57 protein-coding genes, 2 pseudogenes and 1 riboswitch (1 of these 60 running past the window's edge) are annotated in these 56,252 nt (G+C 69.8%); of the genes and pseudogenes, 36 read left to right on the forward strand and 23 right to left on the reverse strand.

Annotated elements, in window-relative coordinates:
• The 3 genes from ABD211_RS14105 to ABD211_RS14115 form a co-directional block, all read left to right on the forward strand.
• Positions 1–1,535: RHS repeat-associated core domain-containing protein (locus ABD211_RS14105; RefSeq protein WP_344130626.1), on the forward strand; the 1,535-nt coding region annotated here is incomplete at its 5' end.
• Positions 1,536–1,558: 23 nt separating this feature from the next.
• On the forward strand, positions 1,559–1,894 hold the full coding sequence (locus ABD211_RS14110) for a hypothetical protein (RefSeq protein ID WP_344130632.1): 336 nt from the start codon (positions 1,559–1,561) through the stop codon (positions 1,892–1,894).
• Between the two features lie 146 nt (positions 1,895–2,040).
• Positions 2,041–2,595 (forward strand): hypothetical protein, encoded by a 555-nt coding sequence (locus tag ABD211_RS14115; protein ID WP_344130635.1) that lies wholly within the window; start codon positions 2,041–2,043, stop codon positions 2,593–2,595.
• Between the two features lie 160 nt (positions 2,596–2,755).
• Here the strand turns inward: ABD211_RS14115 and ABD211_RS14120 are convergent, their stop codons facing one another.
• Complete coding sequence (locus ABD211_RS14120; protein ID WP_344130638.1) at positions 2,756–4,195, reverse strand: AtzH-like domain-containing protein; 1,440 nt, start codon at positions 4,193–4,195, stop codon at positions 2,756–2,758.
• Complete coding sequence (locus ABD211_RS14125; RefSeq protein ID WP_344130641.1) at positions 4,192–4,899, reverse strand: FadR/GntR family transcriptional regulator; 708 nt, start codon at positions 4,897–4,899, stop codon at positions 4,192–4,194. Before ABD211_RS14125 ends, ABD211_RS14120 begins: the two co-directional genes overlap by 4 nt.
• A gap of 273 nt (positions 4,900–5,172) precedes the next feature.
• Here ABD211_RS14125 and ABD211_RS14130 point away from each other — a divergent pair, with 273 nt between their 5' ends.
• Genes ABD211_RS14130 through ABD211_RS14150 form a run of 5 tightly spaced genes read left to right on the forward strand, consistent with a single transcriptional unit; the run spans position 5,173 to position 10,485 of the window.
• Positions 5,173–5,901, forward strand: coding sequence for an ABC transporter ATP-binding protein (locus ABD211_RS14130; RefSeq protein ID WP_344130645.1), 729 nt, complete (start codon positions 5,173–5,175; stop codon positions 5,899–5,901).
• A gap of 11 nt (positions 5,902–5,912) precedes the next feature.
• The gene (locus ABD211_RS14135; protein ID WP_344130648.1) at positions 5,913–6,710 is read left to right on the forward strand and encodes an ABC transporter permease; all 798 of its coding nucleotides are present in this window, start codon (positions 5,913–5,915) and stop codon (positions 6,708–6,710) included.
• Between the two features lie 28 nt (positions 6,711–6,738).
• Positions 6,739–7,875, forward strand: coding sequence for a hypothetical protein (locus ABD211_RS14140; RefSeq protein ID WP_344130651.1), 1,137 nt, complete (start codon positions 6,739–6,741; stop codon positions 7,873–7,875).
• Positions 7,872–9,281, forward strand: coding sequence for an amidohydrolase family protein (locus ABD211_RS14145; RefSeq protein ID WP_344130654.1), 1,410 nt, complete (start codon positions 7,872–7,874; stop codon positions 9,279–9,281). Before ABD211_RS14140 ends, ABD211_RS14145 begins: the two co-directional genes overlap by 4 nt.
• Before the next feature lie 7 nt (positions 9,282–9,288).
• Entirely contained in the window at positions 9,289–10,485 is a 1,197-nt protein-coding gene (locus ABD211_RS14150; protein ID WP_344130657.1) for an amidohydrolase family protein, read from the forward strand.
• Between the two features lie 5 nt (positions 10,486–10,490).
• On the opposite strand, the gene ABD211_RS14155 is transcribed toward ABD211_RS14150, so the two are convergent.
• Positions 10,491–11,585: an acetamidase/formamidase family protein gene (locus ABD211_RS14155; RefSeq protein WP_344130660.1), complete on the reverse strand. Its 1,095-nt coding sequence runs from the start codon at positions 11,583–11,585 to the stop codon at positions 10,491–10,493.
• A 64-nt stretch (positions 11,586–11,649) separates the two neighbouring features.
• Here ABD211_RS14155 and ABD211_RS14160 point away from each other — a divergent pair, with 64 nt between their 5' ends.
• From ABD211_RS14160 to ABD211_RS14195, 8 genes are all read left to right on the forward strand, one after another.
• Positions 11,650–12,318 carry a GntR family transcriptional regulator gene (locus ABD211_RS14160; protein ID WP_344130663.1) on the forward strand — a complete coding sequence of 223 codons (669 nt, stop codon included), beginning with the start codon at positions 11,650–11,652 and terminating at the stop codon, positions 12,316–12,318.
• Positions 12,319–12,387: 69 nt separating this feature from the next.
• Positions 12,388–13,188 (forward strand): sulfite exporter TauE/SafE family protein, encoded by an 801-nt coding sequence (locus tag ABD211_RS14165; RefSeq protein ID WP_344130666.1) that lies wholly within the window; start codon positions 12,388–12,390, stop codon positions 13,186–13,188.
• Positions 13,189–13,204: 16 nt separating this feature from the next.
• The gene (locus tag ABD211_RS14170; RefSeq protein ID WP_344130668.1) at positions 13,205–14,083 is read left to right on the forward strand and encodes an MBL fold metallo-hydrolase; all 879 of its coding nucleotides are present in this window, start codon (positions 13,205–13,207) and stop codon (positions 14,081–14,083) included.
• Positions 14,084–14,190: 107 nt separating this feature from the next.
• Positions 14,191–14,290: riboswitch (guanidine-I (ykkC/yxkD leader) on the forward strand.
• A gap of 53 nt (positions 14,291–14,343) precedes the next feature.
• The gene (locus ABD211_RS14175; protein ID WP_344130671.1) at positions 14,344–16,341 is read left to right on the forward strand and encodes a dipeptide ABC transporter ATP-binding protein; all 1,998 of its coding nucleotides are present in this window, start codon (positions 14,344–14,346) and stop codon (positions 16,339–16,341) included.
• On the forward strand, positions 16,342–17,211 hold the full coding sequence (locus ABD211_RS14180; protein WP_344130674.1) for an ABC transporter permease: 870 nt from the start codon (positions 16,342–16,344) through the stop codon (positions 17,209–17,211). It begins immediately after the preceding gene.
• A 13-nt stretch (positions 17,212–17,224) separates the two neighbouring features.
• Positions 17,225–18,220 (forward strand): ABC transporter permease, encoded by a 996-nt coding sequence (locus ABD211_RS14185; protein WP_344130677.1) that lies wholly within the window; start codon positions 17,225–17,227, stop codon positions 18,218–18,220.
• 30 nt (positions 18,221–18,250) lie between these two features.
• Complete coding sequence (locus tag ABD211_RS14190; protein WP_344130680.1) at positions 18,251–18,880, forward strand: cysteine hydrolase family protein; 630 nt, start codon at positions 18,251–18,253, stop codon at positions 18,878–18,880.
• Complete coding sequence (locus ABD211_RS14195; RefSeq protein ID WP_344130683.1) at positions 18,877–20,448, forward strand: ABC transporter substrate-binding protein; 1,572 nt, start codon at positions 18,877–18,879, stop codon at positions 20,446–20,448. The genes ABD211_RS14190 and ABD211_RS14195 overlap by 4 nt, the downstream gene beginning before the upstream one ends.
• Positions 20,449–20,503: 55 nt before the next feature.
• Here the strand turns inward: ABD211_RS14195 and alc are convergent, their stop codons facing one another.
• From alc to ABD211_RS14225, 6 genes are all read right to left on the reverse strand, one after another.
• Positions 20,504–21,463 (reverse strand): allantoicase, encoded by a 960-nt coding sequence (gene alc / locus ABD211_RS14200; RefSeq protein WP_344130686.1) that lies wholly within the window; start codon positions 21,461–21,463, stop codon positions 20,504–20,506.
• Positions 21,460–22,197, reverse strand: coding sequence for an aspartate/glutamate racemase family protein (locus ABD211_RS14205; protein ID WP_344130689.1), 738 nt, complete (start codon positions 22,195–22,197; stop codon positions 21,460–21,462). Before ABD211_RS14205 ends, alc begins: the two co-directional genes overlap by 4 nt.
• An 8-nt stretch (positions 22,198–22,205) precedes the next feature.
• Entirely contained in the window at positions 22,206–23,558 is a 1,353-nt protein-coding gene (gene allB / locus ABD211_RS14210) for an allantoinase AllB (protein WP_344130692.1), read from the reverse strand.
• A 203-nt stretch (positions 23,559–23,761) separates the two neighbouring features.
• Complete coding sequence (locus ABD211_RS14215) at positions 23,762–24,793, reverse strand: isopenicillin N synthase family dioxygenase (RefSeq protein ID WP_344130695.1); 1,032 nt, start codon at positions 24,791–24,793, stop codon at positions 23,762–23,764.
• Positions 24,786–25,418 carry a hypothetical protein gene (locus ABD211_RS14220; protein WP_344130698.1) on the reverse strand — a complete coding sequence of 211 codons (633 nt, stop codon included), beginning with the start codon at positions 25,416–25,418 and terminating at the stop codon, positions 24,786–24,788. The genes ABD211_RS14215 and ABD211_RS14220 overlap by 8 nt, the downstream gene beginning before the upstream one ends.
• A 191-nt stretch (positions 25,419–25,609) precedes the next feature.
• A complete protein-coding gene (locus ABD211_RS14225) occupies positions 25,610–25,927 on the reverse strand; it encodes an SHOCT domain-containing protein (RefSeq protein ID WP_344130701.1) in 318 nt (105 codons plus the stop codon).
• A gap of 394 nt (positions 25,928–26,321) precedes the next feature.
• Between ABD211_RS14225 and ABD211_RS14230 the strand changes: the two genes are divergently transcribed.
• From ABD211_RS14230 to ABD211_RS14260, 7 genes are all read left to right on the forward strand, one after another.
• A complete protein-coding gene (locus ABD211_RS14230; RefSeq protein ID WP_344130704.1) occupies positions 26,322–26,642 on the forward strand; it encodes a hypothetical protein in 321 nt (106 codons plus the stop codon).
• Positions 26,643–26,716: 74 nt separating this feature from the next.
• Positions 26,717–27,013: a metal-sensitive transcriptional regulator gene (locus ABD211_RS14235; protein ID WP_344130707.1), complete on the forward strand. Its 297-nt coding sequence runs from the start codon at positions 26,717–26,719 to the stop codon at positions 27,011–27,013.
• Positions 27,014–27,235: 222 nt separating this feature from the next.
• Positions 27,236–29,287 (forward strand): heavy metal translocating P-type ATPase, encoded by a 2,052-nt coding sequence (locus ABD211_RS14240; RefSeq protein WP_344130710.1) that lies wholly within the window; start codon positions 27,236–27,238, stop codon positions 29,285–29,287.
• A 163-nt stretch (positions 29,288–29,450) separates the two neighbouring features.
• Positions 29,451–29,657, forward strand: a complete 207-nt coding sequence (locus ABD211_RS14245; RefSeq protein ID WP_344130713.1) for a heavy-metal-associated domain-containing protein — start codon at positions 29,451–29,453, stop codon at positions 29,655–29,657.
• Between the two features lie 2 nt (positions 29,658–29,659).
• A complete protein-coding gene (locus ABD211_RS14250) occupies positions 29,660–30,616 on the forward strand; it encodes a COG1361 family protein (protein ID WP_344130717.1) in 957 nt (318 codons plus the stop codon).
• 12 nt (positions 30,617–30,628) lie between these two features.
• Positions 30,629–32,878: a heavy metal translocating P-type ATPase gene (locus ABD211_RS14255; protein WP_344130720.1), complete on the forward strand. Its 2,250-nt coding sequence runs from the start codon at positions 30,629–30,631 to the stop codon at positions 32,876–32,878.
• A 93-nt stretch (positions 32,879–32,971) separates the two neighbouring features.
• Positions 32,972–34,324: a phenylacetate--CoA ligase family protein gene (locus tag ABD211_RS14260; RefSeq protein ID WP_344130722.1), complete on the forward strand. Its 1,353-nt coding sequence runs from the start codon at positions 32,972–32,974 to the stop codon at positions 34,322–34,324.
• A 9-nt stretch (positions 34,325–34,333) separates the two neighbouring features.
• Here the strand turns inward: ABD211_RS14260 and ABD211_RS14265 are convergent, their stop codons facing one another.
• Complete coding sequence (locus ABD211_RS14265) at positions 34,334–35,749, reverse strand: 4Fe-4S binding protein (RefSeq protein ID WP_344130725.1); 1,416 nt, start codon at positions 35,747–35,749, stop codon at positions 34,334–34,336.
• Between the two features lie 935 nt (positions 35,750–36,684).
• On the opposite strand from ABD211_RS14265, the gene ABD211_RS14270 reads away from it, so the two are divergent.
• Positions 36,685–37,647 (forward strand): F510_1955 family glycosylhydrolase, encoded by a 963-nt coding sequence (locus ABD211_RS14270; protein ID WP_425560409.1) that lies wholly within the window; start codon positions 36,685–36,687, stop codon positions 37,645–37,647.
• Between the two features lie 52 nt (positions 37,648–37,699).
• Here ABD211_RS14270 and ABD211_RS14275 read toward each other — a convergent pair whose 3' ends face one another.
• Positions 37,700–38,185 (reverse strand): DUF2269 domain-containing protein, encoded by a 486-nt coding sequence (locus ABD211_RS14275; protein ID WP_344130967.1) that lies wholly within the window; start codon positions 38,183–38,185, stop codon positions 37,700–37,702.
• Between the two features lie 2 nt (positions 38,186–38,187).
• Positions 38,188–38,406 carry a hypothetical protein gene (locus tag ABD211_RS14280; RefSeq protein WP_344130728.1) on the reverse strand — a complete coding sequence of 73 codons (219 nt, stop codon included), beginning with the start codon at positions 38,404–38,406 and terminating at the stop codon, positions 38,188–38,190.
• Positions 38,407–38,528: 122 nt separating this feature from the next.
• Between ABD211_RS14280 and ABD211_RS14285 the strand changes: the two genes are divergently transcribed.
• Complete coding sequence (locus ABD211_RS14285; RefSeq protein WP_344130731.1) at positions 38,529–39,134, forward strand: TetR/AcrR family transcriptional regulator; 606 nt, start codon at positions 38,529–38,531, stop codon at positions 39,132–39,134.
• Positions 39,135–39,154: 20 nt separating this feature from the next.
• Here ABD211_RS14285 and ABD211_RS14290 read toward each other — a convergent pair whose 3' ends face one another.
• The gene (locus ABD211_RS14290; RefSeq protein ID WP_344130734.1) at positions 39,155–39,517 is read right to left on the reverse strand and encodes a pyridoxal-phosphate dependent enzyme; all 363 of its coding nucleotides are present in this window, start codon (positions 39,515–39,517) and stop codon (positions 39,155–39,157) included.
• A 112-nt stretch (positions 39,518–39,629) separates the two neighbouring features.
• Positions 39,630–40,103 carry a hypothetical protein gene (locus ABD211_RS14295; protein ID WP_344130737.1) on the reverse strand — a complete coding sequence of 158 codons (474 nt, stop codon included), beginning with the start codon at positions 40,101–40,103 and terminating at the stop codon, positions 39,630–39,632.
• Positions 40,104–40,341: 238 nt separating this feature from the next.
• Here ABD211_RS14295 and ABD211_RS14300 point away from each other — a divergent pair, with 238 nt between their 5' ends.
• The 6 genes and pseudogenes from ABD211_RS14300 to ABD211_RS14325 all read left to right on the forward strand — a co-directional run.
• On the forward strand, positions 40,342–41,241 hold the full coding sequence (locus ABD211_RS14300; protein WP_344130740.1) for a hypothetical protein: 900 nt from the start codon (positions 40,342–40,344) through the stop codon (positions 41,239–41,241).
• A 224-nt stretch (positions 41,242–41,465) separates the two neighbouring features.
• Entirely contained in the window at positions 41,466–41,882 is a 417-nt protein-coding gene (locus ABD211_RS14305) for a DUF6153 family protein (protein WP_344130743.1), read from the forward strand.
• A 147-nt stretch (positions 41,883–42,029) separates the two neighbouring features.
• On the forward strand, positions 42,030–42,911 hold the full coding sequence (locus tag ABD211_RS14310) for a hypothetical protein (RefSeq protein WP_344130746.1): 882 nt from the start codon (positions 42,030–42,032) through the stop codon (positions 42,909–42,911).
• Between the two features lie 174 nt (positions 42,912–43,085).
• On the forward strand, positions 43,086–43,745 hold the full coding sequence (locus ABD211_RS14315) for a DUF305 domain-containing protein (RefSeq protein ID WP_344130749.1): 660 nt from the start codon (positions 43,086–43,088) through the stop codon (positions 43,743–43,745).
• Between the two features lie 278 nt (positions 43,746–44,023).
• A complete protein-coding gene (locus ABD211_RS14320; protein ID WP_344130752.1) occupies positions 44,024–44,284 on the forward strand; it encodes a Rieske (2Fe-2S) protein in 261 nt (86 codons plus the stop codon).
• 93 nt (positions 44,285–44,377) lie between these two features.
• Positions 44,378–45,259 (forward strand): annotated as a pseudogene (locus ABD211_RS14325) (IS3 family transposase); the annotation flags it as partial.
• 313 nt (positions 45,260–45,572) lie between these two features.
• On the opposite strand, the gene ABD211_RS14330 reads toward ABD211_RS14325, so the two are convergent.
• Both ABD211_RS14330 and ABD211_RS14335 read right to left on the reverse strand, forming a co-directional pair.
• On the reverse strand, positions 45,573–46,154 hold the full coding sequence (locus ABD211_RS14330; protein WP_344130758.1) for a GNAT family N-acetyltransferase: 582 nt from the start codon (positions 46,152–46,154) through the stop codon (positions 45,573–45,575).
• Positions 46,151–46,711 (reverse strand): dihydrofolate reductase family protein, encoded by a 561-nt coding sequence (locus ABD211_RS14335; protein ID WP_344130761.1) that lies wholly within the window; start codon positions 46,709–46,711, stop codon positions 46,151–46,153. The genes ABD211_RS14330 and ABD211_RS14335 overlap by 4 nt, the downstream gene beginning before the upstream one ends.
• Before the next feature lie 116 nt (positions 46,712–46,827).
• Between ABD211_RS14335 and ABD211_RS14340 the strand changes: the two genes are divergently transcribed.
• The gene (locus ABD211_RS14340) at positions 46,828–47,319 is read left to right on the forward strand and encodes a winged helix-turn-helix transcriptional regulator (RefSeq protein ID WP_344130764.1); all 492 of its coding nucleotides are present in this window, start codon (positions 46,828–46,830) and stop codon (positions 47,317–47,319) included.
• 259 nt (positions 47,320–47,578) lie between these two features.
• Here ABD211_RS14340 and ABD211_RS14345 read toward each other — a convergent pair whose 3' ends face one another.
• Both ABD211_RS14345 and ABD211_RS14350 read right to left on the reverse strand, forming a co-directional pair.
• The gene (locus ABD211_RS14345) at positions 47,579–48,394 is read right to left on the reverse strand and encodes a hypothetical protein (RefSeq protein ID WP_344130767.1); all 816 of its coding nucleotides are present in this window, start codon (positions 48,392–48,394) and stop codon (positions 47,579–47,581) included.
• Positions 48,395–48,451: 57 nt separating this feature from the next.
• The gene (locus ABD211_RS14350) at positions 48,452–48,661 is read right to left on the reverse strand and encodes a transposase (RefSeq protein WP_344130770.1); all 210 of its coding nucleotides are present in this window, start codon (positions 48,659–48,661) and stop codon (positions 48,452–48,454) included.
• Positions 48,662–48,781: 120 nt separating this feature from the next.
• On the opposite strand from ABD211_RS14350, the gene ABD211_RS14355 reads away from it, so the two are divergent.
• The gene (locus ABD211_RS14355; protein ID WP_344130772.1) at positions 48,782–49,057 is read left to right on the forward strand and encodes a universal stress protein; all 276 of its coding nucleotides are present in this window, start codon (positions 48,782–48,784) and stop codon (positions 49,055–49,057) included.
• Between the two features lie 889 nt (positions 49,058–49,946).
• Here ABD211_RS14355 and ABD211_RS14360 read toward each other — a convergent pair.
• Positions 49,947–50,426 carry a cupin domain-containing protein gene (locus ABD211_RS14360; protein WP_344130774.1) on the reverse strand — a complete coding sequence of 160 codons (480 nt, stop codon included), beginning with the start codon at positions 50,424–50,426 and terminating at the stop codon, positions 49,947–49,949.
• 23 nt (positions 50,427–50,449) lie between these two features.
• Here ABD211_RS14360 and ABD211_RS14365 point away from each other — a divergent pair, with 23 nt between their 5' ends.
• Both ABD211_RS14365 and ABD211_RS14370 read left to right on the forward strand, forming a co-directional pair.
• Positions 50,450–50,740: a hypothetical protein gene (locus ABD211_RS14365; RefSeq protein WP_344130776.1), complete on the forward strand. Its 291-nt coding sequence runs from the start codon at positions 50,450–50,452 to the stop codon at positions 50,738–50,740.
• Positions 50,741–50,801: 61 nt separating this feature from the next.
• The gene (locus ABD211_RS14370; protein WP_344130779.1) at positions 50,802–50,981 is read left to right on the forward strand and encodes a hypothetical protein; all 180 of its coding nucleotides are present in this window, start codon (positions 50,802–50,804) and stop codon (positions 50,979–50,981) included.
• Positions 50,982–51,850: 869 nt separating this feature from the next.
• Here ABD211_RS14370 and ABD211_RS14375 read toward each other — a convergent pair.
• Positions 51,851–52,480, reverse strand: a pseudogene (locus tag ABD211_RS14375) (phosphoribosyltransferase); the annotation flags it as partial.
• Between the two features lie 400 nt (positions 52,481–52,880).
• Here ABD211_RS14375 and ABD211_RS14380 point away from each other — a divergent pair.
• Positions 52,881–54,221: a glycosyltransferase gene (locus ABD211_RS14380; RefSeq protein ID WP_344130782.1), complete on the forward strand. Its 1,341-nt coding sequence runs from the start codon at positions 52,881–52,883 to the stop codon at positions 54,219–54,221.
• A gap of 428 nt (positions 54,222–54,649) precedes the next feature.
• On the opposite strand, the gene ABD211_RS14385 is transcribed toward ABD211_RS14380, so the two are convergent.
• The 3 genes in view from ABD211_RS14385 to ABD211_RS14395 are tightly spaced (at most 2 nt apart) and all read right to left on the reverse strand, a layout consistent with a single transcriptional unit that may run on beyond the window.
• Positions 54,650–54,892 (reverse strand): phosphopantetheine-binding protein, encoded by a 243-nt coding sequence (locus tag ABD211_RS14385; protein ID WP_344130785.1) that lies wholly within the window; start codon positions 54,890–54,892, stop codon positions 54,650–54,652.
• Positions 54,889–56,229, reverse strand: a complete 1,341-nt coding sequence (locus ABD211_RS14390) for a dihydrolipoamide acetyltransferase family protein (RefSeq protein ID WP_344130788.1) — start codon at positions 56,227–56,229, stop codon at positions 54,889–54,891. The genes ABD211_RS14385 and ABD211_RS14390 overlap by 4 nt, the downstream gene beginning before the upstream one ends.
• Positions 56,230–56,231: 2 nt before the next feature.
• Positions 56,232–56,252 carry the 3' portion of an alpha-ketoacid dehydrogenase subunit beta gene (locus tag ABD211_RS14395; protein ID WP_344130791.1) on the reverse strand. 948 nt of this gene lie beyond the right edge of the window, so 21 of the gene's 969 nt are visible here — the last part of the coding sequence; its start codon lies beyond the right edge, outside the window; its stop codon occupies positions 56,232–56,234.

Genomic DNA, 56,252 nt, shown 5'->3' on the forward strand with positions numbered 1-56,252 from the left:
ATACCACCACGGCGAACACCACCACCGACTACAACTACCCGACCGGCGCGATGCCGCACAGCGTCACGAACGCGGTGACCGGATCGACCACGCTCTCCTACGGGTATGACAACATCGGCAACACCACCTGCCGACCGGTTGCCACGACCGCCAACACGTGTCCCGGCGGGGCCAACAGCCAGACGCTCACCTGGGACCCGGAGGGGCGCCTCGCGACGCTGTCGACCGGTGGGCAGACGCATCGCTACACCTACACCACGGACGGCACCCGGCTCGTCGCCGACACACCGACGACCACGACGCTCTACCTGCCCGGGATGGAGCTCGTCCGGACCAAGTCGTCCGGTGCCGTCACGGCGACCCGCTACTACGTATGGGCCGGTGAGACCTGCGCCCAGATGACCACCGGCGGGGCGCTGGTGTGGCTCATCGGTGATCATCAGGGCACCCAGGCGACCACCGTGACGGCAGGGACCCAGGCCATCACCACGCGCCTCCAGATGCCGTACGGCGTCGCCCGCGGCGCCGGGGTGTCCTGGCCCAATCCGAAGGGATTCGTCGGTGGCGACAACGACCCGACCGGACTGGTCCACATAGGGGCGCGCGAGTACGACGCCGGGCTCGGGCGGTTCATCAGCGTCGACTCGCTCTTTGAGTCGGAGAACCCGCTCTCGCTGAACGGGTACTCGTACGCCGACAACACGCCGGTTACCCGCACCGACCCGACTGGTCTGTCGACCTGTAACTACACGGACGTCTACGCGCAGTACTACTGCCAGAACGCGAACAGTGGCTCCGGCGGCGGTGGTGGGGGAGGCGGCGGTGGTTCTGGAGGCGGCTCCGGTTCTGGCGGTGGCTGCACGCTGAACGACTACGTGAGCCGCACCTGCGGTTCGGGCAGCTCCGGCGCCGGCCCGAGCGTGACCATCCGCGTAACGATCACTTTCCCCACCGACAAGCCGGTGCCCATCCCGACGGCACCACCACCGGGCAGCACGAGCGCGCGGACGGGGCCCAGTAAGACTCCGACGCCTAGCGCTTGGGGCGACGGCCTGCCGTTGCCGGCCGGCTGTAAGATGATCGGCCAGACTGGAGCGTACGACTGCCCCGGGTCCGACACTGAGGGCGGCATCAAGATGTTCGGCGTTTGCTTCGGCGGCGACATCGGCGCCTACGTGGGCTACGGCGGCAGTATATGTCTCGCCTTCGACGGCAAGGGTGTCGGCTTGATGGAGACGTTTGGCGGGCATGAGGGAGTGACCTTCGGCGGCTTCTATGGCCCTGGCATTATCTTCTCGGGCGGTGACATTGAGGACCAAAAGGACCAATTCAAGTATGTCACTGGCGGGGGAGGCTACGGGGTCTCCGGGTATGCGACCTACTCCTACGGTCAGTCGTCGATGACCGGCGAGGATGTGTGGACAGTCGACATCATGGTCGGACCAGGCGGCGGCGGTAGTCTGGTCGGCGGTCAGTCAACCACCTACGTGCAGCGGCTCGAGTACTCCCAGATAGCTGATTGGTTCGGCGGATGAGGCGAATTCTGAAGGATGGCGAGATGGAGCAGTTGCGGTCGCGCGCGTCCTATCGCGTGTCCGTGGTGACCTTCCAGATCGGCTTCCTCTCCTTCCTCGCGTTCGGCATCGGCGCGGCACTGCAGCACACTGCGGTGCCAAAGCCGGTCGTGGGAGTCATCGTGATTGCTGCCGCCGCGACAGCCGCCGTGAGCATTCTGGTCTACTTCTGCGCCGCGACCTACCTCGCCATCTCGATGAGCCTGCGGCATCGCAGTGTGTTCAACCCTCACGCGCAGTGGGAGTTCGCCAGGGTCTTCACGGCGGACCTTGTCCGCCCCCTGCGACGCGGTCGTGCCGCCAGCAAGAGGGATACATAGAGGGCATTTCGACCGCTGTCGGCAGTAGGCCGTTGACGTTCGACATGTTAGAAATCGAGGTTGATGACTGCCGCTTCACGGGAGTGGGCACTACAGGTATCAACAGTGGCTGTGATCGACTTGATGCACGCCCTAACCTGACGGCCATGAGTTTTGATCTCATCTTGCTACCTAAGCCCGTCGGACAGTCTTGGCTGGAGGCGTCGGATGGCGAACGGAAGGATACGGGTGAGCCGCCCGACCCGGAGGCGTGGGACGCCATCGTTGCCGGCGCGCGGGACGTCGTCGGCGAGGTTGTCCTGGGCGAGGACGGCCCGAGCCGCACGCTGACGCACCAGCCCAGCGGCATTACCGTGCGCTACCGGTCTGGTGAGGCGGCCATCAACCTGCCGTTCTGGCACGGCGGCGCGGATGTTGAGTGGCTCGTCCGGACCATGTACCGGATCGGGCATGTGGTGGCGGATGCGTCGGGCCTCGTCGCTTACGTTCCGCAACTGGGCGTTGTACCTGCCGAAAATCTATTTGCAGTTCATATGGCCTGTTACTGGTGGTCCGGTAACAGGTCTATTGCTGTTTGGGCCTTACTTGGGGAGCATGTGGGGAGCATGGCCGCTCCCGGGTGTGACATCTTCCGTCGACGGATTGTCCTGCTCCCCGGTGAGCACTTCCTAGTCGGGGAAGTGCTCCTCCTCCGGCGCTGAACGCTGGTGACGGATGACCTTTCGGCACTCACGCGCGCCTACCGAATGCCCTGCTAGCCGGAACCGCGTAGCGACAAAGTCACTGGGTGGCTGTAACCGGGCGGACGAATCTCTCGACTTCCACAACTCGTTGATGCTCCGTTCGCGCCACCCGCTGGCTTCAAGCGCGTCGGTTGCCCGCGTCGCGCTGTGCGGCCCAGCGCACCAGTGCGAGGTCGCTGCCGCGTGGTCCGATGTATGACCGGCCGATCGGGCCGTCGGGCGTGCTGTTCGCTGGTGCGCATACGACGGGCCGACCGCTGATCGCGGCCACACAGGTGAGCTGCAGGGTGGCCTGACGAGTTGCGTCGACCTCGGTCTGTGTCGCCCACAGCCGTGGTGCCGGCGACGATGCGCTGGGCAGGCTGAGGACGGCGGTGCCCAGACGGGCGTCGATCAGCTCCCGTGCCGCCGCCAGGGCCCGCCGGGCGGCGTCGTCCTCGGCGGGGGTGATCCGCGACGCCGCCTCGAACCGTGCCGCCGCCGAGCCCCGCAGCGCATCGGGATGGGCACGGATCCAGTCGCCGTGCAACTGCCACGCCTGGAAGCCCTGATGGGTCCGGAACGGATCGAGCATCGCGGCGAGATCGAACCCGACGTCATCGAGTCCGACCACATCGTCCGGTACCGCGACACCGGCGTCGTCGACCAGCGCGGCGGTCGCGCGTACCAGGGTGTGGGGGTCGCGGGTGAGCAGGCCGACCGTGTCGAAGTCTGGGGCCAGTGCGACCAGGCCGGCTGTGGGTACCGCGCCGTGCGTCGAGCGAAGCCCCCACAGTCCCTGGTACGAGGCCGGCACCCGGATCGATCCGGCGGTGTCGGTGCCCAGTCCGATGGATGCGTCGCCGAGAGCGACGGCGGTCGCGGGCCCGCTGGTTGATCCGCCAGGTACGGCGGCGGGCACGGCGGCGTTGGGTGGCGTTCCGTAGTGCGGGTTGTCGCCCGCCAGGGAGTACGCGAACTGGTCGGTGTGGGCGATGCCGCGTACGGTGGCGCCGGCGTCGAGGAGCCGGGCCACCGCGTCCGCGTGGCGGGTCGCCGCGGGCTGCTCGGCCAGGTACGCCGGGACGCCCGCGCCTACCTGGTACCCCGCGACCTCGAACAGGTCCTTGACGGCGACGGTTTCCCCGGCGAGTGGACCGTGCGGCGCACCGGCGACCAGGGGAGCGCCGACGATCCGCCAGACGGTCGCGTCGAACGTCGTCGGGGCGGGGCTCACGTGCGCGGCGACGATCACCCATGAGCCGTTGACGCGGCGCCAGAGCTGGGATTGCAGGCCGTGGCCGCCGCGTCGTGGGGCGGTCACGGCGGTGACCACCGCCGCGTTGTCGTCGATGACATGTACGCGCACCTCGGCCAGGTCGCGGGCCGGCGCGCCGCCCCGGACCCGCCGGAACGCGCTGATCTGGTCGTGCCCGACCAGCAGCCCGCCACGGTCACCGCGCAGCGTCCGGGGACCCGGCGCGAACAGCTGGTCCATGGTGGCCAGGTCGTCGTCGTTGAGGGCTTGCTCGTAGGCGTCGAACGCCGCCATGAGCCCGTCGGGGAATGCCGGTGTCACCGTACCGGGGCCAACCTTTCGGATCGGGGTGTCTGCCGGACCAGCGTGGCGACGGCGGCGAGGTGGTCGGTCATCGCCTGGCGGGCGGCCGCCTCGTCTCCCGCGGCGACCGCCTGGTAGATCCGGTGGTGCCATTCGACCGACGAGCGGCGGCCGGCCCGCGAGCGGTGGGAGCGCAGGCGTACGTCGCGGACCCAGGTGTTGGTGAGGTCGCACAACGACACCAGGAGCGGGTTATGGGCTGCGGCGGCGAGCTGCAGGTGAAAGCGCATGTCCAGGTCCAGCGACTCGGCCGCGGTCAGCCCCGCGTGGGAGCCGGTGAGCGTCTGCTCGAGCACCACGAGGTCGGTGTCGGTGGCCCGCCGGGCGGCGAGGCCGGCGATCTGTGGTTCGACGAGCAGCCGCAGCTCCGCTACATCGGCCTGTTCGGCGGCGTCGCCGGCCAGTTCGGTGAGCGCGTCGGCCGCGGCCGGTGGGGCGAGTACCGTCGTCCCGCGTCCGGGGCTGCGCGCGATCAGCCGACGCTGCTCCAGTTCGCGCAGCGCCTCCCGGACCGACGTGCGCGACACCGCGAGCGTCTCGGCGAGCTGCCGCTCGGGCGGGAGCCGGTCGCCGGGCCGCAGGTCGCGGGTGAGGCGTTCGAGGTATGCCCCGACCTCGCCACTGATGGCGCGATCGCGACGGACCGGCGGCGCAGGATCCATGACCAACCTCAATCTTGGTACTTTGGTCCGACCAAGTTTGCAGGATCGGGCCGCCGATGTCGAACATTGATCCCCGCGCCGAACCCGCGAAACATGCGCGTTACCAGACAGATCTTGATAGGCAACGGTCGTCGTATACAACGGGATTCGCCAAAGTGTGGCGTTGACCGAGAGGGCGATACCGTGAGCAGTCAGCTATGGGCTACTGATGCGTCGCCTCGTGATCCGGTGCCGGATCGGGCTGGCCAAGCTGTATACGACAGCGCCCCCGCAGTGGAGTTCGCGGGCGTCAGCGTGGCCTTCGGCGGCACCCAGGCGCTGGCGGGCGTCGACCTGACGGTCCACAGAGGCGAGATGGTCGCGTTGGTGGGGCCGTCCGGTTGCGGGAAGTCGACCCTGCTGCGACTGGCCGCCGGCTTTCAGGGGCCGACCGCCGGCACGGTGTCCGTGACCGGCGACTCGCTCGGCTACGTGTTCCAGGACGCGACCCTGATGCCGTGGCGCAGCGTGCAACGCAACGTCGAGCTGCCCGGACAGCTCGCGGGCCTGCCCGCGACCGAGCGCCGCCGGCTCGCCGCGGACGCCATCGCGCGGGTCGGCCTGACCGGGTTCGAACGGCACCGTCCCGCGCAGCTGTCCGGCGGCATGCGGATGCGGGTCTCCATCGCCCGCGCCCTGACGATGCGCCCGGACCTGTACCTGTTCGACGAGCCGTTCGGCGCGCTCGACGAGATGACCCGCGAACGGCTGGGCGAGGAACTCAACAGTCTGTTCGTCGCGGAGTCCTTCGCCGGGCTGTTCGTCACGCACTCCATCCCCGAGGGGGTCTTCCTGGCTACCCGGGTCGTGGTGCTCTCCGGGCGTCCGGGCCGGATCGTCGCCGACATCCCGGTGCCGTTCGACTATCCGCGACCGCCCGAGTCCCGGTACTCGCCCGAGTTCGCCGCCACGGCAGCCACCGTCTCCGCCGCCCTCCGCGGTGCCGCGGAGGTGGCCGTATGAGCCGGGCCGGGATGGTAAGTCGCCTGGTCGCCCCGCTGCTGGTGTTCGTGGGCGTACTGGGGTTCTGGCAGTTCGCCAGTACGACGTTGCTCGAACCGGGGGAGCGGTTCCTGTTGCCGCCGCCCATGGAGGTGCTGCGCCTGGGGCTGTTCGACCCGGCGGCGCGCGAGCAGCTGCTGGCCGGCCTGTGGTCGACAACCGTGGTGGCGCTCGTCGGCCTCGCGGTCTCCATGGTGGTCGGCGTGTCGCTCGGGCTGCTGATGAGCCAGGCCCGATGGGTGGAGATCTCGATCTACCCGTACGCGGTGCTGCTGCAGACGATCCCGATCCTCGCGGTCGTGTCGCAGCTGGGCTACTGGTTCGGCTACGACTTCACCAGCCGGGTGACGGTCTGCGTCCTGGTGTCGCTGTTCCCGATCATCACGAGCACGTTGTTCGGCGTGAAGTCGGTCGAGCCTGGCCTGCACGACCTGCTGGCGCTCTACCGGGCCGGGCGGTGGCAGCGCCTGCTGCGGTTGCAGGTGCCCGCCGCGCTGCCTGCGATGATCAACGGGTTCAAGATCTCCGCTGGGCTGTCCATGGTCGGCGCGATCATCGCGGACTTCTTCTTCCGGCAGGGCGAGCCCGGCATCGGTCGGCTCATCGACGTCTACCGCCAGCAGTTGTCCACGGAGCGGCTGCTCACCGCCCTGTTCCTGTCCTCTCTGGTCGGCCTGGTCCTGTTCTGGTCCTTCGACCTCCTCGGCACCTGGGTGCAGCGACGACGCCACGCCCAGCGCACCACCCGCACCGCTGTATCCGCCTCCTGACTTCGCGAACACGTTCTTGAGGAGATCCATGCGCACTTTCACAGGTCGGAAACCCGCCTTCTTCGCGGTCGTCCTGGCCGCCGGGGTGGCGCTCGCCGCCTGCGGCGCCGACGCCGCGCCGGCCCCCACCGCCACCACCGGTTCGCTGGCCGGTATCTGCCCGGCGACGATCCCGATCCAGATCGACTGGTACGCCACGCCGGAGCGCGCCGCCGCGTTCCAGCTCGCCGGCCCGGACGGCACCATCGACGCCAAGAAGGGCACCTACACCGGCAAGCTGGGCGCCACCGGGGTCAGCATCGAGGTCCGCCTCGGCGGCCCGTTCATCGGGTTCACGCCGATCCCGCAGCAGATGTACCAGGACAAGTCCATCTACCTCGGCTACGTCGCGACCGACGACGCGGTCGGCGCGGCCGCCAAGTTCCCCACCAGGGCCGTCGTCGCCCCGCTGGACATCAACCCGCAGGTCCTCATGTGGGACCCGGCGACGTACACCGTCAACGCGTGGACCGATGTGGCCGCCACCAAGGCGAAGGTGATCTACATCGAGGGCATGCCGTTCATGGACTACCTGGTGAGCAAGGGCTACGTCACCAAGGACATGCTCGACGCGTCGTTCGACGGCACCCCGGCCCGGTTCGTCGCCGACCGCGGCAAGGTGATCCAGCAGGGGTACGCCAGCAACGAGCCGTACCGCTGGGAGCACGACGTCGCCGAGTGGAAGAAGCCGGTCAAGTCGCTGCTCATCCACGACTCCGGGTACACCATCTACCCGCAGGGTCTGGCCGTGCGGTCCGACGAGTTCGCGGCCAACAGCGCCTGCCTCAAGAAGCTGGTTCCCATGATCCAGCAGGCCCAGGTGGACTACATGAAGGACCCGACCGCCACCAACGCCACGCTGGTGAAGATCGGCCAGACGATCCAGGGCGGGCCGCCGATCACCGCGGACGGCAACGCCAACGCGGTCACCGTGATGAAGGACCTCAAGTTGGTCGGCAACGGTCCCGACGCGACGCTGGGCAACTTCGACGACGCCCGGGTGGACGCCACCATCGCCCTGCTGCGGCCGATCTTCGCGGCCCGTGGCGTCACCGTGCCGGACGGCCTGAAGGCGGCCGACCTGGTCACCAACGAGTTCATCGACCCGTCCATCACGCTCCCATGAGCCAACACGAGGTGGCCCCGGCTGACCGTACGGTCGCCGGGGCCACCCCGGTCGACCTGCTCATCGCGGGGGCGACCCTGGTGGCCACGATGGACGACGCGCGCCGGGAGATCCCCGGCGGTTGGGTCGCCGTCCGCGACGGGCGGATTGACGCGGTCGGCCCGGCCGGCACGGAGCCGGCGGCCCGCGAGCGGCTCGACGCCGCCGGCTGCCTGGTGACCCCGGGCCTGATCAACACCCACCACCATCTGTGGCAGAACCTGACCCGGGCGTACCGGCCGATGACGACCACCGACTTCCTCGGCTGGCTGGGCGCCCTCTACCCGTTATGGTCGACCGTCACCGAGGACGACATCTACCTGTCCACCCGCGTCGGCCTCGCCGAGCTGGCCCTCGGCGGCGCCACGACCACGAGTGACCACCTGTACCTGCAGCCACCCGGCCGCGAAAGCCTGGTCGAGGTGTCCATCCTCGCCGCCCGCGAGGCGGGGCTGCGGTTCCACGCGACGCGCGGCTGCGTCGACCGGGGCCAGCGCGACGGCAGCCCGATGCCGGACCACATGCTCGAGGACGTCGACGCGGTCCTCGCCGACAGCGACCGGCTCATCGGCGCGTACCACGACCGCGCGGCCGACGCGATGACCCGCATCGCGCTGGGCCCGCACTCGGTGTTCGGGGCGACGGCCGGCCTCATGCGGGCCTCGGCCGAGCTGGCCGACGCCCGGGACGTGCGCCTGCACACCCACCTGTCCGGAGACGCCGCCGACGAACCGTACTGCGTGGCGTTGCACGGCTGCCGGCCGGTGGAGTGGTTCGAGTCGCTCGGCTGGGCGCAGCCGCGCACCTGGGTCGCGCACTGCTTCTTCCCGGACGCGGCGGAGATCGCGCGGCTGGGTGCCGCCGGGGTCGGCGTCGCCCACTGCGCGACACCAGGCCTGCTCATGGGGGTGGGCATCGCGCCGGTGGTGGACCTGCGGGCGGCCGACGTGCCCGTCGGCCTCGGGGTCGACGGCTCGGCCAACTCGGACATGGCCTCGATGTGGCACGAGACCCGGATGGCGATGATCGCCGCTCGGGCGCGGTCGGGGCCGGCGGCGTTCGGCGCCCGCGACGCGCTGGAGCTGGCCACCCGGGGCGGGGCGGCCTGCCTCGGGCGTACCGGCGAGATCGGCGAGCTGACGCCCGGCGCCAACGCGGACGTCTGCGTCTGGCCGGTGACCGGCCTGCCCTGGGCGGGCGCGGTCTCCGACCCGATCGACGCGTGGCTGCGCTGCGGACCGGGGGCGCCGCGCGAGGTGCTGGTCGGCGGCCGTCCGGTCGTCCGGGCCGGGCACCTGGTGGTCGACGACATCGAGGAGATCCTGCGCCGGCACACGGCGGCGGCGCGCCGGATCCAGAACGTATAAGGCGGCGATGATGACCGAAAAGCTCAGGCGGGCGCTCGTACCGGGGAAAGGGCTTGTAGATCTTGATTTTGTCGACGGCCGCGTAGCGGGCGTCGCGCCGGCCGATAGACAGGGCGCCGGTGGGTTCGACGCGGGCGGGCGGGTCGTGCTGCCGGCGTTCGTCGACGCGCATGTGCACCTGGACAAGGCCTTCCTGCTGGGCGAGGCCGGGGCGGTCACCGCGGACCTGGCCGACGCCATCGCCACCGTGGCCCGGATGCGGGGCACCGTGCCGGCGGCGACCGTGGCCGCCGGGGCGCGCCGCGCGGTGGACGCCCTGATCGCGGCCGGCACGACGGCGGCGCGGGCGCACGTGGAGATCGACCCCGCCATCGGGCTGCGCATGGTGGAGCTGCACCGCGACCTGGCCGAGCACGCCGGCGAGCGGCTGCGCCTGCAGCTGTCCGCGTTCCCGCAGCGCGGCCTGGAACTGCCCGGCATGCCGCAACTGCTCGACGCGGCGCTCGCCGAAGGCCTCGACGTGGTCGGCGGCTGTCCCTACGTGGACCGGGACCCGGCCGCTCACCTCGACCTGGTGTTCTCGCTCGCCGAACGGTACGGCCGGCCCGTCGACCTGCACCTGGACTTCACCGACGACCCGGCCGCCTCGCTGCTCGGGTTGGTCGTCGAGCGGACGTTGGCGCACGGCATGGCCGGTCGGGTGACCATCGGCCACGTCACCACCCTCGCGGCGATGGCGCCCGACGCCCAGGCGCGCGCGTTCGACCAGCTCGCCGGCGCGGGCATCGCCCTCGTCGTGCTGCCCGCCACGGATCTGTACCTGACCGGGCACGGCGAGCCGGGCACGCGCAGCCTTGCCCCGATCGACCGGGCCGCCCTGGCCGGCGTCACGGTGGCCATCGCCAACAACAACCTGCACAACCCGTTCTCCCCGTACGGCAACGGGAGCCTGTTGCAGGCCGCCTGGTTGGCCGGCATCACGCGCCGGCTGGTCACGGCGGCCGACCGGGCCGCGCTGCTCGCCTCGATCACCTCCGGCCCGGCGGAGATCCTCGGCTTGGCGCCGCACGGGCCGGACCTCGGCGCCGACGCGCACCTGGCCATCGTGGACAGCACGGACCCGGACGGCGCGATCCTGCAGGCGCCGACGGTCCTGGCCAGCCTCCGCGCGGGGCGCCTGACGCACCGGCTGACCGGGCTGTAAGGGGCTCAGCCGTGCAGCGGATCGAGATCGGTGCGACGCAGGCAGCAGTGCACGCCCTTGACCCGGTCGACGACCTGGGAGACCTCGAAGTCGGCCGCCGCGCTGAGGTAGGCCAGCGCGACGGCGCGCGGCAGGCCGCAGTGGTGCGCGAGGAACTCGAGCGCGTCGCGCGTGGCGCGGCGCATGGCCTCGTCGAGGTCGGCGTCCAGGCCCATAACCACGTGGTACGCGTCGGTGCGCGCCCACGGCGCGGTCAACCTCGCGGCGAGCGCCCGGCTACGGTGGTCACTGTGGACGGTCAGTCGCAGGGTGGCGCGCAGCGGCGCCTCGAACGCGGTGAGCGCCACCTCGCCGTCGCCCTGGGCGAAGTGCGGGTCGCCGGCGTAGAACAGCGCACCCGGATGGCGCACCGGCAGGAACAGGCTCGCGCCGACGCCGAGCAGGTTCACGTCGAGGTTGCCGCCGTGCGGGCCGGGCGGCACGGAGTGCCACGGACCCGGCTCGGCGGGCGCCACCCCCATGATGCCGAGGAACGGGTTGAGCGGGAACCGGACGTCGCGCCCGTCACCGATCGCCAGCAGGCCGGTGTCACCGTCCGCGCGGGCGAGCAGGCTCACCGGCGGCACCGGCTCGCCGGCGGGCCAGCCGGGCGGCACCTGCGGCATCTCGCCCGGCAGGGCGCCCCGGCCGTGGCGGTTGCTGATGATCCCGTACGGCGCGCGCTGGCGCAGGTCGAGCACCTCGACCTCGAGCACGTCGCCGGGGCGGGCGCCGCTCACCTCGATGGGGCCGGTCACCACGTGCGGGCCGTGCAGGTCCGGGTCGTGCGCGACGTCGCTGGCCGCGAGGGCGACCACGTCGTCGAGCACGAGGTCGGCCGGCACGCCCCGGGCGCCGAAGAACGCCCGCGGGTCGCGGCCCTGGTCCTCCATGATGCCCTCGTGGCTGATCGTGTCGATCGTGACCGACTGACCCGAGCGCATCGTCAGCGCGGGCTTGGCGTCGGCGTCGGGCAGGAGTCCCCATGAGACGCGGTCGGGGTGCGACGCGAGATACACGTCGCCCTGCACGGGGCCGCGGCCGAACTGAAGTAATGTCATCGGCGAAGACGATTGCATACAATCGTTTCGCCCACGTATCACGCGGGAGGGCTGCGGGTTGACCGTGGAGAACACCGATCAGGCCGTGCCGTCGCCCCGAACTGTTCGCCGGTCCCCGGCCGAGCTGTGCGCGGCCATCCGCGACGACGTGATCCTCGGCGTCTTCGCCCCTGGTCAGCGGCTCACCGAGGACGGGCTGGCCGAACGGTTCGGGGTGTCGCGGATGCCGGTGCGGGAGGCGCTGCGGATGCTGGCCGTCGAGGGGTTCGTCCGCATCGCGCCGTACTACGGCACCTTCGTCGCCGAGTTGTCCCCGGACGAGGCCGCCGACCTGCTGGAGATCCGCGCCGTGCTGGAACCCCTGGCCGCCGCCCGGGCCGCGCACCGGCGCACCGAGGCGCACCTGGAGCAGCTCCGCGAGGTGGTCCGCGAGGGCCGGCAGGCCGTCTTCCACGGCACGCTGGACAGGCTGCCCGCACTGAACACCCGGTTCCACACGATCCTCGCCGAGGCGTCCGGCAACACCAGCCTCAATTCGATCGTGGAGCAGCTCAGATACAAGATCGCCTGGGTGTACGCGGTGGAGCTGCCCCGCCGGGCGGCCGACTCCTGGACAGAGCACCAGCTCATCGTGGACGCGCTGGAGCAGGGCGACGCCGAGCTGGCCCGGGCCGTGATGGCCGAGCACATCCGGCAGGCCGACGCCGCCTACCGGGTGCGTAACGTCCCGTGAACGATCTCCGCGCCTGCCCGTAACACGAGCGTTGTATACAATGATCATGCTAATTTTGCGTGGATCCGCGTGACGCCGGGGCAAGGTGTGCTGCTGGTGTCGGCCGGCTTCCTCGCGGGCGCGGTCAACGCGGTCGCGGGCGGCGGCACGCTGCTGACGTTCCCCGCGCTGCTGGCCACGGGACTGTCCCCGGTGGCCGCCAACGTCACCAACACCGTGGCCGTGTGGCCCGGCTACCTTTCGGGCGCCGCCACCTACCGGCACAATGTGCGCCAGCGTCGCGACCTGCTCGTCCCGCTCGGCGTGGTGTCGATCATCGGTGCGGTCCTGGGCACTGTCGCACTGCTCACCGCACCCGACTCGGTCTTCCGGGCACTCGTGCCCTTCCTGGTGCTCGGCGCGACCGCCGTCATCGCCCTCCAGCCGCGGATCTCCGCGTGGCTCACGGCCCGCCGGCCCGTCACCGTGCCGGTGGGCGGGCGGGTTGTTGGAGACGGCGGCGACGGGGGCGTCAGTCGGCACCGCGTCGGGCTGCTCGCGGCCACTTTCGCGGGCGCCGTCTACGGGGCGTACTTCGGCGGCGGGCTAGGGATCGTGCTGCTCGCCGTCCTCGCCCTGGGCACGGGCGAGAACCTCGGCCAGGTCAACGGCGTCAAGACCATGCTCTCCCTGCTCATCAACACCGTCGCGCTGGTCGGCTTCGCCCTCTACGGCCCGGTCGACTGGTGGTCGGCGCTGCTGGTCGCGCCGGCCAGCCTGCTCGGCGGCGTCGTCGGCGGCCGGGCCGCCCAACGGTTGCGGCCCGGCCCGCTGCGGGTCGCCGTCGTCATCTTCGGTACCGCCGTCGGCGTGTACCTGCTCATCCGCTGATTCCCGAGGATCCGTCATGATCGATTTTGTCGCGGATGGGCCGGCACCCGGCGACCTGTCCGTGCGCTGGCACGCCGGCGCGGTCTCGCCCCGGCACGACACGGCGCCGGAGCTGCAGGTGCACGCGTACGACGAGCACACCGTGATCCTGCGGCAGAACATGTCGGTGAACTACGAGGCGCCGTTCATGTTCCTGCTGTTCGGCAACGAGCGCGCCCTGCTCGTCGACACCGGCGCGACGGCCGAGCCGGAGTTCCTACCGCTGCGGCGTACCGTCGACGAGCTCATCGCGGACTGGCTCGCCCGTCACCCCCGGCCCGCGTACGGCCTGGTCGTGGCGCACACCCACAGCCACCACGACCACCTGGCGGCCGACGGCCAGTTCGCCGACCGGCCGGACACCACGGTCGTCGGCACCGACCTCGACGCGGTCGTGAGCTACTACGGCCTCACGGACTGGCCGTCGGGCACGGCACGGATCGACCTCGGCGGGCGGGTCGTCGACGTGCTGCCCGGGCCGGGGCACGACGAGCCGGCCACCGTGTTCTACGACGCGTACACCGGGATCCTGTTCACCGGGGACACCGTCTACCCCGGCCGGCTGTACGTGCGCGACTGGGCCGCGTTCACCGCCACCATCGACCGGCTGCTCGCGTGGTGCGCCACGCACCCGGTCACCCACCTGCTCGGCTGCCACATCGAGATGTCCACGACGCCCGGCCGCGACTACCTGATCCGTACGTCGTACCAGCCCGACGAGCCCCCGCTGCAGATGTCCGTGGCGCAACTGCGGGCGCTGCGCGAGGCGATCACCGCGATCGACGACCGGCCGGGCGTGCACCGGTTCGACGACTTCATTGTGTACCACGGGATTCCGGACAACTACTTCGCGTAGCCATGTCCGTCCATAGTGACCTGCGGCAACGATAGTTTACGCCGACGAAATCGCGCGGACCGACGACAGTGACACGGCGGCCATTGAATACAACCGACTCACACCTCGTGAGGCGCGCCTAGGGTTCCGCCGCGATCGCGGGCTGGTCCGAGAGGCGAGGCGGGTGCTGCGGCACCCGTTCCACGGCGGGACAAAAACCCGGGAGGTTCGGCCGAGAAGCGGCGAACCTGCGCCGGTTCTCCCTACCCAGGGAGCCGACCATGCGGTGGTCGCGATCCGCCGGCCCGCAGGTGCCGACGGTGCCGGTCGATGGGCCCGACCCGATCCCGGCGTCGGTCGCAGACCTGCACGTGAGCTTCCCCCGCGGCGGCCGCACCGTCCACGCCGTCCGCGGCGTGAGCCTCGACGTCCGTCCACATGAGATTTTCTGCGTCGTCGGCGAGTCCGGCTCCGGCAAGAGCGTGCTCGGCCTATCCCTGCTCGGCCTGCTGCCGGCGCACGCCAGCACCCGTGGCCGGGTGACCGTCAAGGGCCACGACATGCTCGCCGCCAGCCCACAGGTACGCCGTCAGGTCCGCCGCGAGCACCTGGGCGCCGTCTTCCAGGACCCGATGACCTCGCTCAACCCCACCATGCGGGTCGGCGCGCAGGTCATCGAAGCCGCCGGCACGGCCGACAAGGCGGTCGACCTGCTGCGCGCCGCCGGCGTCCCCGACCCCGAACGACGCATGCGCAGCTACCCCCACGAGCTGTCCGGCGGCCTCCGGCAACGCGTGATGATCGCGATGGCGGTCGCGGGCAGCCCGGCCCTCGTCGTCGCGGACGAGCCCACCACCGCGCTGGACGTCACCGTGCAGGCGCAGGTGCTGCGCCTGCTGCGGCGGCTGCGCGACGACACGGGCTGCGGCTTCCTGCTCATCACCCACGACCTGGGCGTCGCCGGTCAGGTCGCCGACCGGGTCGCCGTCATGTACGCCGGCCGGCTCGCCGAGGTCGGACCCACCGCCGAGGTCCTGCGCCGGGCCACCCACCCGTACACCCTCGGCCTACTCGGCGCCCGCCTGCGGCTCGACGCGCCCCGCGCGCGGGCCCTGCCGGTGCTCGCCGGCGAGCTGCCCGACCCCATGGACCCGCCGCCGGGCTGCCCGTTCGCCGGGCGGTGCGCCCACACGCGACCGGAGTGCGCGAGCACGCCACCCGAGCTGGTGGCGGCGGGCGAGCACGCGCGTGCATGCTACGTACCCACTGATGTTGTCCGAGCCGAGACGGCGTCGGCGCCCGGCGACGGACCGGGACCACCCACCACGCCGCCCGCGACCGGCGGAGCCGGGCCGGCCACCGCCGTGCAGCGGGTGACCAAGACGTTCCGCGCCCGCACCGGGCTGCGGTCGGCGACGAAGCTGACGGCGCTGCGGGAGGTGACGTTGTCCGTCGGCGACGGCGAGTGCGTGGCCATCGTGGGGGAGAGCGGCTCGGGCAAGTCGACGCTGCTGCGGGTGGTCGCGGGACTGGAAGCGGCCGATCAGGGCGACGCCGTCACCGACGCCGGTGGGTCGCGCCCGCAGATGGTGTTCCAGCACGCCGGCGCGTCGCTGACCCCCTGGCTCACGGTCGGCGCGCTGCTCGCCGAGCGGCTGCGGCCGCTCAAGCTGACCACCGCGCAGCGCGCCGCCCGCATCGACGCCGCGCTCGCCGAGGTCGGCCTCAGCCCGGCCGTCGCGGCCGCCCGAGCCGGGCAGCTCTCCGGCGGACAGTGCCAGCGGGTGGCCCTCGCGCGGGCGACCATCATTCCGCCCCGGCTGCTGCTCTGCGACGAGCCGACCAGCGCCCTGGACGCCACGCTGGCCGCCACCGTGCTCAACCTCATCGCCCGGTTGCGCCGGGAACACGGCATGGCGGTGCTGTTCGTCACGCACGACCTGGCGGTCGCCGCTACGGTCGCCGACCGCGTCGCGGTCATGTACCTGGGCCGGATCGTCGAGCTCGGCCCCGTCGACGACGTGGTGCACCGGCCGCGCCACCCCTACACCCGGGCGCTGCTCGCCGCGCTGCCGGAGCTCGGCGCGCCGCTGACCGGGTTGGCCGGCGAACCGGCCAGCCCGCTGCGGCCGCCGCCCGGCTGCGCTTTCCATCCCCGCTGCCCGGTGGCGCTGCCCGAATGCGCCGACCCGGCGCTGGTGCCGCTGCTGGTCCGGGCGGTGCACGACCGCGCCGCCAGCCGCGCGCTGGCCGCCTGCATCCATCCGGAGGTGAGGTAGATGGCCGTCGCCGAACCTGTGGCATTGTCGCGCTACCGGGTCAGCCGCTTGTGGACAGCTCGTCGTTCGACCTGGCACCGCTGGATCGCGGCGTCACTGTTGCCCTTGGCCACGGTGATCGCCGCCGCCGCGCCGGTGCTGGCCCCGTACGACCCGCTCATGCCGGTCGGGGCGCCGCAGCTGCCGCCACTGTCGCCCGGGTTCCTGCTCGGCACCGACGGCATCGGCCGCGACCTGCTCAGCCGCGCTCTGCACGGCTGGCAGGTCAGCTGGTTCGCGGCCCTGGCGGTCATCGCGTCGGGGGTGCTCATCGGCGGTCTCATCGGGCTGGCGGCCGGCACGGCCGGCGGGTGGCTCGACACCGGCCTGATGCGGGTCACTGACGCGTTCCTGGCGCTGCCCGCCCCGGTCATCGCGATCGCGGTGGCCGCCACCCTGGGCCCCGGCCTCACCCACACGCTGCTCGCCGTCGCGGTGGTCTGGTGGCCGTTCTACGCGCGGATTGTGCGCGGCGAGATCCGTACGCTCGCGGCCCGGCCGCACGTGGAGGCGGCCCGGCTCGCCGGGGTCGGGCGCGCCCGGCTCGCGCTGCGCCACCTGCTGCCCGGCACCGTACCGGCCGTCGTGATCACCGCGAGCCTCGACGTCGGCGCGCTGGTCCTCACGCTGGCCGGACTGTCGTTCCTCGGCCTCGGGCAGCCCGCGCCCACCCCGGAGCTGGGCGCCGACACCGCCCGGACCCTGTCGTACCTGCTGCAGGAATGGTGGATCCCGGTCGTGCCGGGCCTCGCCGTGATGCTCATGGCGCTCATCGGCAACGTCGCCGGCGACGCGGTCCGCGACCTGCTCGACAACCGCGCCGCAGCGTGAAGGGAGTACGCCGATGCCGAAGGTGATCGCCACCCGGGTCGCGGCGATGGTCGTGGTCCTGTTCGCCCTCACCGTGATCGTCTTCGTGCTGCAGAAGGCGTCGCCGCTGGACCCGGTCCACGCGATGCTCGGCGCCGGCGCGTCGCAGCAGGCCGTCGAGCGGCAGCGGCACGCGCTCGGCCTCGACCGGCCCGTCCCGGAGCAGTACGCGCACTACGTGACCGGGCTGCTGCGCGGCGACTTCGGCACCTCGTACCGTACGCGCCGGCCGGTCGGCACCGACCTCGGTACATTCGTGCCGGCCACCGCCGAGCTGGCGCTCTACGGGCTGATCCTGGCACTGCTGCTGGCCGTCCTGCTGGCCGTCGCCACTACGCTGCGGTGGTGGGGCGCCGGCGTCGTCCGGTTCGTGCTGCTCGCGGGCGCGTCCACGCCGGCGTTCCTGGTCGGCATCGGCGTGGTCCTGCTGTTCTACCAGCAGCTGGGTTGGCTGCCGGCCGCCGGCCGGACGAGCTTCGCCGACGCGCCCGCCGGCCCGACCGGACTGCTCACCATCGACGGCCTGCTGGTCGGCCGGCCCGACGTCAGCGTCGACGCGCTCGCCCACCTGCTGCTGCCCGCGCTGGCTGTCGCGATCGGGCCCGCCGTGTCGATCGGCCGGGTCCTGCGCTCCAGCCTGCTCGGCAACGCGACAAGCGACTTCGCGCGCACCGCCCGGGCGAAAGGGCTGACCGAGAGCCGGGTGCTGCGCCGGCACCTGCTGCGCAACTCGGTCGGGCCGGCGCTGTCGATGACTGGGCTGCAGGTGGGCCTCATGTTCGCCGGCGTCCTCGTCATCGAGCAGGTCTTCGCCTGGCCCGGCATCGGCCAGTACACCGCCCAGAGCATCCCTTTCGGCGACTTCCCGGCGATCGCCGGCGTGACGCTGCTGCTCGGCGCCGGCTACATCGTGATCAACACGGTCGTCGACGTGCTGCAGGCGATCGCCGATCCGCGCATCACCGTCTGAGCCACCCCCACGAGATGAACAGGAGAACGAATGCCTAGACAACCCCTCATCGTCGGGAAACCGGCGCTGATCGTCGTCGACATCCAGCGGGCCTCGGCAATGCCGCCCGAGGTGACCGGCATGGTCTTCATGCCCGGCTTCCCCGACCGCGTCGAACGGTCCGAGCGGCTGGTCGCCGCGGCCCGCGCGGCCGGCGTACCGGTCATCTTCTTCCAGGAGGTGCACCGGCGCAGCGGCGTCGACTTCGGCCGCGAGCTCGACGGATTCGAGGGCCCCCACTGCGTGGAGGGCGACGAGGGCACCGACCTGTGGCCCACGCTCGTGCCGGGCGACGGCGAGTACCACATCGTCAAGCGGCGCTACTCGTGCTTCATCGGCACCGAGTTCGACCTGCTGCTGCGCAGCCTCGGCGTGTCCACCCTCGTGCTCATCGGCGGGCTCACCGACGTGTGCGTGCACTACACGTTCGCCGACGCCCACCAGCGCGACTACTACACCCGGGTGGTCACCGACGCCGTCGGCGGCTCCACCGTCGCCCGGCACGACGCGTCCCTGGACGCCATGGAGTACCTGCAGGCCGGCGCGTGCCGGACCACGGAGGAGATCGAGGCGGCGTTCGCCGCGCTCGCCGAGAACGAACTGGCTGGAGTGGCCCGATGAAACGAACCTTCGCCGCCGGGGCGCTCGCCGTCGGCCTGGCGGTCGCCGCCGCCGGCTGCACCGGGCCGGCCGCCACCGATACCGCCGCCAAGCCGCCGACCGACAAGGTGCTGCGGGTCAGCTTCCTGCAGGACCCGGGCCAGCCGCCGGACCCCGACATCTTCTACGCCGGCCAGGGCCTGCTGCTCACCACCAACGTGTACGAGGGACTGCTGCAGTACAAGCGCGGGGTCGCCAAGCCCGAGATCGTGGCCTCGCTGGCCACGAGTTGGACGGCCGCGCCGGACAACAAGACGTTCACCTTCGAGCTGCGTAAGGGTGTGACGTTCCACGACGGCACCCCGTTCACGTCGGCCGCCGTGAAGGCGTCGTTCGACCGGCGGCTCGCCGTCAACCAGGGGCCGGCGTACATGGTCGCCGGAATCGCCTCGGTGACCACGCCGGACGACTACCACGTGGTGATCAAGCTGAAGGAACCGGACTCGGCGTTCCTCGGCTACCTCGCCTCGGCGTACGGGCCCCGGATGATGAGCCCGACGGCGCTCAAGGAGCACGCGGGCAGCGACAACGCGCAGACCTGGCTGCTCACCCACGACGTGGGCACCGGACCGTACACGATCACCGACGCGGTCGTCGGCTCCCACTACGCGATGAAGGCCTACGACGGGTACTGGGGCCCGAAGCCCTACTTCACCACCGTGGACATCCCCGTGCACGCCGACCTGTCCACCCAGCAGGTGCTCTTCGACAAGGGCGACCTCGCGGTCATCATGCACGACCTGTCGCAGTCGGCCGTCCAGTCGTACCTCAAGAAGACCACGGTCAAGACGTACCCGCTGCCGACGATGATGTCGAACTTCCTGTTCGTCAACCCGACCCGGGCGTTCCTGACGACGCCCGCCAACCGGGTGGCGCTACTCAACGCCATCGACGTCGACGCTATCCACAAGCAGGCGTTCACCGGCCGGGGCACCGTGGCCAGCCAGGCATACCCCGCGCACATGCTCGCCGACGGCCTGGCGAAGCAGCCGTTCACCCACGACCCAGCGGCGCTGCAGGCCCTGGTCGGCTCGCTGCCCGCCGACCAGAAGACCATCACGGTCGGGTACGACTCGGCCTCGGCCGACCACCAGCTCGTGGCGAACCTGCTGTCCGCCCAGCTCGCCCCGTACGGCCTGACCGTCAAGGTGCAGGGCTTCCCGACGGCCGAACTGTACGGCTGGACGGGCGACGCGAAGACCGCCCCGGACCTGCTGCTCTACGCCGGCTGGCCGGACGCGGCGTCGCCGTACACGTGGCTGCACATCGCGGCCGACACCGGCGGCGGGCTGAACTTCCTGCACTGCTCGACGCCGGAGATCTCCAGCCTGCTGGCGGCCGGGCTCAAGACCGGCGACGACGCGACGTTCGGCAAGGCCGGCGAGGCCGCGGCGGCGACCGGCTGCTGGCGCAACCTCATCAACCAGGACGACTTCATGGTCGCCCAGCCGTGGCTCAAGGGCGTCGAGGCGGCGCACATCGTGTCAGCGCCGAACTCCCTGTACGTGGCCGACCTGTCGGTCGGCTGAGTCAACGCGTGCCCCGCCCGCCGAAGGGTTTCGGTGGGCGGGGCACCGGCGTTGCTCAGGCCCGGTGGCCGATGACCCGCAGGCGGGACAGGCCGCCATCCGGGAACGCATCGACACGCACGTGCGAGACCGGCCGCGTCAACGGCACCGGGAAGTGGTGGCGGGTGTCGGGCCGCAGCGCCGTGCGGGGCAGCAGCGGAAACCAGCCCGGGTCGTCGGCCGCCGGCGTGCCCTCGCCCGCGAACCCGTACAGCGCGCACGCCGTGGACGCGTTGGCGACGTAGTACGACGTGTCGACCTCGAGCTGGCGCACGACGCCCGCACAGGCCAGCCGGACGACCGCCCAGTCGTGCCCGCCGTCGCGGCGGCGCCGGGTCTCCCAGCCCTCGCCCATCGTGCGGGCCAGGCCGGGCCGGTTCAGCGCGTGCGCGCTGGAGTAGAAGCCGTCGCTGCTCGCCACCACCAGGCCGCCGAGCTCCTGCGCCGCGAGATCGACGCTGACCCCCTCGAACCGCCACGGATCAGCCAGCACGGTCCCGTAGACCCGCAGCCGGGCCACCCCACCGTCCGGGAAAACGGTCAGCCGCACATGCGTGGCGCGCGCCGCCGCGCGTACCTCGAAAAGGTTGTGACCGTCACCGGTCAGCGGCGAGCGGGCCACCACCACCGACCACCCGGTCAACTCGTCCGGGCCGGGATAGCCGGGCGCCTCGCACGCCTCCACGAGGCACTCCGCCGGGTGGTTGCCGGTGAAGAAGCTGGTGTCGACGTCGATCGCCGCGATCACGCCCGGCGCCCCCAGGCGCACGAGCGCCCAGTCGACGCCGCTGCCGTGCCGGCGGGTCTCCCAGCCGTCGACGATCTCGCCCTTGTGCCCGTAGCGGCCCGGTCGGAACGTGGCCGGGGCGGGCACGATCAGGTTCTCCTTCTCGCCGAAGGACTCGTCGCTGGCGGCGATCACACTGCCGCCCAGCCATCGGCCGGCCAGGTCGACCAGCCCGTCCGGCGCGGTCACCGGGCACCGCCCAGGTGCGACAGCGGCCACCCGGTCAGGGCGTTGCCGGGCGGCGGGGCGTAACTGCAGACCTTGCTGGTACGCAGGCCGAGCCCCACCACGGCCTCGGCGAGGCGCACGGCGGCGGTGACACCGTCGACGACGGGTACGCCCAGCCGGGCGCCGATCGCCTCGTCCAGGCCGGCCAGGCCGCCGCAACCGAGGCAGATGACCTCGGCGCCGTCCACCTCGACTGCGAGCCGGGCCTGTTCGACGACCGCCGCGACGGCCGCGTCGGGGTCGGCGTCCAGTTCGGCGGTGCCCAGCCCGGTGGCGCGCACCGACGCGCACCGGGCCCGCTGGCCGGCAAGGAGCAGACGGTCCTCGATCGCCCCGACCGACCGGCGCAGCGTCGTCACGACCGAGTACGTCCGCCCCAGCAGCTGCGCCACGTGCGCCGCGCATTCGGCGATGTCGAGCACCGGCACATCGACCAGCTCCTGCATGCCCTCCCGGCCGTGCTCGCCGAATCCCGCCATCACCACCGCGTCGAACCCGGTGTCGACAGTCGACACCGCGTCCATCACCGCGACGGCCGACAGGTAGCTCTCGAAGTTGCAGTCGATGGCGTCCGCGCCGAAGCGGGGCGTCAGTGGGACGATCTCGGTGCCGGGCGAGGCGACCGCCCGGGCGCTCGCGGCCATCGCCCCGGTCATGGCGGCGTTGGTGTTCGGATTGACGAGCAGGATGCGCATGCCGCTCCTCAGGTGGTGGGGTGGGTGAGAACGCGACCGTGGGGCACGCCGTCGGGCATGGGTCGCCCACGCAGCCAGGTACCGCGCACCACGCCGTACAGGACGCGGCCGGTGTAGGGCGTTGAGCGCCGAAGGCTGCGCAGGTGGGCGGGGTCCACCACGAACCTCTCGTCCGGCGCGAACGCGCACAGATCAGCGTCATACCCGACCGCGATGCGTCCCTTGCGCCCTCCGCCGCCTGACCCGGTCGGCGCGTCGAGCCCGGCGAACGCCGCCGGCGCGGACGCCAGCCAGCGGGCCAGGTCCGCCGGCGTCGCGCCGCGCGATCGGGCGGCCGTCCACACGGCCGGCAGGGTGAGCTGCAGTCCCGCGATCCCGCCGAATGCCGCCGCGAAGTCGGGGCCGGTCGGCGCAGGGCCCGGCGAATGGTCCGACGCGATCTGGTCGATCACGCCCGCGATCATGGCCGCCCACAGCCGCTCGCGGTGCTCCGCCGCCCGGATCGGCGGGCATACCTTGAACTGCGTCGCCCCGTCCGGTACGTCGTCGGCGCTGAAGGTCAGGTAGTGCGGGCAGGTCTCCACCGTCACCCGCACGCCGTCGGCCCGGGCAGCGGCCAGCGCCGGTACCGTGTTCGCGCTGGACAGATGGGTGATGTGCACCCGGGCACCGGTGCGACGGGCGGCGTCGAGGACGGCGAGGACCGCGGCGTCCTCCAGGTCCGCGGGATGCCGGGCCAGATAATCCGAGTACGTCCGGACCGTCGCCGCGCTGTGCTCCGGGGTGAACTCCGCGTGCACCAGCAGCGGCACCCCGATCCGGGCCGTCTCGCGCATCGCCGCCGTCAGTTCGTCGACGGTCAGGGCCGGGAAATCGGGGTTGCCGGTCTCCCCGAGGAAGCACTTGAAGCCGAGCGCCCCGGCGGCGCGCAATGGCGCCAGGTCAGCCAGGTTGCCGGGCACGACGCCGCCCCAGAACCCGACGTCGATGTGGCACCGGCCGCGCGCGGCGGCCCGCTTGGCGGTCAGCGCGGCCACCGATGTCGTCACCGGGGAGCTGTCCAGCGGCATGTCGACCACTGTGGTGAAGCCGCCAGCCGCGGCGGCCGTCGTACCGTGGGCGAAGTCCTCCCATCCGGTGCCGCCCGGATCCTGAAGGTGCACGTGGGTGTCGATCAGGCCCGGTAACAAGACCGTGTCGGGGGCCAGCCGAATGGTCTGGTGGGCTGGCAGCGGATCGTCGACACCGGTGACGGCGGCGATGCGACCACCTGAGACGGCAACGGCGCACGTGGTCTCGCCCGCCCCGGTCACCGCCCGTGCGGCCCGGATCACCAGGTCGTACGGGAGATGATCAGTCACTACGGTTGTATACGATCACGATGTTTCGTGTGCGGACCTGCGCGGTTACGTACTGGTGTCGCCTGTTCAGCGCGGTCCGGCGGCACGTTGGCCTTTCGTGACGTGAAAACGTGCGTAAGCGATGATCATCGATGCAACCGTTACCTCGGTCCGCTGACGGCCACCCCAACGCGGTGATAAATGCCAGACGTGATGCTTTCCGCCTACTTCGCCACGGTGTGGCCAAACGAGGAGAGCGCGAGCGATCCGTCCGGCAACGTGATCTCGCCCTCGGCCAGGCGCCGCTTGAGATAGCCGAAGCTCTGCGCGGTCTGCGCGAACAGATGCTCGCCCGCGATCAGCCCGGGCCGCGGCGGCCGGTCCACGCTGACGAACCTCGGCAACGGCGCGACCGGCGTGTGGTAATCCACGCTGAAGAATAGCGGGAACGAGTAGCGCTCTTCGACCACCTTGCGCACCCGGTGCGTGGTGGCCACGAACTCCCCGTTGGTCCACAACTCCAGCATGTCGCCGATGTTGAGCACGAAGGTGTCCGGCAGTGGTGGCACGTCGATCCACTGCCCCGCGCCGTTGCGCGCCTCCAGCCCGGGCCGGGTCGGCTTGAGGATGGTGAAGCACTCGTAGTCGGTGTGGGCTCCGATGCCGGGCCGGTCCTCCGCGCCGGGATCCACCGGATAGTGGATCAGCCGGAGCTGGCTCGGCGGCCGGGTGACGTAGCGGTCGAAGAAGCCGGCCGGCTCGCCCAGCGCCAGGGCGAACCCGCGCAGCAGTTGGCAGCCCAGGTCGAAGACGGCTGAATAGTAGGCCGACACCACCTCCCGGAACCCGGGCAGGTCCGGCCATTGGTTGGGTCCGAGCATCGGGTTGCCGGCCAGATAGTCGGGGTCGTCGGCGGGCAGGTCACGGCCGAGGTCGAAGGCTTCTTTGTGGTCCTTGCCGCCGTCGGCGAAGACCTCCTCGCCCTCGGGCACGTAACCACGGTGGTTGCGCGACCGTCCAATGTAGGTGGCCATCTTCGTCTCGTACGGCAGCGCGAAGAACCGCTCGGTCACCGCCAGCAGGTCGGTGCAGAGGTCCGGCGGGATGCCGGTGCCCGTGACATACATGAAGCCGACCTCGCGGGCCGCCCGGCCCAGTGCCGCGGCGACCTCCGCGGGCCCGTCCGCGGAGCCGTCCCGCAGCCCACGAACATCGATCACGGGTACGCTCGTGAAGCTCTGTGGCCCGTCAGGCATAGGTGAGTCCCTTCCCGCGTAGCAGCTGCGCATCCCCTTCGACGTCCACGACGGCCCAGTCGTGGGCGATGGCCAGCAGTTGCCCCTGCCGCCACGGCAGGCTCGACCGCTCGATGCGCCACGCGGTCGCCGTGACCACTCCCAGTGCGATCTCGGCGTCGAATCGCCCCGCCGCCCGGGCTGCGGGAGAACGGCCGTGGGCGTACCCGAACTGGTCCCGCACCCGCACCAGCACGGCGTCCCGACCCGTCCGGACGTCGCGCAGCCGGGCGGCCGCCGCCTCCACCGGATCGGCCGGGCAGGTGCGGTGCCAGTGCTCGCGATAGGGCTCATCGCGGCCCGTCTCGACAAGGATGTCACCGGCCCAGGCGAGCGCGCCGGCGTCGGCGGGCTGCGGGCCCACCGCCAGGTCGATCAGGTGCTCCCAGGTGAACCAGGTGCCGTCGTGGTCGAGCCGGCCGGCGAAACCCTGCTGGCCGGCGAGCCACCCGGCCTCTGGCACGGCGCCGTCGGGTGGATCGGCGAAATTCGGCCGCCCGGCCGGCTGGCGCAGGTCGACGTAATATGACCGGCCCTGCAGCCAGGTCACCGACGTGGTGTCGTCACGGCTGCCATCGGGCAACACCAGCAGCGACCGCGACCATGCACCGCATAGTTCGGCGGGGTCGACTGGGACGATGCCGGACGGACTCACAAAGATCACTAAACCGCGCCGGTGTGACGTCCGCATTACACCGATGGGTCACAGTGCTTTCAAGCCGGCGCCAATGCCTGCTCCCGGCAGGAACTGTTCGGAGATCGGCGTGCAGACACTGCTTACCGTTCAGTCAATGAGCGAATCTGATCTGTGGGCCCCAGCGTCGGGCCGACCAGTCGCGGGTTCAATCCCACCGGCGTTAGCTCGATCTGTGTGGGGAGCGACCGCAAGGTGGTCAGGCGTCGGGTGTACTCCTCGGTGTCCACCTCACCGCGGGCGTACCGCTCGGCGAGGATCTGCCGAGCCACCCTGGTGTTATCCGTGTCGTTACGCGGACGGGCGTAGGTGACCACGGCCCATACGATCAGACCCGTCACCAGCAGCCAGCCGACCATCATGCCGCCGATGGGCCACATCGGTGCGTAGCTATGCATCACTGCGGTACCTCCTTCTCGGCTCGGGCTGTGAGCCCTACGGATCCACACTGCGCGCCGCGGACGAAGTTCAACCACGCCCAATGACGAAGATTCGCTGAAGATTGCCTCGAAGCAGTGGCTCGACACTGACCGGGGATACCCCCTACCGGTACGGTTGCAGCCAGCCCGGCGACGATAGGGCACCTTGACGGGCAACGACCGATCGGTGATCGGCCATCTGCAGTAACGAAGCCGTGCACGCCGATACGTCTGTCACCAGCGAAAGGCCAGCCGGATGACCCACGACCACGCGCCACGGCCCGCAGCCCCGCCCGCCGATACGTCCCATGCTCCAAGCGCCGCAGCACCTGGGCGACTGCGGACCTGGTGGGGCAGTTTCGTCGGGGCCATCGGCGTGGTGATGGGTCTGGCCCCACATGTGCTGCACCACATCGGCCCGCTCGCCGGCGCCGCGCTCATCGCCGGCGCTGGCGGCACCGCGCTCTTCGGTGTGCTCGGCCTGCTCGCCTCTGTTCCCTTCCTGCTGCGCTTGCGGCGCCGTTTCGCCAACTGGTGGGCACCGGCCATCGCCCTGGCCGTCTTTGCCGCCATGTTCTCGCTGTCGACCTTTGTTATCGGCCCGGTCATCAGCGGAGACGGAGACTCCCCGACGCGGCCAGGGAGCGAACAGCCCATCCCGAGCGGTTCCGACCACAATCGGCACCACTCGAAGTGATCGACCGGGGTGTCGGGGCGGATCCTGCGAACTGAGCGGAGAGATATACCCCCCGGGGGTTGTATGCTCGGGTTATGACGACCCCGGCGCCGACACGCGGATACACCGCCACCAAGGAACAGCTGCAGGCCCGCCTGCGGCGCATCGAGGGCCAGGTGCGCGGTATCGAGCGCATGGTCGACGACGACCGGTACTGCATCGACATACTGACGCAGATTTCGGCGGTCCAGGCGGCCCTGGACAAGGTAGCGCTGGGTCTGCTGGATGGCCATGCCCGGCACTGCCTGCACGAAGGAGCCGCCGACGGGCGTGCTGACGAAATGGCCACTGAGTTCATGGCCGCAGTTGGCCGGCTGATGAAACGCGGCTAGACCATCCGCGGACGTCGGGCACGAAGGTGGCTGGTCCGCCGACCACGCCGGGCTATATCGAGCGTGGGCATTGCAAGATACCCCTACCGGGTATAGGTTCTCTTTCCGGAGGTGGTAACGATGAAGCACCAGGACTCCGGCCACGACGAGTCGACCATGTCCCCAGCGGCTGAGGTCGATCCACACGGTCACGGTCACGCGGCCCCGGTGAGCGAGGCTGCCATGAGCGGGCACCCCGTGCCGATGGCTCACGGTCCGCACGGAGGTCATGACAAGCACGCCGGGCACGACCCGGAGATGTTCCGCCGCAAGTTCTGGCTGAGCCTGTTGCTGACCATTCCGATCGTCGCGAGCAGCCACATGGTGATGGACTGGTTCGGCTACACCCTGGATCTTCCCGGTGTGGACCTGGTCGGCCCGGTGCTCGGTTCGGTCGTGTTCTTCTACGGCGGCTGGCCGTTCCTCGTCGGTGGCGTACGTGAGGTCCGTGACCGTGCGCCCGGCATGATGTTGTTGATCTCGATGGCGATCGCTGTCGCGTATGTCGCGTCGCTGGCCACCACGTTCGGGTTGTTCGACCTGGACTTCTGGTGGGAACTCGCCGCGCTGGTAACCATCATGCTGCTCGGGCACTGGCAGGAGATGAAGGCCATCGGCCAAGCTCAGGGGGCGCTGGCCGCGCTGGCCGCGCTTCTGCCCGACGAGGCCGAGGTCGTCGAGGTGGACGGGACCGTGCGGCGGGTCGTAGTCGGCGAACTGCGGGTCGGGGACACGCTGCTGGTGCGCGCCGGTGGGCGGGTGCCCGCCGACGGGCGCGTCGTCGACGGCGCCGCGGAACTGGACGAATCGATGATCACCGGGGAGTCCCGTCCGGTGCCGCGCGGCGTCGGTGACCGGGTGGTGGCCGGTACTGTCGCCACCGACTCGGCCATCCGGGTCGAGGTCACGGCGGTCGGCGACGACACCGCCCTGGCGGGCATCGGTCGCCTCGTCGCGCAGGCGCAGGCGTCCAGCGGACGGGCCCAGGTGCTCGCGGACCGCTTCGCCGCGCTGCTGTTCTACATCGCCACCGTCGCGGCCCTGGCCACCTTCCTGGTCTGGTGGGCACTGGGGGACCTCGACCAGGCGGTGGTCCGCACCGTGACCGTGCTGGTGATCGCCTGCCCGCACGCCCTCGGGCTGGCCATCCCGCTGGTGATCGCGCTGTCCACCGCCGTGGCCGCCAAGGCTGGAATCCTGGTCAAGGACCGTATGGCGCTGGAGCGAATGCGCACCGTCGGGGCGGTGCTCTTCGACAAGACCGGCACCCTGACCAAGGGCGCACACGCCGTCACCGCGCTGGCTGCCGTACCCGGCACCACGGAACAGGACGTGCTGCTCATCGCCGCCGCAGTGGAGGCTGACAGCGAACATCCCCTGGCCAAGGCGATGGTCAAGGCCGCCACCGACCGCGGCCCTCGCGCGGGCGCCACGGGCTTCCGGTCGCTGACCGGGCGCGGCGTGCAGGCCGTCGTCGAGGGCACCACGTACGCCGTCGGCGGGCCGGCCCTCCTCCGTGAGACGGGCGCTACCGTCGGCGAGGAACTGGCCTCGCGCGCACAGGCGTGGTCGGCACGTGGCGCGGCCGTCCTGCACCTGATCCGCCTGCCCGACGGCGGTCCGCCAGAGGTGACAGGCGCGTTCGCCCTCGAGGACGAAGTCCGCCCCGAGGCCCGCCACGCTATCGCGCAGCTGCGCGAACAAGGGCTGGAGAAGATCGTGATGATCACCGGTGATGCGCGTCCCGTCGCCGAGTCCGTCGCGGCGGATCTGGGCTTCCGGCCGGGTGTGGACGAGGTGTTCGCCGAGGTGCTGCCGGCGGACAAGGACCATACGGTGGCCGAGCTGCAGCGTCGTGGGCTGACCGTGGCCATGGTCGGCGACGGGGTCAACGATGCCCCGGCGCTGGCCCGCGCCGACGTCGGGCTGGCCATCGGCGCCGGCACCGACGTGGCCATCGAGTCCGCCGGCGTGGTGCTCGCATCGTCTGACCCGCGCGGCGTCACCGCAGTTATCCGCCTGTCGAGGGCGACGTACCGGAAGATGATCCAGAACCTGGCGTGGGCGGCCGGCTACAACGTCGTCGCCATCCCGCTCGCCGCCGGTGTGCTCGCCTGGGCCGGGATAACGCTGAGCCCGGCGGTCGGGGCGGTGCTCATGTCCGTCTCGACGATCGTGGTCGCGCTCAACGCCCAACTACTGCGCCGCGTCCACCTCGCGCCCGAGGCGCAATAGGCAACAACAGGGGCCGGCCAGCACTTGTTTGGTCCGCGCCTTTCAGCGCAGCGTGATGAACGCATGAGGTGACGTGTATTACGTTCCAGGGTTACCCCCAGGGGGTATGCTGCGATTGGATCGGAGATACCCCCACGGGGTACAGAATCGAAGGGATCTGGCCATGACCACCACGACGTATGTGATCAAGGGCATGACGTGTGGCCACTGCGTCAGCTCGGTCGGCACCGAGCTGGGCCGGGTGCCGGGCGTGACCGATGTTCAGGTCGACCTCGCTGCGGGTGAGGCCACCGTGACCAGTGACCAGCCGCTCGACGTGCAGGACGTGCGCGCCGCGGTGGACGAGGCCGGATACGAACTGGTGGGTTGACGATGAACACCCCAGCACGGCTCGGGCTCTACACCCTGGGTCTGGCCGTGGCGTTCGCGGGAGCGTTCGGTGCCGGTCGACTGGCCGGCCCCGAACCCGCGCAGCGCGAAGCACACCAGGCCGTCATGAACCATGCCGACGCCATCTCCGGCGATGAGGCGAACCCAGCCTCGTCACCTCGCGGACTGCAGGTCAGCGACGCCGGATACCGCCTGGTACCAGTCGTGTCATCCCTGCCCGTCGGTACCGTGACCGACTTCCGGTTCCGGATCCTGGGCGAGCACGGACAACCGGTCACCGACTTCACGCCCACCCACGAAAAGAACCTGCACCTCATCGTGGTCCGCCGCGACCTGTCCGGGTACCAACATCTGCACCCGACAATGGCCAGCGACGGGACCTGGACGATCCCGTTGACCGTCGCCTCGGCCGGCCAGTACCGGATCTTCGCCGACTTCCAGCCCACCGGTCGCGCCAGCGCACTGACCCTGGGCGTCGACCTCGCGGCTGCCGGAACGTACCTGCCGCAGCCGCTGCCCGTCCCGAAACCCGCCGTCCAGGTCGACGGGTACGAGGTCGAGCTGTCCGGTGGACTCGTGCCGGGCACGGCGAGCAGGTTGACCCTGACCGTCACCCGTGGCGGCGTTCCGGTCACCGACCTGCAGCCCTACCTGGGCGCCTACGGCCACTTGGTCGCCCTCCGCGACGGTGACCTGGCCTACCGGCATGTCCACCCGGCCGACGGCGGACGCACGACGGCGGGCCCGCAGCTGACCTTCTACGTCGAGGTGCCCAGCGACGCGGCGTACCGGCTGTATCTGGACTTCCAGCACAACGGCAAGGTCCGCACCGCCGAGTTCACCGTTGTCGCGGGCAGCGTCCCAACAGGGGTCACGAGCCCGCCACCCGCACAGCCGGGCCCGACCGGGCACGCCGACCAACCACACGGCCACGGGTAGGGGAGCACCGCCATGAGCACCAGCACCGAACTGCCTTCGACGGCCACCCGGATCGAACTCGCGATCGGCGGCATGACCTGCGCCTCCTGCGCCGCGCGGATCGAGAAGCGGCTCAACCGCATGGACGGCGTCAGCGCCACCGTCAACTACGCCACGGAAAAGGCCACTGTCACGGTCGCCGACGCGGCGGTGAGCGCCGAGGACCTGATCGCCACGATCGAGAAGACCGGCTACACCGCGACGGTGCCGGCTCCGCCGAAACCCGCCGCCGAACCGGCCGAGCCCGTCGATGAACTGGGCGCCCTGCGGACCCGGTTGTGGGTGTCGATCGTGCTGAGCGTGCCGGTCGTGATCCTCGCGATGGTGCCGGCGTGGCAGTTCGCGCACTGGCAGTGGGCGTCATTGGCATTGGCCGGACCGGTCGTCGTCTACGGCGGACTGCCGTTCCACCGCGCGGCCGCGGTCAACCTGCGCCACGGCACCGCCACCATGGACACGTTGGTGTCGATGGGGACCCTTGCCGCGTTCGGCTGGTCGCTATGGGCCCTGTTCCTGGGTGATGCCGGTGCGCCAGGCATGACGCACCCGTTCACGCTCGCCGTCGACCGTGGCTCCGGCGCCGGAGCCATCTATCTGGAGGTGGCCGCCGGGGTCACCGTCTTCATCCTGGCGGGTCGCTACTTCGAGGCCCGGTCCAAACGCCGTGCCGGTGCCGCGTTGCGCGCCCTACTGGAACTCGGTGCCAAGGACGTCGCGGTACTGCGCGGCGACCTCGAGGTCCGGATCCCGATCGACCAGCTCATCGTCGGCGACCGGTTCGTCGTCCGTCCCGGCGAGAAGATCGCTACCGACGGTGTCGTCGACAATGGCACCTCGGCCGTCGACGCCAGTATGGTCACCGGCGAATCCGTGCCGGTCGAGGTCGGCCCCGGTGACGCCGTCGTCGGCGCCACCGTCAACGCCGGCGGGCGGCTGATCGTCACCGCCACCCGGGTCGGCGCCGACACACAGCTGGCCCAGATGGCCACACTCGTCGAGCAGGCCCAGACCGGCAAAGCCGCCGTGCAGCGCCTCGCCGACCGGGTCTCGGCGGTCTTCGTCCCGCTCGTCATCACCCTCGCCGTGGCCACCCTCGGCTTCTGGATCGGCGCCGGCGCCGACGTCACCGCGGCGTTCACCGCCGCCGTCGCCGTACTCATCATCGCCTGCCCCTGCGCGCTGGGCCTGGCCACCCCGACCGCGCTGCTGGTCGGCACCGGGCGCGGTGCTCAACTCGGCATCCTCATCAAAGGCCCCGAGGTCCTCGAATCCACCAAGCGGGCGGACACGGTCGTGCTCGACAAGACCGGCACCGTCACCACCGGTCGGATGACCCTCGTCGGTGTCACGCCGGCGACCGGCGTCGACCCGGACGAGGTTCTCCGGCTCGCCGGCGCGCTCGAGGCAGCCTCCGAACATCCGATCGCGCACGCCATCACCGCAGCCGCGACCGAGGCGAACACCTACCTTCCACCGGTCACCGCGTTCGCCAACACCGAAGGACTCGGCGTACACGGCACGGTCGACGGCCGCGACGTGCTCGTCGGCCGGCCACGGCTGCTTGAGCAAGCCGACATGAACGTTCCGGCCGAGCTCCGCCGTGCTCAGCAGGCAGCCGAGGCGTCCGGACAGACGGCCATCCTCGCCGGGTGGGACGGACAGGCCCGCGGCGTTCTCGCTGTCGCCGACGCCGTGAAGCCCACCAGCCGCCAGGCCATCACCGCCCTGCGGGACCTCGGGCTGACCCCGGTACTGCTCACCGGCGACAACGCCACCGTCGCCGCTGCTGTCGCCGCCGAAGTGGGCATCGACGAGGTCATCGCCGAGGTGTTGCCTGCGGACAAGGTCGAGACCGTCCGAAGGCTGCAGGCCCAGGGCAAGGTCGTCGCCATGGTCGGCGATGGCGTCAACGACGCCGCCGCGCTCGCCCAAGCCGACCTCGGCCTGGCTATGGGCACCGGCACCGACGCCGCTATCGAAGCCGCCGATCTGACCCTCGTCCGAGGCGACCTGACCGCAGCCGCCGACGCCATCCGCCTGTCCCGGCGCACGCTACGCACGATCAGAGGCAACCTGTTCTGGGCCTTCGCCTACAACGTCGCGGCTCTACCACTTGCCGCCGCCGGTTTGCTCAACCCCATGATCGCCGGCGCCGCGATGGCGTTCTCGTCGGTCTTCGTCGTCTCGAACAGCCTGCGACTGCGCCGTTTCGGCCGGCGCTGATCGACCGGCACCAGAGAGACATGGCCGGTCCCTAGGAGGCCGGCCCGATTCAGGATCAGAAGGAGACGCCGGCCCGCTGTACCGGAGGCACACATGGATCTGCCAACAATCGCGCGGGTGTTGTGGCTGCGCCGGGCACTGCGCCAGCGGGAGGGCTGGAGCCGTGAGCAGGTGCGGCTGCATCAGCACCAGCAGTTGACCACGCTGCGCGACTTCGCGTTGCGCCGTTCACCGTTCTACAGACGGTTCCACCGAGGGCTCGCCGGTGCGCCGCTCGACGCGTTGCCGGTGTTGACCAAGACAACGCTCATGGACCACTTCGACGAACTCGCCACCGACCCGGCGGTGCGGCTGGCCGGGCTGAACGCCTACCTCGAAGGCCTGACCGGGGACGAGTTGTTCGACGGCCGGTTCTGGGTGTCCGCGACATCCGGGAGCTCAGGTCGTCGGAGTGTCATCGCGTCCGACGCCCGCGAATGGGCGATGACCATCGCCTCCTATGGTCGCGCCAACGAGTGGGCCGGCGTCCGAGCCGGACCGCTGCACCACGTACGGATGGCGGTGGTCAGTTCCACCACACCGTGGCACCAGTCGGCCCGGGTGGCCGCCACGGTCCGCAGCCCGTTCGTCGCCACAGAACGCTTCGACGCCGCGGCACCCATATCCGACATCGTGGCCGGACTCAACGCGATGCGGCCACACGTGCTGGTCGGGTACGCCTCGATGATCCGCGTCCTGGCCGAGGAGCAGCTCGCTGGGCGGCTGCGGATCACACCGCGCGGCGTGAACGCCTCCTCCGAAGTGCTGACCGCGCACACGCGTGCGTTGGCGACCAGGGCATGGGGTATCGCGCCCTTCAACGTCTACGCGGCCACCGAGACCGGTGGCATCGCCGCCGAATGCCGCGAGCACCAGGGTCTGCACCTGTTCGAGGACCTGGTGGTCGCCGAGGTGGTCGACGACGCGTACCGGCCCGTGCCGCCGGGGCAGGCCGGCGACCGGCTGCTGGTCACCGTCCTGTCCAGCCGCACCGTCCCGCTCATCCGCTACGAGCTGACCGACCGCGTGCGGCTGGCGGCCCGCGCATGCCCGTGCCCACTGCCGTTGCGGCTGCTGGAGACCGTCGAGGGTCGCACGGACGATGTGCTGACCCTGCCCGCGACCGCCGGTGGAACAGTGCGCATCCATCCGGTGGTGTTCCACCAGGCGTTGGACCTCATCCCTGCCGCCGGCTGGCAGGTCCGACACGAGCCCGGCCAGCTACGCGTGCTCATCGCGGCACCCGGCCGCGGCTTCGACGCGGCCGAAACCGGGCACCGGGTGGCGGCGGCACTCATGGCCGCCGGCGTCGCGCCGCCCCCGGTAAACGTCACGACCGTCGACAGCATCCCCACCGGCGCGGCCGGGAAGCGGCCACTCGTCGTGGCCCTGCCTTCGGAGGCATGAGCTGCCGGTTCACATGCGCATGGACATCGGCAGCATGAACAACACGGTGTTGGCTACCGCGAACACCACGACCACCACCAGGTACGGCGTGAGGGTCGCCCGGCGCACCGCGACCTTCGGGTGGTGGGCACGGGCGATGCGGTACGCCGTGTAGGCGGAGCCGGCGACACCGATGGCCAGGACGACGTACTGCAGGATCTGGATGGTGACGTGGTCAACGAGGGCGGCGGAGGCGCCCTGGTTGTCGTAGCCGAACAGCGACAGCGTCGTGTAGAACACCGACTTGCCCTCGGCCAACAGGTGGAAAAGGTTGTGCGCGATGTGTCCGGCGACGTCGAGCGGGATGAGCGCGTAGCCGAAGCGGGCGAAGTTGGTCAGCGCCTTCTCGCCGTTTCGCCGCCCGGCGGTCACCGACGCCGTCCACACGGCGGCCAGCGGCGCGGCGACCGCGACGACGAACGCGATGGTGAAGATCACCGGGTAGTTCGTGATGCCGGTGGTCGTCTCGATCCAGGACAGCGTGTTGGTCCAGATGTCGAGCATCGTGAGGTTCTGGATCAGGACGATGCCCATGATCGCCATGGCGAGGGCCGACTCCTCGACCCGCGGCCGGCGGATGAACCACAGCTCGCTGCTTGGCTTGCGGACCGTCACGCTGATGGCGTCGTTAGGGCAGTTCTTGATGCAGTTCGCGCACAGGTTGCAGTTGGCCGAGGAGTCCATGGTGCGCGGAAACTCGAACAACGGGCAGGCGGGGGCCTTGTCCCCGCCGTTGAAGCACACCGCACGGGAGGTGCAGGTTCGGCACACGTCCGGGTTAGCGCGCAACGTGAGCGCGCCGGTACGGGCGTAGTTGCCGGACAGGCCGCCGAGGAAGCACAGATAACGGCAGAACGTGCGGCGCTGGAAGAACGCCCCGGACGCGACCACGGCCGTGATCAGCAGAAGGAGCAGGATGCCGGTGCCCCAGGGTGACTCGACGATGCCCCAGACGTGGTCGCCCCACGTGATGAAGATGAACTGGGCGTCGATGATCCAGATGCCGTACCGCTTGAGGAACCGCGGCACCGGTCGCTGCGCTCCGACGAGCCGCTGCACCAGGTCCGACAGCTTGCCGAACGGGCACACCGCGCACCAGAAGCGGCCCAGCGCCACGAACACGATCGGGATGAGCGGCCACCACATCACCCATACCAGGGCGGTGCCGAGGTTCTCGTGCGCCGAGTCCGGACCCAGCAGGAGTTGGTACACCACGACGGCGAACACCGCCGCGGCGGCCCACTGGAACACGCCGGGGTACCAGCGGCTACGCACGAACCGGGCGACCGGCCGGTAGGCCAACAGGTCCCGATTCGACCGTGCCGGCACGTTGGATGGGGGAGCGGGCCGGGCCGCTTCGCGGCGGGGCTCGGTACTGAGGCTCATGGCGGGGGATCTTTCGGGTCAGGCGGGCTGGATCGTGTCTGGCCGGGTCGGGCGCGGCGAGCGGGCCGTACGGCGGCGCACCAATGCCGCGCCGATGATGATCGCGGCGTTGACGGCCGCGAAGGCGGTAAGGACCGCAGTGCGTGGGCGGGAGCTGGATCCGCTCGCGCCGTGTCCGGCCGCCCCGTGACCGCCTCCCGTCCCGTGTCCTCCTGCGTCGCCGGGCGCGCTCCCGGTTACGGCCGCGGCGCCCTGTCCGTGGTCGGTGTCGACGTGGCCGGCGTTGGCCGATCCGGGGGCGGAATGGTCGGCCGCGCCGTGTCCGGGGGACGCGTGATCATCGGCCTCGGGGTCGGACTCCGGTGCGGCGCTGTCGTGCCCAGCGTGCTCTGCGGGGTGGGAGACGGCGTCAGTGCCGTGTTGATGCCCGGCGCTGGGTACGGGTGTGTGACCGTCGTGCGTTGCCGAAGCGGCCGACTGTGGCTCGCTCGTTGCCCGCTGCCCGGCCGCCAGGTACCCGGCGCCGGCACCGAGGGTGATCACGGCAGGAACGGCGAGCCAGATCAGGACACGCTGCCACCGTGCAAGGCGGCCCAGGTCACTGTCTGTCGCTTCGGCGTCGTCATCCCCTGCCGCCAGCGGTGGGCCGGCTGAGGGCGCGGCCGGTCCCTGGTGGTCGTGTGGCATGTGGCGCCCTCCATCCGTTCCCGTGATCACTACTCGTAAGAGTCGGAGTTGATCATCAAGTTCGGTGGGGGATAACCATGAAGATTCGCTGAAGCACCGCTGGCGCAGCGCCCGGTGCGGAGTACTTCAGCGAATCTTCATGGTTTGCGGGTCCGTTCCTTCGGGCGCGGCCGTCAGGGTGGATGGCGTACGACGCACCGTAACGACGCCCGGCACCAGCACAGGCGAACCAGGAAGTGAGAGCGGCGATGGCCACTCGGACCAAGGTGAACCAACCACGTACCACTGCGGCCGCACGGCGGGCGCGTCCGGCCGGGCGACGTTCCGCGCGCCGGTGGCCCCTGGTCGCCGGCCTGGCCGCCCTGGCCGTTGCCTCCGCCGGCGTGGCGTTCGGGATACGCGACCAGGGCGGTGGGGTGGCGGACGGCCCGACGGCTACCGGGTCCGGCGGCGTGGCCGTCGCCGCGGCGGACTTCGGCCACGTGCACGGGCTCGCGGTCGACCACGCCACAGGCGGCTTGTATGCCGCGACGCACGTGGGTCTGTTCCGCATCGACGGCGAGCACACGGCAGCCCGGGTATCTCAGGACACGCCGGACCTGATGGGCTTCACCAGCGTCGGACAGGGCCACTTCCTCGCTTCCGGTCATCCGGGAGAAGACGGCAAAGGGCCGGGCAATCTCGGACTGATCGAGTCCACCGACGGCGGGGTCACCTGGCAGAACACGTCGCTGGCCGGCGCGGCTGACTTCCACGGTCTGCGAGCCGCCCACGGCAAGGTGTACGGGTACAACTCCGCAGATGGCGCGTTCATGGTCAGCACGGATCACCGCACCTGGGAACGCCGCTCGACCCTGGCGCTGGGCGCGTTCGCGGTCAGCCCGACCGACCCGCAGACTGTCATCGCCGTGGGCCGCGACGGGCTGCAGCGCTCCACCGACGGCGGACGCAGTTGGGCTGTCGTCGGTGGCGCTCCCGCGATATGGACTCTCACCTGGGACGAACCGGCGTACCTGTGGGGAGCCGCCGCCGACGGTGGCGTCTGGCAGTCAACGGACGGCGGCACCACCTGGAAGCTGGGCGGACGGCTGCCGGCGCAGCCACAGGCCCTCGCCACCCACGGGTCGACCCTGTTCGCCGCCGTGGCCGGCGACGAAATCCTCACCAGCACTGACGGGGCCGTTACCTGGACAGTCAAGTACTCACCGTGACGAGCGTCCTGGTTCCAGCCAGCTGGTGGCTGAGCCGGGCTGCCCATCGCCTTCACCGTCGTGCCCACCGCAGCGTTCCGCGTGGCTTGTAGACCGACAGCACCAGAGCCACCAGTAACAGACCGATCGCGGCCGCAGCGTGCACGACCGGCGAAGGGCTCCGTAGGCCGGAGACATCTCCGGCCGGAGCGGCGCGAGCGGTGTCGGCCAGCAACGAGAGCGTCTGCATGTACAGCAGGAGCACACCGGTGGCGAACAGGTTCATCACCAGCTTGACCACCACCCAGTAGTGCCGCAGCAACCCCCAGGCCGTGCCCATTGCCTGAACCACCCCGGTGACAAGGCTGGCGAGACTCAGCGGCACCAATGTCGCCCATCCCATCGGTTCCAGCACGAGGTATGCCGACCGTGTCACGTCGGCGTCTTTGGCGGCGATCCCGACGATGGCCAGCACGAGGGAGGCGGCCACAGCACCGAGCCAGCCCACCGATGTGCCGACGTGCGCTACGAGCGCCGCCTTGCGCACGCCCGGACGCATGGTCACGCTCGTGCACCCGCCTCGGACACGTGCGACCCGTGACCCATGTGCCGACCTGGGCCGTGCCCCGTTATCAACGCCGCCACCACGAGCGCCGCCACCGCGACAGCGACGATGAGAAACACCTTCACCCACCGGGGCATGCCGGACGCGCTGGCGTCGTCGCTCCCGACTGGGCGCTGCGGCTCCTCGGAGCCGGTTGCTGGCTCGTGCATGCTCATCTGTCCTCCTTGCTCTGGGGTACTCAGTGATTTTGCAATACATTCTGTCTCGAGGCAAGACGAGATGTCGAGGAGACGTCGTGCTGTATGGTTTAGCTGTGCCGAGATTGTGGAACGCGACGGTGGACGAGCACCGCCGCACGGTTCATGCCGCGATCATGAACGCCACAGCCACGCTGGTCGCCGAGCATGGGCTGGCCGCGGTGACGATGTCGCAGATCGCCCAGGTGGTCGGCATCGGCCGGGCCACCCTCTACAAATACTTCCCCGATGTGGAAGCCATCCTGGTGGCCTGGCACGAACGGCAGGTCACCTCACATCTGCAGGAGCTCACCGAGGCCGCCGAGAAGGCGAACGACCCTGGTGAGCGGCTACGAACCATGGTGCGCACCTATGCGCGGCTCTCCTCCGGCGACGCCGCCGACCGACACGGCCCAGGCCACCACGCCGATTACGCAGTCCCGCTGCACCGTGCCACGCACGTGCAGCATGCCCGCCACCAGGTGCATGCCCTGCTCGCCGACACCATCGCCGTGGCTGCGACCGCGGGGCAGGCCCGGACGGACGTGCCCGCGCCGGAGCTCGCCCACTTCTGCCTGCATGCCCTCGCCAGCGCCCACGACCTGCGTACGCATGCCGCCCGAGACAGGCTCGTCGTTGTGGTCCTGACCGCGCTGGGCACGCCACCGGCGACCAACGACGCTGCGCCCGGCACTGCCGGCCCGTAATAGCTGGTCATGCTGACGCATCATCGGCTCCATGCCGGGGTCGCTGACGAGCGTGACCGGTGGCCGTACGTGATGCCGGCCAGCGCCAGGCCGAGTCCCATCGTGCCGCTGGTCGACTCGATGATCGGAGCACCGGCGGCCAGCTCGCCACGGCCCCGGGCCTGGGCGATCATGTGCAGAGCTGGGCGATCTTTGATCCCGCCCGGGTTGTGGCCTTCAAGTTTCGCCCAGAAGCCGCGACCATCTGTGGTCAATGGAGTGTCGATCCACACGAGCGGGGTGTCGCCGACCAATCCAGCGACGCCTGCACTCCGGGGCGTGTCAAAAGGATGTGTGATGACCGCGTCGAGGGCAAGCGCCGACGCGGAGTCGAGGTGACGCACAAGATGTGCCTTTCTGCTCACCGACCGGCGCGCTGAAGTCGCCAGGAGGTCGGTACACGTGCCAACGGACTCAAGCGGGGCGGACTGCGCAACCGCGCAGCCCGCGGCCGTCCTATGTCCGGGCGATCCTGTGCATGATGAGCAGATGTCGGCCCGCTGGTCGGGCCCTCGCGGCCAAGGCTGGGTCGTCGGCCACAACCTGGGTGTCCGATGGGGTCTCGGGCAGGCGGCTCAGGTCTGTCGTGCCGACGCTCGTGTCCGGATGGATGGCGCTGACGGGCTGACCCGATCGGCATCCATCGTCGTGGTCGGGTCCAGGCCACATCAGACCCGCCGGCCCAGAGGCGATCTCAGTCAATGCGGGCGGGCTGTCGTCGTGGTCGGCCGGCCAGTGGCCGGCGACATCGGCCACGGCGCCCGGATAGTCGTGGCGCTCCGCCGGTGGGTGACAGGCTGGAACAGCGGCCGCGGCCAGTACAGCGAGCAAGATCGCGGTAATCATCACATCAAAGGATGTATAACCGGACTGTTTTGCCCGAACGACCACAAAATCATGGTAATCGCATTTATATAGCAAGTCCGGCATCTACGCCCGGCTGGCGAGTCGGGATCCCGGTCGGTTCGTGGCCACCCAGCCCTGACGTTCGCCGAGGCTGACACGTTGAGCAGCTGAGAAGCGCGGCGTCGCTGATCGCGGGCGCTGTCCTGCTCTGCCTGCGCATGCGTTGTGCAGCCGGCGTGACCACGATGCGATGCACCGCGTTGCTGGGTTGGCACGTCTTTTACTTCGTGCCTCGTCATGGTTGTCGCTAAGGACCGAACCAATGTCTAAACACATCACTCAAACACTGCGACTGCCTGTGGCTGTCGCGACCCTGCTGTTCGTCGCGTCATACGCCGCCAACTGCGGCACACCGGGGCACGCGCCGGTTTCGCTTACGGCATCAGCCGACCACGACATGCTCGCAGTGCCGACTCCCACGCCAGGCACAGAGCCGGCTACGATGCCGGTCAGTGACGGACGTAGCGCGACCGCGGCTGGCTTCACCTTGCGCCTGGCGCAGCGGTCCACCGCCCCGGGAACGGCCACGAGCCTGCGTTTCCAGATCACCGACGGGTACGGCACGGCGGTAACCCGGTTCGCGGTGGATCAGACCGAGATGATGCACTTCTACGTTGTCCGATCCGACCTAACCGGATTCCAGCACCTGCACCCCGAGATGGCGCCGGACGGAACGTGGTCAGTAACGCTTCCACCGCTGGAGCCCGGCACATGGCGGGCGTACACGTCGTTCATCGCAGACCAGGGCGGCGAGCAGACCGCAGTGGTCCTCGGCGACACGATCACGGTACCCGGCGAGGCTGTTACTCATCGCTTGCCCGCACCAGCCCGGAGCACCACGGTCGACGGCTACACCATCACTGTTCGCGGTGACCTGAGGGCACGGATGAGCAGCGAGCTGACGGCAACCGTGACCCGTGGCGGGATACCAGTGACCGATCTCGAGCCCTACCTCCAGACCTACGCCCACGTGACCGCCTTCCGCGAAGGAGATCTCGCGTTTGCCCATCTTCATCCGCACGGCGACGCAACCGGCGGTCACGGTGGACCGCACCTGAATTTTGACACCATGTTTCCCCGATCGGGCAACTGGCGCTTATACGTGCAATTCCAGACCCACGGAACGCTCCACGCGGCCGCCATCACCCTGCGCGTCGGGTAATACACATCAGCCCAGCAACCAGTGTCGTGCCGCACCCGCGGCGTCCAGCCCTGATGGTCGCGACCCGCACTTCTTGGGCCGGGTTCCTGGCTGGATCACGCGACCCGACGTCGCAACCAGCTCCTGGCATGCGCGACCATGCCGGTCCCGAGCGGTGACACCGCTACGATGGGCCGATCGATGCGAGGGGGAACATGCGGCGGCGTGGCTCGCGACTTCGGGCGATGTCCCGTGTCGTGCTGATCCTCGCTGTGTTCACCGGCGTTCTGGCGATGCACGGCGTGTCGTCACCCGTGTCGGTCGGCTGCTCCGCCGGCGCCGAGATGACCCCGATCGAAGAACCAGCTGTCGAGGTCGGCCACGCCATGGCTGATCGCAGTTCACGCGGCCACTCCCGCAGGGCGAATACAGATATCCGCGTGGAAGAACCTGGCCACTGCTGCGGCCACGACGAAATGTGCGTCGCCACAGTCCCTCGTTCGCCGCTGACCGCGATGCACGCCCACGCAGTCGCGGTCGTCATGGCAAACCTGCCCGCTTCCATTCACCCGCTGGAAGCCTCGTACGGGCGACACCGTTCGCCGCGGGCACCCCCTTGGGGAGCCGCGCTGCTTATCCACTTGTGCGTGTCCCGGACGTGAGGACCGCTGGTTGACGCTGCCCCGTGGGCACGCCGTCACCGCAGAGTCCCGTTCCTTGCGCGCCGCCAGACGGTGGCGCGCTGTCCGGAAAGATCACCCACATTGGCTGTCAACAAGACTATTCACCCGTATGGGCGTGCGCTGGCCGTGGCCGCGCTCGCCGTCGGACTCGTGATCGGCACGGTGGCGTGCGGGTCAGGCATGTCCGGCATGAACCATAGCGCTCCTTCGGCGACACCGACGCCGGGCGCGGCTACCGGCCACCCCGATATGACCGGCATGCCAGGCATGGAAGGTGAGCACGAAGCGTTCAGCGGCAATGGCACCTCGCCCGACGTGGACGGCATACGCTTCGCGCCGACCAGCATGGAACTTCCCGCCCGAACACAGACGTCCTTCGCGTTCAAGATTCTGGCGGCGGACGGAACGCCGGTCACGGCCTATGAGCCCGACCAGACCAAACTCATGCACTTCTACATGATCCGGTGCGACCTCACCGGCTTCCAGCATCTACACCCCACGATGGCGTCGGATGGCACCTGGACGGCCCAGCTGGCCGCGCTGCAACCCGGCAAGTACAGGGCATACGCGTCTTTCACCGCCAAAGAAGGTACGGGTGAGCTAAAGCCGCTCGTCCTCAGCGAACACGTCATAGTGCCCGGGCAGGCCGACAACGCGACCTTGCCGAAGCCGTCGCGGACCACGACCGTGGATGGCTACACCGTCACTCTGTCCAACGAACCGATGATGGCCGGCATGGCCCACCCGCTGACCGTAGCGATTACCAAGAACGGCAAGCAGGTGACCAACTTGGAGCCCTATCTGGGCACATCGGCGCACCTCACCGCGTTCCACGATGGCGATATGGCCTTCGCTCATCTGCACCCCCAGGGGGGCCACGGCGGCCACGGCGCAGGAAGCCTGTCCTTCCAGGCGACGCTGTCCAAGCCCGGCAAGTGGCGACTGTTCCTCCAGTTCCAGACCGGCGGCGTACTACACACAGCGGCAGTGACACTCGCGGTCGCGTGACCCGTAGGTGGGCGGACACAGACACGGTGTCCGCCCACCTACGCGACATTTCGTATTGGTTCCTTGTCTTGAAGATTCACATTCACTTGGCTGGCTGTCTCGTCGGCTTGAGCACCGACTGCTGCTCGATCGGCATGTCGGCCGGATAGCGCCAATGAGAAGGGAAGAAGCAACGTGAAGTACCACTGGACTCGTTGGCGAGCCGTTGCCGTGGTCGCGTCCGCGGCTTTCGTGCTGACGGGCTGTGCAACGACCGAGGAGCCGCAGAATGCGTCTCCCGTTCCCGTTGCTAGCGCCACGCCGGCGCCAACCGGCACCGAACCGGTCCCTACCGATGATGGTCCCTCGACGGTAGCCATCCCACCGGTAGACGGGCCGCACAACGACATCGATCTCATGTTCGTGACCGACATGATCCCGCACCACCGGCAGGCCGTGGAGATGGCCGTGATGGCGCGGACCCGCGCCGAGGACACCCGGATCCTGGACCTCGCCGCAAGCATCGAACAGTCCCAGGGCGACGAAATCACGCTCATGTCTGGTTGGCTGAGATCGTGGGGCAAGAAGGTCCCGCAACCGGACCAGATGCATACAGCGCACGGGTCCGGCATGCTGACGCACGCGGACATGGAAGATCTGAAGGCCGCCCACGGAACCAAGTTCGACGAGATGTTCGTCGACATGATGATCCGCCATCATGAGGGGGCCATCGAGATGGCCGAGACCACCAAGGAAAATGGAAAGAACCCGGCGGTGCGCGCGCTAGCGACCAACGTCGTGGTCATCCAGGCTGCGGAGGTCGCTGAACTCACACTCATCCAGGTGACGCTGTGAGCGCGCAGCGGCCGCACCATACGGCACCCGCAGGCGGCGGCGACCAAGCGGAAATGCTTCCGCCAGCACCGTGTCTGAATCGGCGCGCCGTTCTGGCCTTGGGCTCCGTAGGCCTGGTGATCGCAGCTGCAGGCTGCGCACGTTCCGAAGACCCCGCACCCCGTTCCAGCCGGCCTAGCCCAAGCGAGCCTAGTGCGAGCCAGGCGCCACGTCCGAGTAGCGCACCGGTCAGTACCAATAATGGCCCGAAGCGCCTGACCACGACCGACGAGGTCGTTGTGGGCGGCGGAATTGTCGTCAGCGGCATTCTGGTCGTCCAGCCGGAGGAGGGCGTGTTCAAGGCCTTCGACGCGCGCTGCCCGCACCTGGGCGCCATCGTCAGCCCACCGAAGAATGGTGTCGTCAAGTGCCCCGCCCATGGCTCAACGTTCATGGACGTAGACGGCTCCCGCCTTCAGGGATCTGCCCCGCGAGGCCTCAAGGAAATCGCCATCACAGTAAGGGGAAATCAGATCCTCACCACCGAGGCCGGATCCTAGACAGAGTGAATGCCAGTCGGGTTCGGCCCGCATGGGGTCATGCTCGGTTCAGGCCCGCTCACGCTGTTCGATCCGGCTGGCTTCATCAGAACCGTCGCCCACCACCAGCAGCGCTACGGCGTGAAGCGGTTGTGCCAGATCCTCAACATCGCCCGATCCAGCTTCTACTACTGGCAGTCCACCGCCGCGGATCGGGCCGCCCGTGACGCCGCGGACGCTGCCTTGGCGGTCCGGATCCGGGCGGTGCACGCTGCTCATGACGGCACCTACGGGGCACCCCGGGTCACCGCGGAACTGCGCGAGGCCGGCCAGCGGGTCAACCGCAAGCGCGTCGCGCGGGTGATGCGCCGCTACCGCATCCAGGGTCTGCGGCTGCGTCGCCGCACGAAGACCACCATCTGCGACCCGACTGCGGCCAAGGCCCCGGACCTGATCGGCCGTGACTTCACCGCCCCGGCCGTCAACCAGCGCTACGTCGGCGACATCACCTATCTGCCGGTCGGTGAACGCGGGTTCCTCTACCTGGCGACCGTCATCGATCTGCACTCACGGCGCCTCGTGGGCTGGGCGATCGCCGATCACATGCGCACCGACCTGGTCATCGACGCTCTCCACGCCGCGCAGCGGACCCGGGGCAGCCTCAACGGGGCGATCATGCACACCGACCACGGCGCCCAGTACACCGCCAAAGCCTTCGCCGCAGCCTGCCAGAATGCCGGCGTCCGGCAGTCGATGAGCAAGGTAGGCAGCTCCGCCGACAACGCCCTGGCCGAGTCGTTCAACGCGACCTTCAAACGCGAAACGCTGCAAGGCCGCCGCGCGTTCACCAACGAACGCGAAGCACGGCTGACCTCGTTCCGCTGGCTGCACCGCTACAACACCGTCCGCCGCCACTCCCGGCTCGGACAGCAGTCCCCGATCAACTACGAGCGCAGCAGTCGAACAACACAAGCTACGCTCGCGCCAGCCGCATAACCCCGTGTCCAAGATCAGGGGTCAAGCCCCTGGATCATCACAACTGGTCCCTGAGCTGCTGGGATGTGGTTCGGATTCTGCCAAGTATGGTCCACCCATAGCCCCTGACCTCGGCAAACGTGAATCGATTGTTGGCAGTGCGCGAACCACATCGGCCAGATGTGTGGTGAGCTGGGAATATGTCGGGCGCTCAAGCGGCCACGGGCCGGTGCGTGGCATGCGGACCCGGTCCTCGCCCGGACCGCGAGACCGTTCGACCGATTGGGTACGGGAGTCTGCACGCGTCGCCGGATCATGCCGCACGACCCGGAGGCTATGCCGAACCGGGCCACTCGTCGGAGAGCAGGGCATAGCCGACGCGGTCGAGCCACTCGCCGGATCGATGCAGGGAATCCCGGACGGTGTAGAACTCACGGCGCATCCCGACGCGTTCCATGAGTCGCCACGATGCCTCGTTGGCGGCGAAGCAGGTGGCCGTCACGCGGTGCAGTCCGAGATCCTCGAAGCAGAGCCGGAGCAGCTCCCGGACGGCTTCGGTGGCGTATCCGTGGCCGGCGTGCTCCGGGTGCAGCACCCATCCCAGCTCTGCTTGCACGCCGCGGGCGCGTTCGGCGATCTCCGCCTGGGCCCAGGCGTTTTCGATCCTCAACATGAGGTCGCCGATGATCGTGCCGCTGCGCTCGATCACGAGCGTCCTGGCCAGGCTGTCGGGGTCCCGGAACCAGGTTCGGTGCTCGTTCAGGGTGGCAGAAGCACGGGTGATCCAACGGCTCACGTCCTCGTGGCGGCGGAAACGCCAGGTGGCATCGGCGTCGTCCGTGGTTGCCGGCCGCAGGGTCAGACGGTCGGTGTGCAGTGGCCAGGTCAACACAGCAAGTCCGGTGCTCATGGTCATGCACGCAACCTACGGACGGCGTATCGGTGGAGGGTAACGCCCTGGTCGAAGCGCACCTGCTCGACCAGGTCCAGCTCCAGCGGCTCGTGGCTGTCGAACAGCGGTCGGCCGGCACCGAGGATGACGGGGTGGGTGAAGAGCAGCAGTTCATCCAGCAGCCCGGCCCGGAGTAGCGCGGTAGCCAGCGTGGCACCTCCGACGCCGATGTCGCCCTCGGTCTGCGCGCGAAGGTCCGCGAGCGCGGGGACGGCGTCGTCGGCATTGATGACCCGCGTGTTGTGCTCGGCGCTGGTGCGCGTTCGCGACACCAGCACCTTCGGCATCGAGGTCCAGATCTGACCGTACTCGCGAAGGAAGCCGGGCAACGAGGCGTCGTCGCGCGCTCTCGGCCAGAATCCCTCCATCGTCTCGTAGATGGTGCGTCCCTGGACCATGAGCGACAGCGCTCGCGCCCGTGAGTTGAACTCGAGATGCAGGGACTCGCCGATGCGCATCCACGATCCGCCGCCTTGCTCGTCCTTGGCGTGCTCGATCCTGAGGTCGAGGGACACGTTCATCCAGTATACGAACCGGCCTGGCATCAGCCCTCCAAGTGATAGCGGTCTGCTACTGCTAGCCGCCACCCTAAATAGAGTGATAGTAATCTGCAATCACTTACGAGAGAGGGCTGTCGATGGATCCCGCGCCACGCTCGGGCTGCCCGATCAATCAGGCGGTCGAGGTCCTGGGCGACCCGTGGGCGATGCTCGTGCTGCGCGACATCATGTTCGGCGACCGACGTCACTTCCGCGCACTGCTCGCCGGCAGCGAGGAAGGCATCGCCCCGAACATCCTCAGCAGCCGCTTGCGGCGGCTCTCGGATGCGGGTCTGCTCACGCGGCAGGAAGCCCGGCGTGGGCAACGGGCGGCCTACTCGCTCACGGAGGCCGGCATCCAAACGTTGCCGATCATGGTGGCGCTCGGCTCGTGGGGCCTCGCCCACCGCAGCGGCGAACGTCGCCTGCGGGTTCGTGCCGAGTTGCTACGCGACGGCGGCCCGGAACTCCTCGCTCGTTTCATGGACGATCTGCGCCACCTGCACCTCGGCGCCCCTCGGCCAGATCCTCACGCTCCGCGAGCGGCCGAGGGGCTCCACTCGGCCTACGAGACCGCATTACACGAGTAATCGTGCCGGCAATCTCCACCCGGTCCGGCGTCACCGCGGACCAGCTCACTACGTCACCAAGGCAACTGCGAGAATTGCCGGCGACAGAGCCGGTGCCAGCAGCGACGAACCCCGATCGCGCGACGGCGGCGCTGCGGCGGCTGGGCGGTGAATCGGTCAGGGGGTGCGGCGGCGAACGGCTGATACCGTCACGATTGGGCCCTGAGCTGCGGGTATGCGGTTCTTATTCTGCCAAGTATGGTCCACCAATATCTGCAGGTCAGAGTATCTGAATCTCGATCTTGTTGATTGCGGTTTGTTTATGTCTGGGGGCAGTCGTGCTCTGTGGGTGCCGAAAAGTCTGTCCGTGCAGGTCCAGCGGCCTGTTCATACTCATGGATGATGCCGCCGAGGCGGTCATGTCGGCGAACGGTGAGACGCGCGATCGCGTCTTGATCAACGATCGGATCGGGCAGTAGCCGCAGCGGGCGGGCGTTGGAGAGTCCCCGGTGGGGTCGGTGTTCAGGGTCACTGTCTCGAAGAGGTCCGCGGCGAGGATGACTTCGGCTTGGGAACGCAGGAACGCCGTCCACGTCTGGCCGCCGCGGTCGGGTGCAGGGTCGATGCCGGCTTCTTTAAGGATCTCCCAGACAGTCGAGGCGGCGACCTTGATCCTGAGGGTGAGTAACTCGCCGTGGATGCGCCTGTATCCCCATGAGGCGTTCTCCCGCGCCAAGCGCAGCACCAGTACGCGGATTGACCGCACTGTCGGTGGCCGACCGAAGCGCTTCGGACGTGAGATGCGGGCGTGGCGTGCCGCGATGAGGTCGCGATGCCACCGCAACACGGTGTCCGGGCGAACCAGCAGCCGGATCTGGTGCAGCATGCCGCGGGGCAGTTGGTTCAGGAGCGCGGCAAGCAGGGCGCGGTCGGCCGGGGTGAAGCGCACCTTCGCACCGTGCAGGTGCCGTTCGAGGACGACGATCTGGTGGCGCAGGGCCAGGATCTCCACGTCCTTGGCCCGATCGCTCATGGGCAGCAGCCCCAGCAACGCGAACGCGTTGGTCACGCCGAGGTAGGCCAGTCGAAGCAGCACAGCACGGGATCCTCCGCGATCGGCCACCCGCGACACAACCAGACTGCCTCGACCCGTTCAAGGACCCTGACCAGTACGGACGGCATTCTCGGCACCCACAGCGTCGACGGTCCCGCCCCGCCGTTGATCGTCGGCCCGAAGCCAGGTACGCAGCGTCTCCCGGTTGACCCCGAGATCGTCGGCGATCTGCGCGATCGTCGCGCCCGGCCGAGACCGGTACAACGCGACCGCGTCCGCCTTGAACTGCGCGGGGTAGTGCTTGTTCACCACCGTGTTCCAGGACTCCTGTCCACCAGGACCATCACGATCCCAGTTTCAAGTGTCCAAGATCAGGGGGCAACTCCCGTCGCGTGGGACATCTTCTCCGGCTTTGGATCCGGGCCGCCGGTGGTCGACGGCGAAGATCTGGCCGACGCCGCACAACAATCGTTGGCCGGTGTTGTCGGAGAGGCATCCGCCGCATACCCCGATGTTGTGGTGCGGCAGCGGGTGCTGCGGGGTCATCCGGCTGCCGTGCTCATCGATGCGGCCAGTAGGGCGGACCTGTTGGTGGTCGGCAGCCACGGCCACGGCGGCTTCGTCGGGGCCCTGTTGGGTTCGGTCAGCCAGCACTGTGCCCACCACGCGACGTGCCCGGTTGTGGTGGTTCGCGCCGAGCGTTGACCCATAGACGCCCTCGCCGCGCTGCCCGCTACGAGCCCGCTGCACGACGTCGCAGACCGGACGCATCCTCAACCTGCATGAACACGACGCGCTGCTGCGCCAAGCCCGCCACGACTGGGCCACCCGCGACGATCTCACCACCGCCTACCGCCAACATCGGCCCTGATCAAGCTCGGCCTCACCCACCAGACCGGAACGTGGTCGCTGGCTTGACCTCCAGCCGCATCCGAGGCAGCCCGACCAGGACGTGGAAGGCAAACTCGTCGTCCAGCTTCGCGCTGTGACCCAACTCGCCGCAAGACGGCCTTGAGAAGGAAGCCTTCCCCGTCACCACTCGCCCCACGCCACCCAAGAATCGGGACTGTTCAGGGGTTGAAGCGCTGGCCGGGCCTCGGCGCTGGCAGCGTTGTTCCCATCCGGGGCCTGCCCGCACGGATGTCGGCGTAGGGTCCCGTCTTTGAGGGCTGTGCCCGCCTCGCCCGGCGCAGCATGGCAGCCGACACCGACTGGTGTGACGGCGTCAGACGGGTACCGCCAGTTCCAAAGGGATGAGGAGACGTGCAATGCGCATGCCTATTCAAGTCGCAGCCGCGTTCGGAATGGCCGGCGTCCTGCTGGCTGGGTCATCCGCCGTCGCCCAGGCCGGCGGTACCGGGACGCCCCAGACCGGGGTGCCGAGACTCACCCCCGTCGCCGAGACGGAACATTCCGCACGTGCGTGCGGTGACACCGGGGCTAATCGTGACCATGGTGCCTTCGTCACATACAGAGGAAGAAGCTTCAACCTCCGGAGCGGTCCCAGTACCGCGTGCACCATCCGGGACGTGATCCGTTCCGGCGACCAACTGGACTACTACTGCTGGTCGGTTGGGGAGGGCGGCACCTGGACCTACCTCAGGGTTCGGAACACCGGTTTCCGGGGCTGGTCCAAGGACTCGATACTGCCTGGCAACGGCGCGGCGGTCACAGCCCGCTGCTGACCCCACCGGCTCGGTCGGGCGCTACCGGTGCGCCGGACAATTATCGTCGTCCGGCGCACCGGTTTTCGGGTGACGAAGCGATCCGCCGGCCAGCCCTTGGGGGTGTAGTCCTCGTCGGCTAGCGGCTCGAGCCAGGTAGTGGGGTCCCCGCCGTCAGGCAAGGCCTCAACTATCGCCATATGGGCCATGAACGTGTCAACGGTCGCTCCGTGCCAGTGCTCTTTCTCTGGCGGGCATACGACGGTTTCGCCAGCGTGGATGCGAAGGAAACTCCCGTCGCGGGTGCCGACCAAACCGACCCCTTCAATGACGTGCAGAGTCTGGCCGAGCGTATGAGTGTGCCAGTGCGTGCGGGCACGCGGTGTGAACCGCACGAGCGCCATCGTCATTCGTGGCGGGCCCGTCCTGTTGCATGTTCTCGACCTTCTTCAGCAGCGTCGAGGTCGCCACGATGACCAGTGCGCCCAGGTGTGACGTCAAAGGTCGGGGTGAACAACTCAACCGTAGGTCGGTCCATGTGAGCCCGCTGCCGGGACGTAGCCGGCTTGAACAGCTCCTCGCCGATGGCCGGATCCAGCGCCTTGAACGATGGTCGGACACGCCCGAACTCTGGTGGTTCGAACTGCTGCCCAACCCGCTGGGCGCCTGCAATACATACGCCTCAACCATCGCGGCCGAACTGCCAGAGATTGCGCCCGCATAGTGATCGTTCGTCCGCGGTGGCGGTGGCTGCCCCAGGAAGCTCGTGACAGGAAGGCAGTTTCGTGAATGATCTCGCGGACGTCGATCTCGAGTGCCTGCCCGAGCAGCAGGTTGAGCGGGTACGGATGCTGGTCGTTGGCGATGACTCCCAGTCACTTTCGGCGCGGCGGCGACACCGCCAACGGCGGCTGGGCTCCGACACCTGCACCGTCGACGGCGGCGACAGCACCAGCGGCTGCTAGCCGCGCAACACCCGTGGGGTGGACGGCAACAGGCCCACCCCACGGTGATGCTGGCGTGGCCGGGCCCGTCGCGGGGATCGAGCAGGTCGCCGCCCGCCGCCTTCACTGCGGTCCGCCTGCGCCATACCTCAGCGGCGCGCTCACGGTGCCCGTCCGGCTGTCTTGCCGGCTGGGAGGCGGCTGCTGAACCAGTCGCGGGCCAGTTCGGCGGCGGCCTGCAGGGTGCCGGGTTCCTCGAATAGGTGGGTCGCGCCCGGCACCACCGCGAGCTGGTGCTCGCAGCGCAGCCTCGCGGCGGCAGCCTGGTTGAGCTCTAGCACGGCGCTGTCCAGGCCGCCCACGACGAGCAGTGTCGGCGCCTGTACCAGGCTCAGCCGGGGCGCGGCCAGGTCCGGTCGGCCGCCGCGGGACACCACGGCGGCGATACCTGCGTCCGGTTCCGCGGCGGCCCATAGCGCGGCCGCGGCGCCGGTGCTGGCACCGAACAGGCCGATAGGCAGACGCGCGGTGGCGGGCCCGTCGCGAGCCCAGGCCAAGGTCCCACCCAGCCGGCCGGCGAGCAGCTCGATGTCGAATACGTTGACCCGGTCGGCCTCCTCGTGCACGGTAAGCAGGTCGAACAGCAGCGTGCCTAAACCTGCGTCGTTGAGGACGGCCGCGACATAGCGGTTGCGCGGGCTGTGGCGGCTGCTGCCGCTGCCGTGGACGAAAACCACGAGCCCGGCGGCGCCCGAAGGCAACGTGAGCCGGCCCGCCAGTCGTGTGCCGCCTGCCGTGACGGTGACGTCGGTGTCCAGGCCCGGCGGGTCGGAAACGTCGCCGACCGGGTCACCGGGCGTCGTCGTTTCCGACCCAGTGGTGGTTCTGTCTGCTACCTGTTGAAGCAACGCCGTGACCTCGTCGTCGGTCGTCGCCCGGAAGTCGTCGTAGAACTGGCCGACCGCGGCGAAGTACGCGGGCGTCTCCACGCAGACCACATCGTCGGCCACGTGGGACAGCTGCTCCACGGCCGACGGCGCGGCGACCGGCACGGCCAGTACCACCCGTGCCGCGCCATGGGCGCGCGCGACCTCGACCGCCGCGCGGGCCGTCGCCCCGGTGGCGATGCCGTCGTCGACGAGCACGGCCGTGCGCCCATCCAGCGGCACGCGGGGGCGTACCCCGCGGAAGCGACGTACCCGGTCGTCGACCTCGGTACGTTCGTGCCGCTCGACGGCGGCCAGTTCGCGCTCGCCGACGCGGGCCGTGCGCAGGACGTCGCGGTTGAGCACGAGCGCACCGTCTTCACCGACGGCGCCCATGGCTACCTCGGGCTGGAAGGGAACCCCTAGCTTGCGCACCACGATGACGTCCAGCGGCGCGTCGAGTGCGCGGGCGACCTGGGCGGCCACGGGTACGCCGCCGCGGGGCAGGCCGAGCACGACGACATCGGTCCCGCGCAGGTGCTCCAGCCGTCGGGCCAGCCGCCGGCCGGCGTCGCTGCGATCAAGAAACGACATCGCCTCACCTCACCGCCACCCGGGTTCGTCATCGTCCAGTGTCCTGCTCACACCCCGGCGGCAGCGTGGGAATACACGACCATGAAACGCGGATACGGGCGGGCTGACGTCGGCGGGGTGCCGACCCAGGGTGGGCCGAAGTGGGGTCGACGACGTGGACGGCGGGGGCACCGGCGGCATCGAGTCCGGCTGGCTTGCGCCGCCCCGAGCGGCTGTCAGTTTCACCGCGCAGCCGAGTCGAAACCCCAGCATAATCGGGCTGCAAGTCCAATATTGATCATCGGTTGGACCACTTGTGTGGGTGACCGACGACGCCATCGACACGTAGTGGAGTCGCCCCAGCGGCCGGGACAGTCGTCTGTGTGGGGCCGCGTGACGCCATGAATCGGAGTAGGCCCTTATGCCTAAAGCCGTTGATGTCGCGGTCAGTGTGGCGCTCTCCGATGCGGGGGAGGCGACCCGGGCGGTCGCGCTCGCCCGTGCGCTGCGTGAGCGGCGCCCGGCCGACCACGACGTGCGTATCTGCTTCCTATCGGGGGGCAGCCGCTTTGAACCCATGATCGAGGCGGCCGGCTTCTCCGTCGTCGCCTGCGAGCCGCGGGTGGCGGGCCGCAGCATCGCGGAGGATCTTCAGTGGGAACTGCCGGAACTGGTCGGTTCGACGGAGATCGCCGCCGCGTTCCTCGGCGGCCAGCTGGACGCGCTGCGTGCTGTCCGACCGGACGTCGTCCTGCACGGCATGTGGCCGTTCGGCAGTCTGGCGGCCCGGCTGATCGGCGTGCCGACGATCGCCTTCCTGCCGCTGCCCCTGCATCGGGCCTGTGTGACGGGCGGCCTTTTGGTCGACGTGCCCGATCCGGTGCCCGTGCTGCCCCGTCTCCCGCGACCGGTTCGGCGCATGATCGCCCGGGTCGGTGCGCCCATGATGACGAGAGCCCCGATCTTCCGCCAGCTTCGGCTGGGCGCCGCGGCGGCGGCGTTCGGCTGGCCGAACGAGGGGCCGCTGAGCTTCTTCGACGCCCTGCGGGCTGACCTGACCCTGGTGACGGACCTGCCGTCGTTTCACGAGCGCTACGAGGTGCCTGCGGGATTCGCGGTGACCGGGCCGTTGTTCGCTGACACCTGGATGGCCGCGCAGCTAGGTTCCCCGGATCTCGATCCGGAGGTGGCCGCCGCGTTATCGGACGGGGGCCGTCCGGCGGTGTTGGTGACCATGGGTAGCTCCGGGACCCCGGACGTGCTGGTTGAGGCGATCCGCGCCGTGGCTGCGCCGGTGCGTGCGGGCGCCGAGGGCGCGGCAGAGGAGGAGTACAACGTCGTGGTCCTTGCCCCACCGGCGGTCTGTTCGCTGGCGGAGGCGCAGGCGGCCGTGCGGAGTCATCGGGCTCTGGTCACAGATAGGTTCATTCCGGCCCTGGCGGCGAGCCGGTTGGCGGACGTGGTGGTGAGCCACGGCGGGCAGGGCACGGTGCAGACCGCACTGGCCACCGGTACTCCGATCGTCGGTGTCGGACTGCAACTTGAGCAGCAGATCAATCTGGACCACGTGATGGACGCGGGGGCCGGGATCCGCATCCAACGGCACAGGTGGCGGGCACCGGTCATCCGGCATGCCGTGCGGTCGGTTGTGGGCAACAGGTCCTACCGACGCCATGCCGAGGAGCTGGCGCAGGCCATGCGCACGATGGACGGTGCCGCTACGGCCGCTGACCGGATGTGGGAGTTCCTGGCGAAACAGTGAGTCCGGTCCTGTTCAACCAGGCCGCCCGTCACCAGCGCGTCCCCGATCAAGGTCGCCACCAACGGGACGGGCGACCAGCCGGACCGATGATCAAGCGCGCAGAACGACATCAACGCCGGCATCAGAAGGAACGCGAGAACGATTAGTACTTTCTGCACCGGCCTGGTCGCCTGCCCGACCTTCATGCGTCGCTCGATCGCGGCCGGATCGCTGACCACGAGGTAGATCGTGGGACCCGCCGTCGCGGCGGCGTAGACGCCGATAAAGACCCCACGCCTGCCACTAGTCGAACGTCCCCGCCGGTAGGAAGAGCACCAGCCCGAAAACACCCCTGCCAGCGACAACACCGCGGTCTTCGTACCGGTCCGCATTGGCCAAACCTTCGCCATGTGCCAGTGGGGGCAGCCGCCGGGTGGGCTTGCGGCCGCTCAGGCCGGCGTGGACAGGAACGCGACGGCCTGGCGGAGCGTCGCCAGCCTCGGGTAGTCGTCCTCGTCGATGCGGTGTCCGGTGCGTGCGCTGAGAAGTTCGACCAGTTGGAGGAAGTCCAGCGAGTCGAGGTTGAGCGTTTCGCGCAGGTCGGCGTCGGGGGCCAGGGCGGCCAGGTCGGCGTCCGGCGCGATCTCGTGCAGGGCGGTGCGGATGAGACGTTCGGTGTCGTCGGGTGTCATAGCTGTTCCGGTTGTTGCAGGAGGTCGTTGACGGTGGTGAGGTAGCGGGCGCCGGTGGCGCCGTCGGTGACGCGGTGGTCGGCGGCGAGGCTCATGGTCACGGTGGGGCGTACGCCGAGCATGCCGGCCACGGCCCAGGGCCGGTCGGTGACGCGGCCGAACCCGACGAGGGCGACCTGCGGTGGGTAGATGACGCCGAGAAATGATTCGACGCCCTGGTCGCCGAGGTTGGACACGGTGATGGTGGGGTCGGCGAGTTCGGCGCGGTGCAGCCGTCCGGCCCGGGTACGGGCCACGAGGTCTTTCAGGCGTGCCATGAGTTCGGCGAGCGTGAGCTGGTCGGCGTGGTGGATGGCGGGTGCGACGAGGCCGCCGCCGCGCAGGGAGATCGCGATGCCGAGGTGGACGGCGTCGGCGCGGGTTAACTGGTCGTCGGCGTAGAAGCCGTTGAGATCGGGGACAGCGGTCAGCCCACGGGCGGCGGCTTTGAGCAGCGCCGCGGCGGGGATGAGGCGTTCGGGTACGGGCAGGTCGCAGTTGCGGGCCCGCAGGTGGTCCACGAGGGCGGCCAGGTCGATCGTCTCGGTCAGGTAATAGTGCGGGATCTCCCGTTTGGAGCGGGCCATGAGCGCCGCGATGGTCTGCCGCATGGCGGCCGTCCGGTCGCCGCCGGTCGCCGCGGCAGCCGGGCGGGCCGGAACTGGCGTCGGGGCGACAGGTTCGGTGGCAGGGACGCCGGCGACCCGGGCGGCCGCGGCCTGGCGTACGTCCTCGGCCGCGATGGCGCCGCCGCTACCGGTGCCGACGACGGTGGCCAGGTCAAGCCCCAGTTCGGTGGCGAGCCGTCGGGCCAGCGGTGACGCGCGTACCCGGCGAGGTTCATGATCGCCGGTCGGCGGCGGTGGCGCCGCGGGGTGGCTCGCGGCCTCGACATCGGCACGGGTGACGCGGCCGCCAGGCCCGGTGCCGTGCACGTGGGCCAGGTCGACGTGTTCAACGTCAGCCTGGTGGCGTACCAGCGGCGACGTGACCGGCGACGCCTCCGTCGCCGCCGTCTGGGCGGCCGGTGCCGCTGGGACCGCTATCGCCGCGGCTTCCGGCGTGTCCGAGGTGATGAGGGCGAGGGGCTCGCCGACCGGTACCCGGGTGCCAGGCTGGACGAGCAGTTGGTCGACGACGCCGGTGTCGAAGCATTCGACTTCGATGGCGGCCTTGGACGTGTCGACGACGGCGACGATGTCGCCGTGTCGCACGTGGTCGCCGGGGTGGACGAGCCATTCCAGGAGGACGCCGGAGTCCATGTCGGCGCCGAGTGCCGGCATGCGGAACTCGGCCATGGTCAACTCACCGCCTGCCGGGC

Source organism: Luedemannella flava (assembly GCF_039528515.1).
GTDB classification, from domain to species: domain Bacteria; phylum Actinomycetota; class Actinomycetes; order Mycobacteriales; family Micromonosporaceae; genus Luedemannella; species Luedemannella flava.

Excerpts from the sequence above, each read along its gene's own strand:
- ABD211_RS14110 (WP_344130632.1), top strand. The coding sequence starts at position 1,559 with ATGGAGCAGTTGCGGTCGCGCGCGTCCTATCGCGTGTCCGTGGTGACC.
- ABD211_RS14115 (WP_344130635.1), top strand. The coding sequence starts at position 2,041 with ATGAGTTTTGATCTCATCTTGCTACCTAAGCCCGTCGGACAGTCTTGG.
- ABD211_RS14125 (WP_344130641.1), bottom strand. The coding sequence starts at position 4,899 with ATGGATCCTGCGCCGCCGGTCCGTCGCGATCGCGCCATCAGTGGCGAG.
- ABD211_RS14135 (WP_344130648.1), top strand. The coding sequence starts at position 5,913 with ATGGTAAGTCGCCTGGTCGCCCCGCTGCTGGTGTTCGTGGGCGTACTG.
- ABD211_RS14140 (WP_344130651.1), top strand. The coding sequence starts at position 6,739 with ATGCGCACTTTCACAGGTCGGAAACCCGCCTTCTTCGCGGTCGTCCTG.
- ABD211_RS14145 (WP_344130654.1), top strand. The coding sequence starts at position 7,872 with ATGAGCCAACACGAGGTGGCCCCGGCTGACCGTACGGTCGCCGGGGCC.
- ABD211_RS14150 (WP_344130657.1), top strand. The coding sequence starts at position 9,289 with ATGATGACCGAAAAGCTCAGGCGGGCGCTCGTACCGGGGAAAGGGCTT.
- ABD211_RS14155 (WP_344130660.1), bottom strand. The coding sequence starts at position 11,585 with ATGACATTACTTCAGTTCGGCCGCGGCCCCGTGCAGGGCGACGTGTAT.
- ABD211_RS14170 (WP_344130668.1), top strand. The coding sequence starts at position 13,205 with ATGATCGATTTTGTCGCGGATGGGCCGGCACCCGGCGACCTGTCCGTG.
- ABD211_RS14175 (WP_344130671.1), top strand. The coding sequence starts at position 14,344 with ATGCGGTGGTCGCGATCCGCCGGCCCGCAGGTGCCGACGGTGCCGGTC.
- ABD211_RS14180 (WP_344130674.1), top strand. The coding sequence starts at position 16,342 with ATGGCCGTCGCCGAACCTGTGGCATTGTCGCGCTACCGGGTCAGCCGC.
- ABD211_RS14185 (WP_344130677.1), top strand. The coding sequence starts at position 17,225 with ATGCCGAAGGTGATCGCCACCCGGGTCGCGGCGATGGTCGTGGTCCTG.
- ABD211_RS14190 (WP_344130680.1), top strand. The coding sequence starts at position 18,251 with ATGCCTAGACAACCCCTCATCGTCGGGAAACCGGCGCTGATCGTCGTC.
- ABD211_RS14195 (WP_344130683.1), top strand. The coding sequence starts at position 18,877 with ATGAAACGAACCTTCGCCGCCGGGGCGCTCGCCGTCGGCCTGGCGGTC.
- ABD211_RS14205 (WP_344130689.1), bottom strand. The coding sequence starts at position 22,197 with ATGCGCATCCTGCTCGTCAATCCGAACACCAACGCCGCCATGACCGGG.
- ABD211_RS14215 (WP_344130695.1), bottom strand. The coding sequence starts at position 24,793 with ATGCCTGACGGGCCACAGAGCTTCACGAGCGTACCCGTGATCGATGTT.
- ABD211_RS14235 (WP_344130707.1), top strand. The coding sequence starts at position 26,717 with ATGACGACCCCGGCGCCGACACGCGGATACACCGCCACCAAGGAACAG.
- ABD211_RS14240 (WP_344130710.1), top strand. The coding sequence starts at position 27,236 with ATGAGCGGGCACCCCGTGCCGATGGCTCACGGTCCGCACGGAGGTCAT.
- ABD211_RS14245 (WP_344130713.1), top strand. The coding sequence starts at position 29,451 with ATGACCACCACGACGTATGTGATCAAGGGCATGACGTGTGGCCACTGC.
- ABD211_RS14250 (WP_344130717.1), top strand. The coding sequence starts at position 29,660 with ATGAACACCCCAGCACGGCTCGGGCTCTACACCCTGGGTCTGGCCGTG.
- ABD211_RS14255 (WP_344130720.1), top strand. The coding sequence starts at position 30,629 with ATGAGCACCAGCACCGAACTGCCTTCGACGGCCACCCGGATCGAACTC.
- ABD211_RS14260 (WP_344130722.1), top strand. The coding sequence starts at position 32,972 with ATGGATCTGCCAACAATCGCGCGGGTGTTGTGGCTGCGCCGGGCACTG.
- ABD211_RS14265 (WP_344130725.1), bottom strand. The coding sequence starts at position 35,749 with ATGAGCCTCAGTACCGAGCCCCGCCGCGAAGCGGCCCGGCCCGCTCCC.
- ABD211_RS14270 (WP_425560409.1), top strand. The coding sequence starts at position 36,685 with ATGGCCACTCGGACCAAGGTGAACCAACCACGTACCACTGCGGCCGCA.
- ABD211_RS14275 (WP_344130967.1), bottom strand. The coding sequence starts at position 38,185 with ATGCGTCCGGGCGTGCGCAAGGCGGCGCTCGTAGCGCACGTCGGCACA.
- ABD211_RS14280 (WP_344130728.1), bottom strand. The coding sequence starts at position 38,406 with ATGAGCATGCACGAGCCAGCAACCGGCTCCGAGGAGCCGCAGCGCCCA.
- ABD211_RS14295 (WP_344130737.1), bottom strand. The coding sequence starts at position 40,103 with ATGCCGGACTTGCTATATAAATGCGATTACCATGATTTTGTGGTCGTT.
- ABD211_RS14300 (WP_344130740.1), top strand. The coding sequence starts at position 40,342 with ATGTCTAAACACATCACTCAAACACTGCGACTGCCTGTGGCTGTCGCG.
- ABD211_RS14305 (WP_344130743.1), top strand. The coding sequence starts at position 41,466 with ATGTCCCGTGTCGTGCTGATCCTCGCTGTGTTCACCGGCGTTCTGGCG.
- ABD211_RS14330 (WP_344130758.1), bottom strand. The coding sequence starts at position 46,154 with ATGACCATGAGCACCGGACTTGCTGTGTTGACCTGGCCACTGCACACC.
- ABD211_RS14335 (WP_344130761.1), bottom strand. The coding sequence starts at position 46,711 with ATGAACGTGTCCCTCGACCTCAGGATCGAGCACGCCAAGGACGAGCAA.
- ABD211_RS14340 (WP_344130764.1), top strand. The coding sequence starts at position 46,828 with ATGGATCCCGCGCCACGCTCGGGCTGCCCGATCAATCAGGCGGTCGAG.
- ABD211_RS14360 (WP_344130774.1), bottom strand. The coding sequence starts at position 50,426 with ATGACGATGGCGCTCGTGCGGTTCACACCGCGTGCCCGCACGCACTGG.
- ABD211_RS14365 (WP_344130776.1), top strand. The coding sequence starts at position 50,450 with ATGTTCTCGACCTTCTTCAGCAGCGTCGAGGTCGCCACGATGACCAGT.
- ABD211_RS14380 (WP_344130782.1), top strand. The coding sequence starts at position 52,881 with ATGCCTAAAGCCGTTGATGTCGCGGTCAGTGTGGCGCTCTCCGATGCG.
- ABD211_RS14385 (WP_344130785.1), bottom strand. The coding sequence starts at position 54,892 with ATGACACCCGACGACACCGAACGTCTCATCCGCACCGCCCTGCACGAG.
- ABD211_RS14390 (WP_344130788.1), bottom strand. The coding sequence starts at position 56,229 with ATGGCCGAGTTCCGCATGCCGGCACTCGGCGCCGACATGGACTCCGGC.